Here is a 57,671-nt window from a genome sequence, read left to right as displayed (position 1 = left end):
CTGCGTCGTCTGCTCGAGCGGAACCAGTACCAGGTCAGCGAAGCCGGCTCGGTGCAGGAAGCCCAGGAACGCTTCAGCATTGCCACCTTCGACCTGATCGTCAGCGACCTGCGCCTGCCCGGAGCACCGGGCACCGAGCTGATCAAGCTCGGCCAGGGCACACCGGTGCTGATCATGACCAGCTACGCCAGCCTGCGCTCGGCGGTCGACTCGATGAAAATGGGCGCGGTGGACTACATCGCCAAGCCTTTCGACCATGACGAGATGCTCCAGGCTGTCGCGCGCATCCTGCGCGACCGGCAGAATGCCCCGGTCGCCACTGCGGCTGCGGCCGAAGTGCGCAGCAACGGCAAGGCACCAGGCGCAGACAAGCAGAGCGGCGCCTCGGCCAACGGCGAAATCGGTATCATTGGCTCCTGCCCCCCCATGCAGGACCTGTACAGCAAGATCCGCAAGGTCGCTCCGACTGACTCCAACGTCCTGATCCAGGGCGAATCCGGCACCGGCAAGGAGTTGGTCGCCCGCGCCCTGCACAACCTTTCGCGACGCGCCAAGGCGCCGATGATCTCGGTGAACTGTGCGGCCATTCCGGAAACGCTGATCGAATCCGAGCTGTTCGGCCACGAGAAAGGCGCGTTCACCGGCGCCAGCGCTGGCCGTGCCGGCCTGGTCGAGGCAGCGGACGGCGGCACCCTGTTCCTCGATGAGATCGGCGAACTGCCGCTGGAGGCTCAGGCTCGACTGCTGCGTGTGCTGCAGGAAGGCGAGATTCGTCGGGTCGGCTCGGTGCAGTCGCAAAAGGTCGATGTGCGCCTGATCGCTGCGACCCACCGCGACCTGAAAAACCTGGCCAAGTCCGGCCAGTTCCGCGAAGACCTTTATTACCGTCTGCACGTCATCGCCCTCAAACTGCCCGCCTTGCGCGAGCGCGGCAGCGACGTCAACGAGATTGCCAACGCCTTCCTCGCCCGGCAGAGCGCGCGCATCGGCCGTGACGACCTGCATTTCTCCAGCGATGCCGAGCAAGCCATCCGCCACTACAGCTGGCCGGGTAACGTCCGCGAGTTGGAGAACGCCGTCGAGCGCGCGGTCATTCTCAGCGAAAGCCCGGAAATATCCGCCGACCTGCTGGGCATCGACATCGAACTGAGCGGCCTGGAAGACGACGACCTCCCCGACAGCCTGCAGATGGTCGCCGGTGTCGGTGGTAACAACGCCAGCCACGAGCCGACGGAAGACCTGTCGCTGGAAGACTACTTCCAGCACTTCGTCCTCGAACACCAGGACCACATGACCGAGACGGAGCTGGCCCGCAAGCTGGGTGTAAGCCGCAAGTGCCTGTGGGAGCGTCGCCAGCGCCTGGGTATTCCACGGCGCAAAAGCAACGTCGCCAGCGAGAACTGATACGTCCATAGCTCTACAGCGCCGACCCTGGGTCGGCGCTTTGCGTTCAGGGGCTTGCCCACGGTGAGCCCTACCACACCCCGCCCCTTCAGCAGGTAACACCCGGTTACCGTGAAAAATCTGTTACCTCAACCGTCCGCGACGTAACAAATCGAGGCATACGGTAACGAAATTTCTACATTTTCCCGCCTTGCGCGCGGCCCGAAAACCCGTAACCCATTGATTTAATTGGGTTTGCGAAAGTTGGCACGCCACCTGCTATATCTTTCGTACAAGAACAATAACAAGCACTGCTACTCAGAATAAGAACAAGACGAAACGGCTCACGCATAACAAGAACAAGACGGCGGAGGCGCAGCTAACTGATTCTTTTGGAGAGGAGTTGTGTTTGGGGCTTGCCCCACAACCAGGCAGAGAACAACAAAAACTGCACTAAAGCAGCGCCTGAACTGGTTGGATCGATTGATCAGCATAGCATCAGCGACCAAAGCAATCCGTTTGCTCTTCACCCCTGAATTTGGGGTCGTCCACACGCTTCAAGCTGTGTGGACAGGGCACTCAACAAAAACAAGAAGCCCGACAAAAAAACAATAAGAGCACGCAACGACTTGATGGGGAGCCTAGGCTCCCCATGTCGTTTCTCCCCGCCTTAATCGCCTTTCGGCACCGCCTACACCATTCCGCCAGTAAATGCTAGAATCCCCCGCCATCATGCGGCCATTCTCCTAGTCTTGGCCGAACATTCCTTCAAACAGTGCATCCCATGCTGAAGAAGCTGTTCCAGTCGTTCCGTCCTCCCATCCGTGGTCAACACCACAGGCGCACCACGCCTGAAGTGATCAACAAGAGCCAGCACTCGCTGCAGCGCAGCCAGTTCAGCCGCCACGCCGTGAGCATCGTCGAGCGCCTGCAGGGCGCCGGCTACCAGGCCTACCTGGTCGGCGGCTGCGTGCGCGACCTCCTGCTGGGCATCACCCCCAAGGACTTCGATGTCGCCACCAGCGCCACGCCCGAACAGGTGCGTGCCGAATTCCGCAATGCCAGGATCATTGGCCGGCGCTTCAAGCTGGTCCACATCCATTTCGGCCGCGAAATCATCGAAGTCGCCACCTTCCGCGCTCATCACAGCGAAGATGACCAGGGTGACAGCCACCGTTCGTCGCACAACGCCAGCGGGCGAATCCTGCGTGACAACGTCTACGGCACCCTCGAAGACGATGCCCAGCGTCGCGACTTCACCATCAACGCCCTGTACTACGACCCGGTCAGCGAGCGCGTCCTGGACTATGCCAATGGCGTCCACGATATCCGCAATCGCCTGCTGCGCCTGATCGGCGATCCGACCCACCGTTACCAGGAAGACCCGGTGCGCATGCTGCGCGCGGTGCGTTTCGCCGCCAAGCTCGACTTCGGCATCGAGAAGCACACCGTCCAGCCTATCCGCGAACTGGCCAAGCTGCTGCGCGAAATCCCGCCGGCGCGCCTGTTCGAGGAAGTGCTCAAGCTGTTCCTGTCCGGCCAGGGGGCGATCGCCTTCGAAATGCTGGTCGACCTCGAGTTGTTCGAACCCCTGTTCCCGGCCAGCGCCCACGCCCTGGATGAACGCCCGACCTACACCCACACCCTGATCAGCCAGGCGCTGGCCAACACCGACCTGCGCGTCAAGCAGGGCAAACCGGTGACCCCGGCCTTCCTGTTCGCCGCGTTGCTGTGGCCTGCCCTGCCAGCACGTGCCCTGTACCTGCAAAGCCAGGGCGTGCCGCCGATCCCGGCAATGAACGAAGCCGCCCACGACCTGATCGCCGAACAGTGCCAGCGCATTGCTATTCCCAAGCGCTTCACCCTGCCGATCCGCGAGATCTGGGACATGCAGGAGCGCCTGCCACGGCGCAGCGGCAAACGCGCCGACATGCTCCTGGACAACCCGCGCTTCCGCGCCGGCTACGACTTCCTGCTGCTGCGCGAAAGTGCCGGTGAGGAAACCGACGATCTCGGCCAGTGGTGGACCGACTACCAGGACGCCCACGACAGCGAACGCCGCGACATGATCCGCGAGCTGGGCAGCCGTGACGAAGGTTCGGGGCCGGCCCCGCGCAAACGCAAGCGCAGCAATAGCAAGCGCAAGGCCGGTGGCGACGAGGCCTTCGACTGAGCATGCCGGTACGCGCCTATATTGGCCTGGGCAGCAACCTGGACGCCCCCGCCGAGCAACTGCGCAGCGCCCTCCAGGCGCTGGACCAGATCGCCGGGACGCACCTGGTGGCCGCTTCGGCGTTGTACACCAGTGACTCCCTGCTGCCCGGCCAGCCTCGCTACACCAATGCGGTCGCAGCGCTCGACACCGAGCTGGCGCCGCTGGCGCTGCTCGATGCCCTGCAGGGCATCGAGAACGATCAGGGCCGGGTGCGCAAGGAGCGCTGGGGCCCGCGTACACTCGACCTGGATGTGCTGCTGTTCGGCGACCAGGTCATCGATGTGCCACGTCTTAAAGTGCCGCATTACCACCTGCATGCCCGTCCCTTCGTGCTTTATCCGCTGGCCGAGCTGGTCCCTGAAGACTTCCATCTGGCCGATGGCCGCAGCCTCGCGCAACTGCTCCAGGACTGCCCGTTCGTCGGGCTGGAACGCTTGTAATCCGGGCGTTTCAGCCATCGGTAACGCCAGTAACACCCTGAGCGTAACAATGCGGTAACAGGGTCATTGACTTCCCCCCCATCGCTCACGACTATAGGCGTCCCGCGGCGCCCGTATGCCGCATCACACCCATTTAGGCCCGGACAGCCCTGTGACCCGAACATCACGCACGATGATGTGCCGCTCCGGAAGATGAATACACGCGTTGTACGCAGTCGTTTTTCACAGCGCCTGAACGAGGATTTCGCTACATGCCTGAAGTAACCCTGACCACCCTGCATGGCCTGAAGGCCAAGGGTGAGAAAATCACCATGCTGACCTGCTACGACGCCACCTTCGCCAAGGCCGCCAGCCAGGCCGGCGTCGAGGTGCTGCTGGTTGGCGATTCGCTCGGCATGGTCCTGCAGGGCCATGACAGCACCCTGCCCGTCACCACCGACGACATGGCCTACCACACCGCCTGCGTCAAACGCGGCAACGACGGTGCACTGATCCTGGCCGACCTGCCCTTCATGGCACATGCCACGCTCGAGCAGTCGTTCGTCAACTGCGCCAAGCTGATGCGCGCCGGTGCGCACATGATCAAGGTCGAGGGCGCAGCCTGGTTGGCCGAGACCATCCGCCTGCTGGCCGACCGCGGCGTGCCGGTGTGCGCGCACATGGGCCTGACCCCGCAGACGGTCAACGTGCTCGGTGGCTACAAGGTCCAGGGGCGCCAGCAAGCCCAGGCGCAACAGATGCGCGCCGATGCCATCGCCCTTGAGCAAGCTGGCGCCGCCATGCTGCTGCTCGAATGCGTGCCCAGCGAGCTGGCCACGGAGATTTCCCAGGCGGTGAGCATTCCAGTGATCGGTATCGGTGCCGGCAGTGGTACCGATGGCCAGGTACTGGTGCTGCACGACATGCTGGGCTTGTCCCTCAGCGGCCGCGTACCGAAGTTCGTGAAGAACTTCATGGCCGGCCAGCCCGATATCCAGAGCGCCCTGGCGGCCTACGTCAAGCAGGTCAAAGATGTGAGCTTCCCGGCCCCCGAACACGGGTTCAGCGCATGAATACCGTCAAGACTGTCCGCGAACTGCGCGCCGCCGTGGCACGCGCCCGGGGCGAAGGCAAACGTATCGCCTTCGTCCCGACCATGGGCAACCTGCACAGCGGCCACGCCGCCCTGGTGACCAAGGCCGCCCAGCGCGCCGACTTCGTGGTTGCCAGCATCTTCGTCAACCCGCTGCAGTTCGGCGCAGGCGAAGACCTCGACAAATACCCACGCACCCTCGCTGCCGATCAGGAAACCCTGTTGCAGGCCGGTTGCCATCTGCTGTTCGCGCCTACTGTCGAAGAGATGTACCCCGACGGCATGACCGTGCAGACCCGGGTGAGCGTGCCGCAACTGTCCGAAGGCCTGTGTGGCGCCAGCCGCCCCGGGCACTTCGAGGGTGTGGCGACGGTGGTCAGCAAGCTGTTCAACATGGTCCAGCCGGATCTGGCCGTGTTCGGCGAAAAGGACTACCAGCAGCTGGCGGTCATCCGCGCCATGGTGCGAGACCTGAACATGCCGATCCAGATCATCGGCGAGCCGACCGTGCGGGCTGAGGATGGGTTGGCGCTGTCGTCGCGCAACGGTTATCTGAGCGCTGAACAACGCGCTGCGGCACCGATGCTATACAAAGTGCTGAGCCTGTTGGCCGAGGCGGTCCGGCGGGGTCAGCGCGATTATCTGACGCTGCTGGCTGAAGGCCAGGCGCAGCTGACAGCCGCCGGGTTCCGCCCGGACTACCTGGAAGTGCGTCATGCCGTCAGCCTGAAACCGGCGCAAGCCGACGATCGTGACCTGGTGATCCTGGGGGCGGCGTATCTGGGTAGCACTCGGCTGATCGACAACCTGTACTTGCACCTGGACGAAAAGACCGCCTGATCGCGGCGCCCCCGCAGGTACAGCGCCGCCACTGAATACGGCGTTGTACCTGCTCGTCCCGCGATTAGGCCAGCACTGACAACCCCACGCAAATATTTCACGCCCCGCCCGCCCGCCCCATTCCCGCCGACCGGCCAATGCCTATAATGGGCCTCTCCTGCAACTGGCAAAGCCTGCCAGTGTCAAAGCCTGACCATGCCCGAAGGAAACCATCCGCAATGGCGTATTACCGCACTCCCCACGATGTGACGGCCCTGCCCGCCTGGCAGGAGCTTCAGCAACACCGCGATGCCATGCAGGGCTTCAGCATGCGCGACGCCTTCGCCGCCGACCCCAAGCGCTTCGAGCAGTTTTCGCTCAGCAGCTGCGGCCTGTTCCTCGACTACTCGAAGAACCTGATCAACGAAAAGACCCGTGAGCTGCTCGTCGAACTGGCTCAGGAAGTCGGTCTGGCTGACGCCATCAAGTCGATGTTCAGCGGCGAGATCATCAACGGCTCCGAAGGCCGTCCGGTGCTACACACGGCCTTGCGCCGTCCGGTCGGTGACAAGCTGAATGTCGGTGGTGTCAATGTGATGCCCGAAGTGCACAAGGTCCTCAACCAGATCACCGAACTGGTCGGACGCATCCACGACGGCCTGTGGCGCGGCTACAGCGAAAAACCGATCACCGACGTGGTCAACATCGGCATCGGCGGCTCCTTCCTCGGCCCCGAACTGGTCTCCGAGGCCCTGCTGCCTTACGCCCAGCGCGGCGTGCGCTGCCACTACCTGGCCAACATCGACGGCAGCGAGTTCCACGAACTGTCGGCCAACCTGCGCGCCGAAACCACCCTGTTCATCGTCTCGTCGAAGTCGTTCAACACCCTCGAAACCCTGAAGAACGCCATGGCTGCGCGCACCTGGTACCTGGCCCAGGGCGGCTCGGAAGCCGAGCTCTATCGCCACTTCATCGCAGTCTCCAGCAACAAGGCCGCCGCCGTGGCCTTCGGCATTCGTGAAGAAAACATCTTCCCGATGTGGGATTGGGTGGGCGGGCGCTACTCGCTGTGGTCGGCCATTGGCCTGCCGATCGCCCTGGCCATCGGTACTGCCAACTTCAAGGAACTGCTGTCCGGCGCCTACACCATGGACCAGCATTTCCAGACCGCGCCGTTCGAGAAGAACATGCCAGTCCTGCTGGCGCTGCTCGGCGTGTGGTATGGCAACTTCTGGAATGCCAGCAGCCACGCGATCCTGCCGTACGACCACTACCTGCGTAACATCACCAAGCACCTGCAACAGCTGGACATGGAGTCCAACGGCAAGAGTGTACTGACCGACGGCTCCCCGGTGAAAACCGAGACCGGCCCGGTGATCTGGGGCGGCGTTGGTTGCAACGGCCAGCACGCCTATCACCAGTTGCTGCACCAAGGCACCCAGATGATCCCGGCCGACTTCATCGTGCCAGTGGTGAGCTTCAACCCGGTGGCCGACCATCACCAGTGGCTGTATGCCAACTGCCTGTCGCAGAGCCAGGCGCTGATGCTCGGCAAGACCCGCGAGGAAGCCGAGACCGAGCTGCGCGCCAAGGGCCTGAACGAAGCAGATATCGAAAAGCTGGCACCACACAAGGTGATCCCGGGCAACCGCCCGAGCAACACCCTGGTGGTCGAGCGCATCAGCCCGCGCCGCCTCGGCGCGCTAGTGGCCATGTACGAGCACAAGGTCTTCGTGCAGAGCGTGGTCTGGGGCATCAACGCCTTCGACCAGTGGGGCGTGGAGCTGGGCAAGGAGCTGGGCAAGGGCGTGTACCAGCGCCTGGTCGGCAGCCTGGAAGACAGCGCTGAAGATGGCTCGACCCAGGGCTTGATCAACTACTTCCGCGGCCGTCATCGCGGCTGACCTGAAGGCTGCATTCGCGGGCGAGCCCGCTCCTACGGGCCCTTGTAGGAGCGGGCTCGCCCGCGAAGAGGCCAGCACAGGTTGAACACACCTCCAGCTACACTGTCCATCGAATAGCCGTTGAAGTCCCTCCGACAAGAGCAGGACCACCCGCCATGTTCGATATCCGCGACTACCCCGAGGCCCTGGCCGCCAGCCAGGCCGCAGAACTCTCCGATGCAGATTACCGCCGCCTCTACCGCCAGTCGGTGGATGACCCCGATACCTTCTGGGCCGAGCAGGCCAGGCGCCTGGACTGGATAAAACCCTGGTCGAGCGTGCAACAGTGCGACCTCAAGACCGGCACCGCACGCTGGTTCGAGGGCGCCCAGCTCAACGTCAGCTACAACTGCATCGACCGTCATCTCGACAAGCGTGGCGAGCAGACCGCCCTGCTCTGGGAAGGCGACGACCCGAAAGACGCCAAACCGATCACCTACCGCGAACTGCATCGCCAGGTCTGTCGCCTGGCCAACGCCCTGAAAGCACGCGGCGTGAAGAAAGGCGACCGGGTCTGCATCTACATGCCGATGATCCCCGAAGCCGCCTACGCCATGCTCGCCTGCACGCGAATCGGCGCCATTCATTCGGTGGTGTTCGGCGGTTTCTCCCCCGATGCCCTACGCGACCGCATCCTCGATGCCGACTGTCGCACGGTGATCACTGCCGACGAAGGCGTGCGTGGCGGCAAACGCATCCCTCTCAAGCAGAACGTCGACAAAGCCCTGGCCAGTTGCCCGAATGTCAGCAGCGTGCTGGTGGTCAAGCGCACCGGGGGTGATGTGGCCTGGAGCGAAGGACGCGACCTCTGGTACCACGAGGCCACCGAGCGCGCAGGCGACGACTGCGCCCCCGAACCAATGGCCGCCGAAGACCCGCTGTTCATCCTCTACACCTCCGGCAGTACTGGCAAACCCAAGGGCGTGCTGCACAGCACGGCAGGTTACCTGCTGCAGGCGACGATGACGTTCAAGGTGGTATTCGATTACCGCGACGGCGAAGTCTTCTGGTGCACAGCCGACGTCGGCTGGGTCACTGGCCACAGCTACATTGTCTATGGCCCGCTGGCCAACGGTGCCATCTCGCTGATGTTCGAAGGCGTGCCCAACTACCCGGACACCTCGCGCTTCTGGCAGGTGGTCGACAAACACCAGGTGAACATCTTCTACACCGCGCCCACAGCGCTGCGCGCCTTGATGCGCGAAGGCAACAAACCGTTGCAGGGCACCTCGCGCGAGAGCCTGCGCCTGCTCGGTAGCGTCGGCGAGCCGATCAACCCTGAAGCCTGGGAATGGTATTTCGAAGCCGTCGGGCAAAAGCGCTGCCCCATCGTCGACACCTGGTGGCAGACCGAAACCGGCGGCATCATGCTCACCCCGCTGCCCGGAACACCACGTCTCAAGCCCGGCTGCGCCACGCAACCGATGTTCGGTGTGCAACCGGTGCTGCTGGACGAAAAAGGCAAGCCGATCGAAGGCCCCGGCGCCGGCCTGCTGGCGATCAAGGCCAGTTGGCCAGGGCAGATCCGCAGCGTCTATGCTGATCACCAGCGGATGGTCGACACCTACTTCAAGCCCATGCCCGGCTACTACTTCACCGGTGATGGCGCACGCCGCGATGCCGACGGCGACTACTGGATCACCGGGCGTATCGACGATGTGATCAACGTATCCGGCCATCGCATCGGCACCGCCGAGGTGGAGAGTGCGCTGGTGCTGCATGACAGCATCGCCGAGGCTGCGGTGGTCGGCTACCCCCACGACCTCAAGGGCCAGGGCGTGTATGCCTTCGTCACCACGATGAATGGCATCACCCCAAACGATGCGCTCAAGGCCGAGCTGCTGGCGTTGGTCAGCAAAGAGATCGGCAGTTTCGCCAAACCCGAGTTGATCCAGTGGGCACCGGCCTTGCCCAAGACCCGCTCGGGCAAGATCATGCGGCGTATACTGCGCAAGATCGCCTGCAACGAGCTGGACAACCTCGGCGATACCTCGACCCTCGCCGATCCCAGCGTGGTCCAGGGCCTCATCGACACACGCCTCAACCAATAGACGGCCGCCAAGCGGCCAGCACAGGTCGCCATGGAAGCCTTACGTCGCCGCATCGAAACCCAGGTCATGAGCCTCACCGGGCTGGCCCTCGGCCAGCTCGACCTGGAGTCCCCCAAAGGCGACCCGGGCCTGTTCGGCCCGCAAAGCGTCAGTTGGCAAGTACATGGTGATTTCCCCAGCATGCTGATCGGCGGCATCAGCGCACTGATGCTGCAACTGTTGCATCCGCTGGCATTGGCCGGGGTCTGGGATCACTCGAATTTTCGCGAAGACCTGCTCGGCCGACTGCGCCGCACCAGCCAGTTCATCTCAGGCACCACCTTCGGCTCGACCCGAGATGCCGAATGGCTGATCGAAAAGGTCCGCACCATCCACCTCAAGGTGGTCGGCACCGCTCCCGATGGGCGTCATTACGCCGCCAGCGACCCGGACCTGCTGACCTGGGTACACGTGGCCGAGGTCAGCAGTTTTCTCGCCGCTCACCTGCGCTACCGCAACCCGCGATTGTCAGTGGCCGACCAGGACGCCTACTACGACGAGATCGCCTTGATCGCCGAACGCCTGGGCGCCCGCAACGTCCCGCGCTCATGCCGCCAGGTGGACGACTACCTGCAGCACATGCGCGCACAACTGCTTTGTGATGCTCGCAGCCTGGAAGTGGTCGACATCCTGCTCGAAGCCCCGGCGCCCAGTCGCCTGGCAGAGCCTGTGGGCAAGCTGATGCTGCACGCAGGTATCGACCTGTTGCCCGATTGGGCCAGCGTCATGCTCGGTCAGCACCAGAGCACGCTGCAACGGCGCCTGGTACGTCTGGGCGTAGAGCGTGCGGCGCCCGTGCTGCGCTGGGCCATGCGCGACGGCTCGGCGCATCGGGCTCGACGGCGGATGGGGCTTGTCTGAGAGTTGTCCGATGTATCGGAACTGATTTGACGTGCCATACTCCAAGCACCTCCGCTCGAGACAGACGACGCCGCACATGCCCAAAGGATTGAATCGCGCCATTGGCGCCTTGCTGGCCATCGTGGCCCTGTACAGCCTGCTTGGCTTCTTCATTCTTCCCGGTGTGGGCCTGCGCATCGCCAACCAGCAACTGGCGCAGTACGCCACCGTGCCGGCGCACCTGCAGCGTATCGAGTTCAACCCGTTCAGCCTCGAGCTGACGTTGTGGGGCCTGCAGATCGGCGAGCCGGGCAAGGAGCAGGTGGCCTTCGAACGCCTCTACGCCAACCTCTCGCTCGACAGCCTATGGAGCGGCGCCCTGCACCTGGACGCGGTAGAGCTGGACAAGCCGCGCACCGAGCTGCTGTTCGCCAAGGACGGCAGCCTCAACCTCAGTCAGCTGTTCAAGCTGCCGCCGAGCGAGCCGAAACCGGACGAGCCGCCGAGCGATCCGTTCCCGCTGCGGATCGCCAGCATCAAGCTCAACGAAGGCTACCTGCACTTCCAGGACCTGCGCCCGAGCGAACCCATCGAGTTCCTCTACGACTCGATGAACCTCGAACTGAAGAACCTCAGCACCTTGCCGGACGACAGCGCCGACATGACGCTGGTCGCCAATGGCCCCAACGGCGGGCGTATCGACTGGAGCGGCAACCTGAGCCTGTCGCCCATCACCTCCGAAGGCACGCTGAAGATCACCGACAGCAAGATGAAGCTGTTCTGGCCCTACGTACGTGATGCCGTACCGCTGGTGCTGGAAGACGGCGTGCTCAGCCTCGATACCCACTACAAACTGAACCTGTCCAAGGAAACCGAGCTGCTGCTCGATAACGCCTCCGTGCGCGTCGCGCCCTTCGCCATCAAGGCGCCCGACGGCCGCCCGCTGGCGCGCCTGGCCAGCCTTGAGGTCAGCGAAACCTCCATCGACCTGGCCAAGCAGTTGGTGACCGTCGGCAAGATCCGCAGCGAAAAACTCGAAACCTGGGCGGCCCTCGAACGTGACGGCCAGCTCGACTGGCAGAAACTCTTCGCCAGTCAGCCCGCCAAAGCCACCCCCAAGGAAAAGGCCGAGCCCGCCACCGCAGCGCCGCCCCCTGAGGAGAACGCCGCCAAGCAGCCCAGCAAACCCTGGCAGGTACTGCTCAAGGATGTTCAGGCACGCAACTACATGATTCACCTGGCCGACCGCAGCCAGAAAGAGCCCGTAGCGCTCGATGTCGGGCCGCTCAACCTGGACATGCAAGGCTTTGACAGCCTCAACAAGTCGCCCTTCACGCTCAAGCTCGACACCGGCGTTGGCCGCCAAGGCAAGCTGCAGGCTGCCGGCCAGGTCAACCTGGCACCGGTCACCGCCAAGCTGGACGTCAGTACCCGCGACATCGACCTGCGCGTAGCCCAGGCCTACATCAGCCCGTTCATTCGCCTGGAGCTGCGCAGCGGCATGCTCGCCAGCGATCTCAAGGTCGACCTCAAGGGCACCGAGCCACTGGCCTTCAGCGTGGCGGGCAAGGCCCAGGTCAACCAACTGCACACCCTCGACACGATCAAGGGGCGCGACTTCGTGAAATGGCAGCAGGTGAACGTCGATGGGCTGTCCTATGTGCACGGCGATGCCCTGTCGATCGACAAGGTCACCCTGTTGCAGCCCTACGCGCGCTTCATCATCAACGAAGACCGCACCACCAGTGTCGACGACCTTCTCATCCCGCAACCTGCTGACGCACCCGCCGCCAGCCAAGCGAAACCGGCCACAGCCAGCACTGAAAAGCCGCTGGGCATCCGAATCGGCCAGATCGATATCAACGATGGCTCGGCCAACTTCGCCGACCTGACACTGACGCCCAACTTCGCCACCGCCGTGCAACAGTTGAACGGCCAGATCGGCACCATCGACAACCGCAAGCCGCTGCCGGCGAAGGTTGACGTCAAAGGCAAGGTTGATCGCTACGCGCCGGTGACCATCAAGGGCGCATTGAATCCGTTCGACCCGATGGCCAGCCTCGACATCGCCACCAGCTTCAAGCGCGTCGAACTGACCACCCTGACGCCCTACTCCGGCAAGTTCGCCGGGTTCCGGATCCGCAAGGGACGCCTGAATCTCGACCTGCACTATGTGATCACCAAGGGTCAGCTCAAGGCCGAGAACAAGGTCGTGGTGGAGCAACTGCAACTGGGTGAAAAAGTCGACAGCCCCGATGCCGTCGACCTGCCTATTCGCCTCGCTGTCGCGTTGCTCAAGGATACCGAGGGCAAGATCTCCATCGAGCTGCCTGTCACGGGCGATCTCAACAACCCGCAGTTCAGCGTCATGCCGATCGTCTGGCAGACCCTGCGCAACCTGGTGCTGCGTGCAGCGCAGGCGCCGTTCAAGTTCATCGGCGGGTTGATTGCCGGTGGCGGTTCGGAAGATCTGGGCAACGTATCCTTCGCTCCCGGTTCCAGCGACCTCAGCAGCGAGGCCCAGTCGGCCCTGGACAAGCTGGCCTCGGCCCTGCAACAGCGGCCGGAACTGCGCCTGGAGATCGAAGGTACGAGCGCGCAGAGCAGCGACGGCCCATTGATCGCCCAGCAACGCCTGGAGCGCGAGTACCAGACGACCTGGTACAAGATCCTGCAGCGTCGCGGCGACAAGGTGCCGGCCAATGCCTCGATGCTGGTGGTCGACGACAGCGACAAGCCGGCCATGCTCGAGGGCATCTACCGCACCCGTCTCAAGCAGCAGCCACCTGCGGAATGGGAGAAGCTCAGCCGCGACGAACGCACCACCAAGCTGCGCGAGGCGGTGATCAAATCCTGGGCCGAAAGCGCGGTCTTGCTGCGCAACCTCGGCCAGGATCGGGCGAGCAGCATCAAGGACTACCTGGTAGACAAGGGCAAGCTGGAGGATGACCGTGTGTACTTCATCGATACCAGCCTGGGGCAGGCCGAAAGCGACGGGCGAGTGATCACCCCGATGCATCTTGACGCAGAGTAATCCCTGAACGATTTCAGATGCGCAAAGAGAAAGCCCCGGCAGATGCCGGGGCTTTCTCTTTGGGTGGCCAGATCCTTCTGACCGACGGGACAATCCTTATTCGGTTTTCAGCGCTTCAGCAGTTACGTCTTTCACGCCTTTGATCTTCTTGGTGATGTTCACCGCGGCTTCTTTCTGCGATGGGGTGACCTTCGTGTCCGAAGACAGGGAGACAACACCGTGGCTGGTTTCAACTTTGATATCGCTGCCCGGGATGCCTTTTTCAGTCAGCAGATCAGCCTTGACCTTGGTGGTGATCCAGGTGTCCGAGGTTTCTTGCTTGGCATCGGCCACCGGTTGGTTGGAAGCCAGCATCACTGGAGCTTGGGTAGCCTCTGCGGCGAATGCGCCGTTAGCCATGGACAGAGTCAGGGCGGTAGCAGTAGCGGCAGCAATGGCAAACTTCTTCATGTGGGTCACTCCTGTTTATTCGAAAGATCTGCGCCGTGGTTCCTGGCTGCAGGTATGAAGGTAGTTGCAGGGGCTGTGCCAGTTTTTCCGCTTCGCTTGATTCCTTTAAAAACAATGACTTACGAAAACATTCATCTTGTTGGTGTCGTGCAATTTGCAAGCCCGGCGAAAAACCTGCATGCAAGATGCAAGTCCGACAGGTTTTTCTGCGCACATAAAAAAAGGACCTCCGAAGAGGTCCTTTTCATCAGCGCCGATAAGGCTTAGACACCCGATGCCTTGGCAGCGGCGACGTCCTTGATCGACAGTTTGATACGGCCGCGGTTGTCCACGTCCAGTACCAGTACTTCGACTTCCTGACCTTCTTTCAGCACGTCGGTGACCTTCTCTACACGCGCATCGCTAAGCATGGAGATGTGCACCAGACCGTCCTTGCCAGGCAGGATGTTGACGAAGGCGCCGAAGTCGACGATACGCTCGACCTTGCCAACGTAGATCTTGCCGATCTCGGCTTCTGCGGTGATGCCCAGGATGCGCTGCTTGGCAGCATCTGCCGCTTCCTTGGTTTCGCCGAAGATCTTGATCGAGCCGTCGTCTTCGATGTCGATCGAGGCCTTGGTTTCTTCACAGATGGCGCGGATGGTGGCGCCGCCTTTACCGATGACGTCACGGATCTTGTCGGTGTCGATCTTCATCGCGATCATGGTCGGGGCGTTGGCCGACAGTTCGGTACGCGACTGACCGATGATCTGGTTCATCTGGCCGAGGATGTTCAGGCGCGCTTCCAGGGCCTGGCCCAGGGCGATCTCCATGATCTCTTCGGTGATGCCGTTGATCTTGATGTCCATCTGCAGCGCGGTCACGCCTTTGGCGGTACCGGCAACCTTGAAGTCCATGTCGCCCAAGTGGTCTTCATCACCCAGGATGTCGGTCAGGATCGCGAATTTCTCGCCTTCCTTGACCAGGCCCATGGCGATACCGGCAACCGGCGCCTTCATTGGAACGCCAGCGTCCATCAGGGCCAGGGAAGCGCCGCAGACCGAAGCCATGGAGCTCGAACCGTTGGATTCGGTGATTTCCGAAACGACACGGATGGTGTACGGGAATACGTCGGGAGCAGGCAGCATGGCCTGGACCGAGCGACGTGCCAGACGGCCGTGACCGATTTCACGACGGCCAGCACCGCCCATGCGACCACACTCGCCTACCGAGAACGGCGGGAAGTTGTAGTGCAGCATGAAGGGGTCTTTCTTCTCGCCTTCGAGGGTGTCCAGCAGCTGGGCGTCACGGGCGGTGCCGAGGGTGGCAACGACCAGGGCCTGGGTTTCGCCACGGGTGAACAGGGCCGAACCGTGGGTCTTCGGCAGAACACCGACTTCGATGTTCAGCGGACGCACGGTCTTGGTGTCACGACCGTCGATACGCGGTTTGCCGTTGACGATGTTTTCGCGAACGGTGCGGTACTCGATTTCGCCGAAGATGTCTTTGACTTCGCTCGCCGATGGCTGGCCTTCTTCACCGGAGAACTTGGCGACGGCCTGGTCGCGCAGCTCGCCCAGCCGCGCGTAGCGGTCGGCCTTGACGGTGATGGTGTAGCCCTGGGATACGGCTTCACCGAACTCGGCGCGGATAGCGTCGAACAGTGCGGTGTTGGCGACGGCAGGTTTCCAGTCCCAGGTTGGCTTGCCGGCTTCGGCGGCCAGTTCCTTGACGGCCTGGATCACAGCCTGGAATTCGTCGTGGGCGAACAGCACGGCGCCCAGCATCTGGTCTTCGGTCAGCTCCTGGGCTTCCGATTCGACCATCAGTACGGCGTCGGAGGTACCGGCAACGACCATGTCCAGGCTCGAGGCAGCCAGTTGCTCGTAGGTCGGGTTCAGCAGGTAGCCGGTGCTTTCGTGGAAGGCAACGCGGGCAGCGCCGATCGGGCCTTCGAACGGAATGCCGGAGATGGCCAGGGCAGCCGAGGTACCGATCATCGCAGCGATGTCCGGATCGGTCTTCTTGCTGGTGGAAACCACGGTGCAGACGACCTGCACTTCGTTCATGAAGCCTTCGGGGAAGAGCGGGCGGATCGGACGGTCGATCAGACGCGAGGTCAGGGTTTCTTTCTCGGAAGGACGGCCTTCACGCTTGAAGAAACCGCCAGGGATCTTGCCAGCGGCGTAGGTCTTTTCCTGATAGTGCACGGACAGCGGGAAGAAGCCCTTGCCAGGATCAGCTTGCTTGGCACCGACCACGGTCACCAGCACGGTGACATCGTTGTCGACGGTGACCAGCACGGCGCCGGTGGCCTGACGGGCAATGCGGCCCGTTTCGAGAGTGACGGTCGATTGACCGAACTGGAACGTCTTGATTACCGGGTTCACGGTTTCCTACCTTTTCAGTGGCTCTTGGGGGAACTGGGAAAACTGGGATCTTGCGAATTCTTGGGCGGAAGGGAGTGTCGACTCCGTTGACCGTCCAGATACAACACGAGGCTGGGAGCCTGGGCGTCTTGCGAAAATTCGCTCGACGGCATCAGGCTGCCAACCTCGGAGATACGCGTGGCGTGTCCAAGGGTAGCGCTGACAAGCAGCGCTCCCCAAGCATGCGACACGCCATGCACACCACTGCCAGGCCGCTATTAGCGACGCAGGCCCAGGCGACCGATCAGGGCGCTGTAACGAGTGGTGTCTTTGCCCTTCAGGTAATCCAGCAGCTTACGACGCTGGTTGACCATACGGATCAGACCACGACGGGAGTGGTGGTCTTTTTCGTTGGCCTTGAAGTGGCCTTGCAGCTTGTTGATGTTGGCGGTCAGCAGAGCAACCTGCACTTCCGGGCTACCGGTATCGCCGGCGGCTTGCTGGTAATCGGCAACGATCTGAGCTTTTTCTTCAACGCTGAGGGCCATTTGGCTTCTCCTGATAAACGGATCCCGCAAGCGGGGTCCAATAGGCCAGGGACTGAAATCCCTGTATTAATAAAAAGAGGTCTGACCGTGCCTACTGACAGCCATCCTCGGTTCCACAGCGCATGACCGAAGCCCTGCCCTGTGGTTTCGGTCATTCCGACCGAATCAGTCGACGCGGCGCAATGCGCCCGTCTTCGCTCACTTCACCGATACCGATGAAGCGGCCATTGTGATCCTGTACCCGGACCATGCCGAACTGCGGCGCGTCCGGTGCTCGCACTGCCTGACCGTGCAGCCAGTAGAACGCGCTGTGCTCGGACAACAGCACCAGCGGCCAGTCCTGCAGCCCGCTGTCGGACGGCATGAGGAAGCGATCGAGTGCTTCGTTGCCACCTTCGGCATGCGCCTGCTCGAGCTCCTCGAGCGTCACGGTCTGTGCCAGGGCGAAAGGCCCGGCCTGGGTGCGACGCAGTTCTGCGACATAGGCACCACAGCCCAGTACCTCACCGATATCCTCGACCAGCGTGCGGATATAGGTGCCTTTGCTGCAGCCGACCGAGAGGCGCGCACGGGTGCCTTCGCACTCGAGCAACTCCAAGCGGTTAATAGTAACAGAACGCGCCTCGCGCTCCACTACCTCTCCTGCACGCGCCAATTTGTAAAGCGGCTGGCCGTCACGCTTGAGCGCCGAGTACATCGGCGGCACCTGGCGGATTTCTCCGCGAAAACGCGGGATCGCGGCTTCGATATCGGCGCGACCAACGGTCACCTCGCGAGTCTGCAGCACCTCGCCTTCGGCGTCCGCTGTGCTGGTAGTCTGCCCCAGCTGCATGACGGTTTCGTAGCCCTTGTCGGAATCGAGCAGGTACTGCGAAAACTTGGTCGCCTCACCAAAGCACAGCGGCAACACACCGGTGGCCAGTGGGTCGAGGCTGCCGGTATGGCCGGCCTTTTCTGCATTGAGCAGCCAGCGGACTTTCTGCAAGGCTGCATTGGAGGTGAACCCCAAGGGCTTGTCGAGCAGGATGATACCACTGACGTTACGACGGATACGTTTGACCTGGGCCACCGCTTACTCCTTGGTGTCCAGCTCGTCAGCATCCTTGTGCAGGCGATCTTCGGCCACCGCACGCTCGATCAGTGCCGAGAGATGAACACCCCGGCTGACACTTTCATCGAAGTGGAAATGCAGTTGTGGAACACTGCGCAGTTGCATCGCCCGGCCGAGGTGCAGGCGCAGGAAACTGGCGGCACTGTTGAGCGCCTTGAGGGTCTGGGGGACTGCGTCGGCGTCGTCCTGGCCCATCACGGTGATGAAGACCTTGGCGTGGCCAAGATCACGGCTGACGTCGACCGCGGTGATGGTCACCAGGCCCACGCGTGGATCCTTGACTTCACGGCGGATCAGCTCGGCCAGCTCGCGCTGCATCTGATCGCCGATGCGTTGGGTACGGCTATATTCTTTTGCCATTTTTGCTACCTGTATCTTAAAGCGGCAAACGCCCGGTCAGGCGGGTGTGCCTGACCGGGCGTTACCTTCAGAGGCCCAGCCAGCCGCCTTGCGACGGGGCCTGGGCCGCGCCCATCCCTTACAGGGTACGGGCAACCTGGACTTTCTCGAAGACTTCGATCTTGTCGCCGACCTTGACGTCGTTGTAGCTCTTCACGCCGATACCGCACTCCATGCCGTTACGCACTTCGGCGGCGTCGTCCTTGAAGCGACGCAGCGATTCCAGCTCGCCTTCGAAGATCACGACGTCCTCGCGCAGTACGCGGATCGGACGGTTGCGGTACACGGTACCTTCGATGACCATACAGCCAGCGATGGCGCCGAACTTCGGCGAACGGAACACATCACGCACTTCGGCGACACCCAGGATGTTCTCGCGAACATCGCTGCCGAGCATGCCGGTCAGTGCTTTCTTGACGTCTTCGATGATGTCGTAGATCACGTTGTAGTAACGCATATCCAGACCTTCCTGCTCGACGATCTTGCGCGCACCGGCATCGGCACGCACGTTGAAGCCGAACAGTACTGCATTCGAAGCCAGCGCCAGGTTGGCATCGCTCTCGGTGATACCACCGACGCCGCCACCGATGACGCGTACCTGAACTTCGTCGTTGCCCAGGCCGCCGAGCGAGCCCTGGAGTGCTTCCAGAGAGCCGCGCACGTCGGTCTTGAGGACGATGTTGAGGGTCTTCTTCTCTTCCTGACCCATGGTCTCGAAGATGTTTTCCAGCTTGCCTGCGTGAGCACGGGCCAGCTTGACCTCGCGGTACTTGCCTTGACGGAACAGGGCGACTTCACGTGCCTTCTTCTCGTCAGCGACCACGGACAGCTCGTCACCGGCTTCCGGAGTGCCATCCAGGCCGAGGATCTCGACCGGGATCGACGGGCCGGCTTCCTTCACAGGCTTGCCGTTCTCGTCGAGCATGGCACGTACGCGGCCATAGTTGGAGCCGACCAGAACCATGTCGCCCTGACGCAGCGTGCCGTCCTGAACCAGGATGGTGGCTACCGGACCACGGCCCTTGTCCAGACGCGACTCGACGACAACGCCACGACCAGGTGCGGTCGGGGTAGCGGTCAGTTCGAGAATCTCGGCCTGCAGCAGGACAGCTTCGAGCAGTTCGTCGACACCGGTACCCATCTTCGCCGAAACCTTGACGAACGGAGTGTCACCACCCCAGTCCTCGGAGGTCACGCCTTCGACGGCCAGTTCGTTGCGGATGCGATCGAGGTCGGCACCCGGCTTGTCGATCTTGTTCACTGCGACCACCAGCGGAACACCAGCAGCTTTCGCGTGCTGAACCGCCTCACGGGTCTGTGGCATCACGCCGTCGTCCGCCGCCACCACCAGGATGACGATGTCGGTCGCCTTGGCACCACGGGCACGCATTTGCGTAAACGCAGCGTGGCCTGGGGTGTCGAGGAAGGTGACCATGCCGCGGTCGGTTTCCACGTGGTAGGCACCGATGTGCTGGGTGATACCACCGGCTTCGCCAGCGGCAACCTTGGCACGACGGATGTAGTCGAGCAGCGAAGTCTTGCCGTGGTCGACGTGGCCCATGACGGTCACGACCGGCGCACGGGACTCGACTTCACCTTCGAACTTCAGCGATTCGGCCAGGGAATCTTCCAGGGCGGTATCGCTGACCAGGGTGACCTTGTGGCCCAGCTCTTCGGCGACCAGTTGAGCGGTCTCCTGGTCGAGCACCTGGTTGATGGTGACCGGAGTACCCAGCTTGAACATGAACTTGACGACTTCGGCAGCCTTGACCGACATCTGCTGAGCCAGCTCGGAGACGGTGATGGTCTCGCCGATGCTCACGTCACGGATGACGGGGCCGGTCGGGCTCTGGAAGCCGTGCTGGTTACGCTTCTTCAGTTTGCTCTTGCCGCCACGGCCACGACGTGCGCCATCGCTCTCTTCGTCAGTGGTGCGCGGTGCAGCGCGCGGAGTCGGAGCCTTTTCCTTCTCCTTGACCTTGACCTTGATCGAAACGCGAGGGGCTTCACCGCGACGCTCACCACCGGCGCCACGACGGTCGTCGTCACGGGTGCGGTTTTCGTTGCGACGGTTTTCGTCCTTCTTGCGCTCGGCGGCACGTACAGCGGCGTCGTCGGACACCGGGGCGTCGGCCACGACAGGCTCGGCAGCAACCGGAGCCGGCTCGGCACGTGGAGCAGTCGCTGCAACCGGAGCTTCGGCGGCCTGACGGCGAGCCTGCTCTTCGTTGCGCTGGCGAGTCTCGGCCTCGACCTTCTCACGCGCAGCGTTTTCCGCAGCACGGCGCTCTTCAGCCTCACGCTTCTGCTCGGCCTGGATCTCTTCCGGGCTACGCTGTACGAATACTTTCTTCTTGCGTACTTCTACGCTGATGCTCTTGCTACCGGCGACACGCAGGGTGCTGGTGGTCTTGCGCTGCAAGGTAATCTTGCGTGGCTCTTCCGCCTTGCTCTTGTGGCTGCTTTTCAGATGAGTCAGCAGAACCTGCTTCTCATTGTCGGTCACTACCTGACCGGCGTCGGTGTGCGGCAGACCTGCCTCACGCATCTGCTGCAGCAGGCGCTCTACCGGTGCCTCGACCTCTTGGGCCAGTTCTTTCACCGTGACTTGCGTCATGCACTTCTCTCCTCAGGCCGCGCCTAATTACTCGAACCAGTGGGCTCGGGCGGCCATGATCAACTTGCCGGCACGCTCTTCGTCGATGCCGTCGATGTCGAGCAGGTCGTCGATCGACTGCTCGGCCAGGTCTTCGCGGTTAACCACGCCGCGCACCGCCAGTTCCGCCGCCAGATCCTTGTCCATGCCCTCGAGGGAGAGCAGGTCTTCGGCCGGATGGGCGTCTGCCAGTTTTTCTTCGGTAGCGATGGCTTTGGTCAACAAACGGTCCTTGGCACGAGCACGCAGCTCGTTGACGATTTCCTCGTCGAAGCCATCGATGTTGAGCATTTCTTCCAACGGTACGTAAGCAATTTCTTCGAGGCTGGTGAAGCCTTCGTCGACCAGCACCTGTGCCAGCTCTTCGTCGACTTCCAGTTCCTCGATGAAGTTACGCAGGATGTCACCTGTTTCGGCTTGCTGCTTGGCCTGGATGTCCTTCTCGGTCATCACGTTCAGGGTCCAGCCAGTCAGCTGACTGGCCAGGCGAACGTTCTGACCGCCACGGCCAATGGCCTGGGCCAGGTTGTCCTCGGCAACGGCGATGTCCATGGCATGGGCATCTTCATCGACGATGATCGCCGCGACTTCAGCCGGCGACATGGCGTTGATGACGAACTGCGCCGGGTTCTCGTCCCACAGGACGATATCCACACGCTCACCACCCAGTTCACCGGAGACAGCCTGAACGCGCGAACCACGCATGCCGATGCAGGCGCCTTGCGGGTCGATACGCTTGTCCTTGGAGCGCACGGCGATCTTGGCGCGCGAACCCGGATCACGGGACGCTGCCATCACCTCGATCAGGCCTTCGGCGATTTCCGGTACTTCGATGCGGAACAGCTCGATCAACATCTGCGGTGCGGTACGCGACAGGATCAGTTGCGGACCGCGGTTCTCGGTGCGAATTTCCTTGAGCAGGGCACGCAGGCGCACGCCAACACGGAAAGTCTCACGCGGGATGATGTCTTCGCGGGCCAACAGCGCCTCGGCGTTGTTGCCCAGGTCGACGATTACGTTGTCACGGGTGACTTTCTTGACGGTGCCGGAGATGATTTCGCCAACACGCTCGCGATAGGCATCGACCACCTGTGCGCGCTCGGCCTCACGGACCTTCTGCACGATGACCTGCTTGGCGGTCTGGGCGGCGATACGACCGAACTCGATCGACTCGATCTTCTCTTCGATCACATCACCGATCTTGGCTTCGGGGTGAGTGTCCTTGATCTTGTCCAGCCAGGTTTCGATCGCCGGATCGTCAAGGTCGTTTTCATCGACCACGGTCCAACGGCGGAACGTCTCGTAGCTACCGGTGTGGCGGTTGATTTCCACACGCAGGTCGACTTCGTCCTCAAAACGTTTTTTGGTTGCAGTGGCCAGGGCCACTTCCAGCGCTTCGAAAATGACGCCGGGCGGTACACCCTTTTCGTTGGATACCGATTCAACAACCAGCAGTACTTCTTTGCTCATCGTACGCCTCGCCTTGCGCAAGCCATTAGACCCGGAATGTCCGCCGGGCCCGGCACGTCTCAGTCAAAACTGGGAATAATATTGGCCTTGTCGATCGAGTCGATCGGCAGCAGGAATTCGTTGGAGTCCACCTGGACCACCACATCCTGATCCTCCACACCGCGGAGAAGGCCCTGGAAGTTACGACGCCCCTCGAAGGGCGTACGCAGCTTGATCTTCACTTGTTCGCCGGCATGCGAAGCAAACTGTTCCAGAGTGAACAGCGGGCGATCCATGCCTGGAGAGGACACCTCGAGGGTGTATTCACTGCTGATCGGATCTTCCACATCAAGAATTGCACTGGCCTGACGGCTGACCGCTTCGCAGTCGTCCACCAGGATCCCGTCTTCCTTGTCGATGTAGATGCGCAGTACCGAATGCTTACCCTGGGAAACGTATTCGATCCCCCAGCACTGATAGCCCAGACCCTCGACAACCGGGGCCAACAAGGCCTGCAACTGTTCTAGCTTGCTCGACACCTGAACCCCCTCGTGCATGCTGTGCAAATAAAAAATGGGCGAAGCGCCCATCCCTGAAAGCGCCGTTGAACAACGACGCGAAGAACTGTTCAGCTAGCAAAAAGCCCCTGAAAAGGGGCTCCGCTGAAGCTGGTTGCGGGGGCTGGATTTGAACCAACGACCTTCGGGTTATGAGCCCGACGAGCTACCAAGCTGCTCCACCCCGCGACAAAGCTGGGGCGAAAGTATAAGACCGAACCCTCTGCAGGGTCAATCCGACCTCCACCTGCAAGAAAGCCCGCTAAAGCGGGCTCTCATGCTTCAATTGGTACCGAGAAGGGGACTCGAACCCCTACACCCTATGGGCACAACCACCTCAAGGTTGCGTGTCTACCAATTCCACCACCTCGGCAATATTACATCTTGAAACCCGTTACTTCTGCTCTTCGGTAGGAGGAGGGACATCACCTTTTGGGGCGGCTTCACTCTTCTGTTCCTGGAGCACCGGTACATCATCATTTACTGCCGGCTTTTGCTCTTTGACTTCCAGCACCGCTGGATCTGGCAAACCGGCTTGAGTCAGCTGGTGTGCCTGCTGCTTGGCGAAGTATCCTAACCCAAGTGCAGTTAAAAAGAAAGTGGCAGCAAGTATAGCAGTAAATTTACTCAGGAAGGTAGCAGAACCTTGGCTTCCGAACACAGTATTTGAAGCACCTGCGCCGAAAGATGCACCTGCTTCCGCACCTTTACCCTGTTGCATCAGAACCAGCGCTACCAGCGCCAGCGCAGCCAACAGATGAAAAACAACTACGACTGTTTCCAGCATATGTTCAGTTTCCTGCGGCGCGACAAATTGCACCGAATTCGTCTGCGTTCAGGGATGCTCCACCAATGAGCCCCCCATCAATATCCGGCATGCCGAACAGTTCGGCCGCATTGGCCGCCTTCACGCTACCGCCGTAGAGAAGTTGCACATTCGCTGCAACTTCGGCGTCCTGCGCCGCCAGCTGAGCACGGATGGCAGCATGCACATCCTGAGCTTGCTGAGGCGAGGCCGTCAAACCAGTACCAATGGCCCATACAGGCTCATAGGCAATTACTGCATTGGCAAAAGCACTGATACCGAATGCATCGATAACACTGCTTAGTTGACGCCCTACAACTTCGAGCGTCTTGCCAGCCTCGCGCTCCTCGAGGGTTTCCCCTACGCAAAGCACCGGCTTCAAACCACTTGCCTGTGCAGCTGCAAACTTGCGATTCAGCACTTCGTCCGACTCACCAATGATCTGGCGGCGTTCCGAGTGACCAATCAAGACCAACTTGCAACCGACGTCGGCCAACTGACTGGGTGCAACTTCACCCGTCAGCGCACCCTGCTCGGGCTGTACTGCAGAATTCTGTGCTCCAACGATGATTCCTTTGTCCTTCAGCGCATCAACAACTTGATTGATGAACAGCGACGGTGGAAACACCGCAACTTCGACACTACTCGGAAGAGCCAGATTACTCAGGCTCAGGCTCAGCTCAGCGACGCTGGCGCGGGTACCGTGCATCTTCCAGTTACCAGCTACCATGGGGCGACGCATGCTCTACCTCGTCGGTCAAAGTGGGCGCAGATCTTACCCAACCAGAATCACGCTGGCAAGCATCTTTCAGGCACAAACTTCTGCAACGACCTTGGCCAAGGCTTCGGCGTGGCTGCGCACCTGATTTTCGTCGTCACCCTCGACCATCACCCGCAGCAGCGGTTCGGTCCCGGACTTGCGCAGCAACACACGACCACGACCTGCCATTGCCTCGGTCACCTTGGCACTGGCTTCCTGCACGGCTGGGTTTTCCAGCGGATCGGCGCTGCCGGCGGCATAACGGACATTGATCAGTACCTGCGGGCATTTGCGAATTGCCTGACGGGCCTGGGCAAGATTTTCGCCACGACGTTTGAGCGCCATCAGCACCTGCAGCGCCGCAATGATCGCATCGCCTGTGGTGGTGTGGTTGCAGCACACCACATGGCCGGAGTTCTCGCCACCAAGCTGCCATTCGCGCTCAAGCAGCTCGGCCATGACATAGCGATCACCGACCTTGGCGCGTGCGAACGGAATATCGAGGTCCTTCAACGCCAGCTCCAGACCCAGGTTACTCATGAGCGTGCCAACCACCCCACCCTGCAGCTTGCCACGCTCCTGCAGGTCACGGGCAATGATGAACAGCAGTTCGTCACCGTCGACGATGGCCCCGGTGTGATCGACCATCAGCACCCGATCGCCATCGCCATCGAAGGCGATACCCAGATCGGCATGCCCCACCAGCACGGCCGCCTGCAGCGACTCGATATGCGTAGAACCACAGCCCTCGTTGATGTTCAAACCGTCAGGCTGGGCGTGCAGCACGGTGACATCGGCGCCCAGCTCGCGGAACACGCTGGGAGCGACCTTGTAGGTGGCGCCATGTGCGCAATCGACGACCAGCTTGAGGCCTGCAAAATCAGTGCTGCTGGGCACGCTGCTCTTGCAGAACTCGATGTAACGGCCCGCGGCGTCATTGATTCGAGAAACCTTGCCCAACTTGCTCGACTCAACCACGCTCATCTGTTGATCGAGCAGTTCCTCGATCATCAACTCGACCTCGTCTGGCAGCTTGGTACCGTTACCCGAGAAGAACTTGATGCCATTGTCATCATGCGGATTGTGCGAAGCACTGATGACGATACCCGCTTCGGCATGGAAGGTGCGGGTCAGGTAGGCGATGGCCGGGGTCGGCATGGGCCCGAGAAGCATCACGTCGGCACCGGCGGCCGAGAGGCCGGCCTCCAACGCAGACTCGAACATGTAGCCGGAGATACGGGTATCCTTGCCAACCAGAACGCGGCAGTTGCCCTGCTTGCGGAAGGCCATGCCTGCCGCCCAGCCGAGTTTCAGCATGAAGTCGGGAGTGATCGGATATTCGCCAACGCGGCCACGGATACCATCGGTACCAAAGTATTTTCTGCTCATAGAAACTCCAAACGTTCTTATTCGGCGCTCTGTACCGCAGCGATCATGCGCACCACGTCGACAGTCTCGGCCACATCATGCACGCGCAGAATGCTCGTTCCCATGGTCATGGCCAATGCCGCGAGCGCGAGACTGCCGTACAGCCGCTCTCCGACCGGACGATCCAGCGCCTGGCCGATCATGCTCTTGCGCGAGACGCCCACCAGCAGCGGCCGCCCCAGGCGATAGAGTACTTCCATATGCTTGAACAGGCTCAGGTTGTGCGCCAGGTTCTTGGCGAACCCGAAGCCCGGATCAAGAATGATTCGTTCTGCACCGATGCCAACTGCCGCGCAGGCAGCCATGCGCCGCTCCAGATAGCTAGCCACCTCCTCGGTGACATCGTCATATCGTGGATTGTCCTGCATGTTACCCGGCTCACCACGCATGTGCATCAGGCATACCGGCAGGCCGGTGTCCGCTGCAGCGTCCAGCGCGCCATCGCGTTCCAGGGCGCGCACATCGTTGATCAGCCCGGCACCGAGCCGAGCCGTCTCGCGCATCACCGCAGGCGTAGAGGTATCGACAGAGATGATGACATCGAGGCGACTGCTGATCGCCTCGACGATCGGCGCGACCCGCTCCAGCTCCTCGACGGGCGACACTGCGCGAGCACCGGGGCGGGTGGACTCGCCACCAACGTCGATAAGCGTGGCACCCGCCGCGACCATAGCCTCGGCATGGCGCAGGGCCTCGTCACGGCGATTGAAGCGACCGCCGTCGGAGAATGAGTCAGGGGTGACATTGAGAATACCCATGACATGGGTACGGGACAAATCAAGAACCCGGTTGCCGCAAGGCAACCGGGTCGGGTACTGCTGAGAGGTCATATGAACCCTTAGTGTTGAGCCGCCGGACCACCGATCGGCGACTCGGGGCGATCGCCCTGGGAGGCCTGGTTGCCGGAGGTGCCGGCATCGTTGTCCCAGTCGCGCGGCTCGCGCGGCGTGCGGCCCGCCATGATGTCGTCGATCTGGTCGGCATCGATGGTTTCGTACTTCATCAGGGCCTCGGCCATCGCGTCAAGCTTGTCGCGGTTGTCGGTGAGAATCTGCTTGGCAGTGGCATAGCACTGATCGATGATGCTGCGCACTTCGGAATCGATCAGCTTGGCAGTCTCACCGGAGACGCTGGCGTGCTGGCTGCCAGCACTGCGACCGAGGAACACCTCGCCCTCTTCTTCGGCGTACATCAACGGACCGAGCTTCTCGGACAGGCCCCACTTGGTGACCATGTTCCGTGCGATCTGGCTGGCACGCATGATGTCATTGGACGCACCCGTGGTGACGCCGTCGAAGCCCAGGGTCATCTCCTCGGCGATACGGCCGCCGTACAGCGAGCAGATCTGGCTGATCAGCGCGCGCTTGGAGAGGCTGTAACGGTCTTCCTCGGGCAGGAACATGGTCACACCCAACGCACGACCGCGCGGAATGATCGAAACCTTGTACACCGGGTCGTGCTCAGGCACGACACGACCAACGATAGCGTGACCCGCTTCGTGGTAGGCCGTGTTCTGCTTCTCTTTCTCGGACATGACCATGGTCTTGCGCTCGGCGCCCATCATGATCTTGTCCTTGGCCAGTTCGAACTCCTTCATCTCGACCAGGCGCTTGCTGGCACGAGCAGCGAACAGCGACGCCTCGTTGACCAGGTTGGCAAGGTCGGCACCGGAGAAGCCTGGGGTACCACGGGCAATGACGGCGGCATTGACGTTCTCGCCGACCGGCACCTTGCGCATGTGCACCTTGAGGATCTGCTCACGACCACGGATATCCGGCAGGCCGACCACCACCTGGCGGTCGAAGCGACCGGGACGCAGCAGCGCCGGGTCGAGCACGTCAGGTCGGTTGGTGGCAGCGATGACGATGATGCCATCGTTCATCTCGAAGCCATCCATCTCGACCAGCAACTGGTTCAGGGTCTGCTCGCGTTCGTCGTGACCACCACCCATGCCGGCGCCACGGTGGCGACCGACGGCGTCGATCTCATCGATGAAGATGATGCACGGCGCGTGTTTCTTCGCCTGCTCGAACATGTCACGGACACGGCTGGCACCGACACCGACGAACATTTCGACGAAATCGGAACCGGAAATGGTGAAGAACGGCACTTTCGCTTCACCGGCGATGGCCTTGGCCAGCAAGGTCTTACCGGTACCGGGCGGGCCAACCATCAGCACGCCACGCGGGATACGACCACCCAGGCGCTGGAACTTGCCCGGGTCACGCAGGAATTCGACCAGTTCGCCGACTTCTTCTTTGGCTTCATCGCAACCGGCGACATCGGCCAGTGTGGTTTTCACCTGGTCTTCGGAGAGCAGGCGCGCCTTGCTCTTGCCGAAGCTCATCGGCCCGCCCTTGCCACCTGCACCGCCTTGCATCTGGCGCATGAAGAACATGAACACGGCGATGATCACGAGGATGGGGAAGCTGGCAACGAGCAACTGGGTCCAGATGCTCTGCTGTTCGGGTTGCTTGCCTTCGATCACGACGTGATTGTCGACCAGATCACCGATCAGGCCGTTATCGGCGATGGCCGGACGAACGGTCTTGAAGTTGTCGCCATCGGTACGCTTGCCGGTGATGACGGCGCCGTCGACGGTCACGCGCTCGACCTTACCGTCCTTGACCTGCTGGATGAAGTCGGAATAGTTGAGGGTCTGCGGCTCGTTAGGGCTGGAGAAGTTGTTCATCACCGTCACGAGGACAGCCGCGATGATCAACCACAGGATCAGATTCTTTGCCATGTCGTTCAATTAGCTACCCTCTGAGGTCGGCGCACGACGCAGCCGTGCCTCGCATGATATTCACCGCCCTAACTTACTACATTACCTGCGCATCCGCAGGCACCGTCTGTAACCCTTTGTGAAACCTAGACTACACGAAGTTCGGACGATCCAGAGGCCGCGGCCGATTGGAAATAACTATCGGCACCCCGCCCTTCCACAGTCACTCGCCCTTGTACCCCCTGGCCAGCAAGTACTGTTCACGGGAGCGATCCCGAGAGGACGACGGCTTGCGCATCTGCACCTTGTCGAACTTGCTGCGCACATCCTTGAGGTACACATCGAAGCCTTCTCCCTGGAAAATCTTGATCAGGAAGTCGCCGCCGGGCTTGAGCACACGGGTTGCCAGGTCCAGGGCGAGCTCGCAGAGGAACATGGCGCGCGGCATGTCCACAGCGGGCGTACCACTCATATTGGGGGCCATATCGGAAATCACAAGGTCCACATGTGAATCGCCGACCGCCTGGAGAATCTGCTCGAGCACCGAGTCCTGGGTGAAATCGCCCTGGATGAAGGTCACGTCAGGGATCGAGTCCATTTCCAGGATATCGGAGGCAATCAGACGCCCTTGCCCACCAATCAGACGACTGGTCACCTGCGACCAGCCGCCCGGTGCTGCGCCAAGGTCGATCACGCTCATGCCGGGGCGGATGAGGCGGTCCTTTTCCTGGATCTCCAGCAGTTTGTAGCTCGCACGCGAGCGGTAGCCATCCTTCTGCGCCTGCTTGACGAAAGGATCGTTGAAATGCTCTCTCAGCCAGTTATGGCTGCTTTTGGAACGCTGCGCCACGGGGCACCTCGATGATTAGCGTCGTGATTGACTGGGCGGAGCCAGTGGCCCTCGGGTAAAATGGCCACCAATTTTACAGAATCAGACGAAAAGGGTCAGATTATGCCGCTCAATAACGAGCAGAAGAAACAGTACAAGTCTATTGGTCACGACCTGAAACCGGTCCTGATCGTTGCCGGTAACGGCCTGAACGAAGGCGTGATCGCCGAACTGGAGCGTGCGCTGGCCGATCACGAGTTGATCAAGGTCGAAATTCGCTCGGACGATCGTGAAGAGCGCGCCGCCGCTATCGCTGAACTGTGCAAGGCGGGCCGTGCCGAGCTGGTACAGACCATTGGCAAGAAGGCACTGATCTATCGCAAGAACCCACAGCCGAACAAGCAGCTGTCCAACATCCACCGCTACAAGTAAGGGTGGCGCCGGTCAGTGGCGCGCCTTGCGCACCCTGACCGGGACCGGCTGGGCCACCAGCACGATGCCGGAAAAGCCCAGCACCAGGAAACAGAACATCTGCCAGCGCTCCCCTACGGAAATCCCGTAGCGCAGCGTGTAGTAGCCGACACAGGCACCAAATCCGAGCAACAGCATCTGGCCGCGGAACTGCCGCCACCAGGCCGCCAGGCCATCCACCCTCGCCAGCACTGCCAACTGGGTCAACAGCCCGAGCAGCGCCACGCCGATCAACCAGCGATCGATCTGCCCGGCGATGTCCTGCACCAATAATGGCGCAAGGCCGCTGACCTTCAGCGCCGGCACCAGCCCCACATGAAACACCCACAGGCCACCGACCCAGAATACCTGGGCCAGTTGCCAGAGGATGCCCTCGAGGGACGGCGCGCGCTGGCGCCGATCAGATGTGCTTGACTTCGACAATCTCGTACTCGACGGTGCCGCTCGGCGTCTTGACCACGACCGTATCACCCTCTTCCTTACCAATGATGGCACGGGCGATAGGCGCGCTCGCCGAGAGCTTGCCTTTCTTGATGTCCGCTTCGTCTTCGCCAACGATCTGGTAGGTGACCTGATCGCCGGTCTCGGTGTTTTCCAGGTCTACGGTAGTCCCGAAGATCACCTTGCCGGTGTGGGCGATGGTGGTGACGTCGATCACCACCGAGTTCTGCAGACGACCTTCGATATCACGGATACGCGCCTCGACCATGCCCTGCTCTTCACGAGCAGCATGGTATTCGGCGTTTTCCTTGAGATCGCCAAGCTCACGGGCCTCGCCGATCGCCTGGCTCAGACGCGGGCGCTCGGTCTTGCTCAGGAACAAATGCTCTTCTTCCAGGGCGCGAGCGCCCTGGACGGTCATCGGGTACTTGGTAATGCTCATGCTTTCAGTCCTGCATGCAGATCCTGCAGGCGACGAACGGTCTTTTCGGGACCGAATTTCAGCGCCTCGCAGATGGCTTCACCTGCCGCAATGGTGGTCGTGCAGTAGATCTTGTGCTGCAGCGCATTGCGACGAATCGAGTAGGAGTCGGCGATAGACTGGCGGCCTTCGGTGGTGTTGATGATCAGCGACACTTCGTCGTTCTTGATCATGTCGACCACGTGCGGACGACCCTCGGTCACCTTGTTCACACGGCGCACTTTCAGACCCGCCGCTTCGATAACCTTGGCGGTGCCTGCAGTAGCAACCACTTCGAAGCCCAGGGCAATCAGGTCACGGGCAACGCCAGCCACTTGTGGCTTGTCGTCGTCACGCACGCTGATGAACGCGGTACCGCCGGTCGGCAGCACTTCGCTGGCGCCCATCTGGGCCTTGGCGAAGGCTTCACCGAAGCTGTCGCCGACACCCATGACTTCACCGGTGGATTTCATCTCAGGGCCGAGGATCGGGTCAACCCCCGGGAACTTGGCGAACGGGAAGACGGCTTCCTTGACGCTGTAGAAGTTCGGGATGATTTCCTGAGTGAAGCCCAGCTCTTTGAGGGTTTTGCCGGCCATGACGCGAGCCGCGATCATCGCCAGCGAGGTGCCGATGCACTTGGACACGAACGGTACGGTACGCGAGGCGCGCGGGTTGACTTCGATCACGTAGATCTTGTCACCCTGCAGGGCCAGCTGCACGTTCATAAGGCCGACGACGCCCAGCTCCAGGGCCATTTTCTTGACCTGTTCGCGGACTTCGTCCTGCACTTGCTGGCTCAGCGAGTAAGGTGGCAGCGAACACGCCGAGTCACCGGAGTGAACACCAGCCTGCTCGATGTGCTGCATGATCGCACCGATCACCACGTCGGTGCCGTCGCAGACCGCATCCACGTCCATCTCGATGGCGCAGTTGAGGAAGTGGTCGAGCAGGACCGGGCTGTCATTGGACACTTGGACCGCTTCGCGCAGGTAGCGCTTGAGTTCGTCCAGCTCATAGACGATCTCCATGGCACGACCGCCCAGTACGTACGACGGGCGCACGACCAGCGGGTAGCCGATACCGCCAGCAGCGTTGATGGCCTCTTCTTCGCTACGCACAGTGGCGTTTGGCGGCTGCAGCAGGTTCAGGCGCTGCACCATCTGCTGGAAGCGCTCGCGGTCTTCGGCGCGGTCGATGGCGTCCGGGCTGGTACCGATGATCGGCACCCCGGCTTCTTCCAGGGCACGGGCCAGCTTCAGCGGGGTCTGGCCGCCGTAGTGGACGATCACGCCCTTCGGCTTCTCGACGCGGCAGACTTCCAGCACATCTTCCAGGGTCAGCGGCTCGAAGTACAGGCGGTCGGAGGTGTCGTAGTCGGTGGAGACGGTTTCCGGGTTGCAGTTGACCATGATGGTCTCGTAACCGTCTTCACGCAGCGCCAGGGCTGCGTGTACGCAGCAGTAGTCGAACTCGATGCCTTGGCCGATACGGTTCGGGCCACCACCCAGGATCATGATCTTGTCGCGAGTCGACGGGTTGGCCTCGCACTCTTCTTCATACGTCGAGTACAGGTAGGCGGTGTCGGTGGCGAACTCGGCCGCACAGGTGTCGACGCGCTTGTAGACCGGGAACACTTCCAGCTTGTGGCGGTGACGACGCAGGTTCTTGTCGGTGATGCCGAGCAGCTTGGCCAGGCGCTGATCCGAGAAGCCCTTGCGCTTGAGGCGCAGCATGTAGTCCTTGTCGATGGCCGACAGGGCCAAGGTTTTGACCTTCTCTTCTTCCTTGATCAGATCTTCCATCTGCACCAGGAACCACAGGTCGATACCGGTCAGCTCGAAGATTGCTTCGATGGTCATGCCCGAGCGGATGGCGTCAGCCACGTACCAGATGCGCTCGGCGCCCGGCACGGTCAGCTCGCGCTTGAGGATGCTGGAAGCATCGGCGCTGGCCAGGTCGACTTTCGGGTCCAGGCCACAGGCGCCGACTTCCAGGCCACGCAGGGCTTTCTGCAAGGACTCCTGGAAGGTACGGCCAATGGCCATGACTTCACCGACCGACTTCATCTGAGTGGTCAGGCGGGCATCGGCTTTCGGGAATTTCTCGAAGGCGAAGCGTGGCAGCTTGGTCACGACGTAGTCGATGGACGGCTCGAAGGACGCCGGGGTGCGACCACCGGTGATGTCGTTCTGCAGCTCGTCGAGGGTGTAGCCGATAGCCAGTTTGGCGGCGATCTTGGCGATCGGGAAGCCAGTGGCTTTCGAGGCCAGGGCCGACGAACGAGAAACCCGCGGGTTCATCTCGATCACGACCATGCGGCCGGTGTTCGGGCAGATACCGAACTGCACGTTGGAACCGCCGGTTTCGACACCGATCTCACGCAGCACCGCCAGCGAGGCGTTGCGCATGACCTGGTATTCCTTGTCGGTCAGGGTCTGTGCAGGAGCAACGGTGATGGAGTCACCGGTGTGCACGCCCATCGGGTCGAAGTTCTCGATGGAGCAGACGATGATGCAGTTGTCCTTCTTGTCACGGACCACCTCCATCTCGTATTCCTTCCAGCCGATCAGCGACTCGTCGATCAGCAGTTCCTTGGTCGGCGACAGGTCCAGGCCACGGGTGCAGATTTCTTCGAATTCTTCACGGTTGTAGGCGATGCCGCCACCGGTGCCGCCCATGGTGAACGAAGGACGGATGATGCATGGGAAGCCCAGCTTCTCGAGAACCGCGTAGGCCTCTTCCATGCTGTGGGCGATACCGGAGCGCGGGCACTCAAGGCCGATGTCCTTCATCGCCTTGTCGAAACGCGAACGGTCCTCGGCCTTGTCGATGGTGTCGGCGTTGGCACCGATCATCTCTACGCCGAACTTCTCCAGAACGCCGTGGCGCTCCAGGTCCAGGGCGCAGTTCAGTGCAGTCTGGCCGCCCATGGTCGGCAGCACCGCGTCAGGACGCTCTTTTTCGATGATCTTGGCCACCGATTGCCACTTGATCGGCTCGATGTAGGTGGCGTCGGCCATGGCCGGGTCGGTCATGATGGTGGCCGGGTTGGAGTTCACCAGGATGACGCGGAAACCTTCCTCGCGCAGGGCCTTGCAGGCCTGGGCGCCGGAATAGTCGAATTCGCAGGCCTGGCCGATCACGATCGGGCCAGCGCCGAGAATCAGGATGCTTTTGATGTCTGTACGTTTTGGCATGGTTGTCACTCAAATCCGCGGGTCAGTCGGCAAGCCGTCTTGAACAATCTGGGTCAGGCGCTTCCGGACGCGGCGCATGCCGGTCCGGGGCCTTGATGCAGGATGCTCAGCGGCGCTTGGCCATGGCATCGATGAAACGATCGAACAGTGGCGCGACGTCGGTCGGGCCTGGGCTCGCTTCAGGGTGGCCCTGGAAGCTGAACGCGCTCTTGTCGGTACGCTCGATACCCTGCAGGGTGCCGTCGAACAGCGACTTGTGGATGGCACGCACGTTGCCCGGCAGGGTGGCTTCGTCGACGGCGAAACCGTGGTTCTGGCTGGTGATCATGACCACACCGGTATCCAGGTCCTGGACCGGGTGGTTGGCACCGTGGTGGCCGTGGCCCATCTTGACGGTCTTGGCACCGGAGGCCAGGGCCAGCAACTGGTGGCCGAGGCAGATGCCGAAGACTGGAATCTCGGTCTCGAGGACATCCTTGATCGCCTGGATCGCGTAGTCGCACGGTTCAGGATCGCCTGGGCCGTTGGACAGGAACACGCCGTCCGGATTCAGCGCCAGCACTTCGCTCGCCGGGGTCTGGGCAGGCACCACGGTCACACGACAGCCACGAGCGACCAGCATGCGCAGGATGTTCAGCTTGACGCCATAGTCGTAGGCGACGACGTGGTACGGCAGGTCGGCGGCCTCGATGGTCGGGTGGCTGTCGGTTTTCAGCTCCCACACGCTGGAACGCCACTCGTAGCGCTCCTTGGTGGAGACGACCTTGGCCAGGTCCATGCCCTTGAGGCCCGGGAAGGCACGGGCAGCGGCGATGGCCTGCTCTTCGGTGATGTTGTCACCGGCCAGGATGCAGCCGTTCTGGGCGCCTTTCTCACGCAGGATACGGGTCAGGCGACGGGTGTCGATGCCAGCGATGGCAACGACGTTGTTGGCCTTGAGGTAGTCCGGCAGCGATTGGGTGTTGCGCCAGTTGCTGGCCAGCAGCGGCAGGTCACGGATGACCAGGCCTGCGGACCATACACGGTTCGATTCGGCGTCTTCCGGCGTAGTACCGGTGTTGCCGATGTGCGGGTAGGTCAGGGTGACGATCTGCTGCGAATAGGAAGGGTCTGTAAGGATTTCCTGGTAGCCGGTCATAGCGGTGTTGAACACCACCTCACCAACGGTTTGTCCGTCGGCCCCAATGGCCTCACCGCGAAAAATGCTGCCATCAGCAAGGGCGAGTATGGCTGGCTTTGTCAAGAAGACCTCCCGTAAATGACGCATGAAGGGGCGATCGCAGGTTGCAAAAAAGCGGAGTGCCGTATGGATACGTCACCCCGCTTTTATGTGCTGAATTCAATTCTCTGCGCGCTTTTAGTGGATACACTAAAGCTGTAGTCTACAGAAAAGTGAGGTTTCGGTCTACCGTATATGTGCCTCTAAAACACATGATTGCGACAGACTGGCGTCGGCGATGGCTTCTACGCGGGCAAGCCCGCTCCCACTGGATTTTTGCAAGCCTTCAGGTTCGTGTATTTCCTGTGGGAGCGGCGGTTCGCCGCTGCGACTTGTCCCGCGAACAAGCCACTGCCGCACTGACGCCTCAATGCAGCTCGAGCACATCCTGCATGTCGTACAGCCCAGGCTCGCGGCCATCCAGCCACAGCGCCGCACGTACGGCACCCTTGGCGAAAGTCATGCGGCTCGAGGCCTTGTGGGTGATCTCGACGCGCTCGCCCTCTGCCGCGAACAGCACAGTGTGATCACCGACCACGTCACCGGCACGCACAGTGGCAAAGCCGATGGTCTGGCGATCACGCGCGCCGGTCTGGCCTTCGCGACCATAGACGGCCACTTCCTGCAGGTCGCGACCCAACGCCTGTGCAACCACCTCACCCATGCGCAGCGCGGTACCCGACGGAGCGTCGACCTTGTGGCGGTGGTGAGCCTCGATGATCTCGATGTCCACCTCGTCACCCAGCACCCGCGCGGCAGTATCGAGCAATTTCAGGCACAGGTTGACGCCAATGCTGAAGTTGGCAGCGAAGACGATCGGAATCTCCTTGCCCGCCTCGACCAGCAGCAGCTTCTCTTCCGGCGAGAAGCCAGTGGTGCCGATCACCATGGCCTTGCCCGCCTTACGGCAGAACGCCAGGTTCTTCAGGGTCACCGACGGGTGAGTGAAGTCGATCAGCACATCGAACTCGTCAGCGACCTTGGTCAGGTCATCGGAGATCGGCACGCCGATACGACCCAGCGCCGCGAGCTCGCCGGCGTCGGCACCCACCAGGGTGCTGTCCGGACGATCGATCGCCGCCGTCAGGCCAGCCTGGGGAGCCTGCTGCTGCACGGCTTCGACGAGGGTCTTGCCCATCCGCCCTGCCGCGCCCATTACCGCAATACGTCGCATAGCCTGTTCCTTGTCAGAGATCGCCGAAGAAGCGCTTCACACCCTCGAACCAGCCGCTGGCCTTGGGCGAATGGGAGCTGTCGCCTTCGAGCGAGTCACGCAGCTCTTCGAGCAGTTCGCGCTGGCGACGGCTCAGGTTGACCGGCGTTTCCACCGCAACACGGCACAGCAAATCGCCCGCCGCACCACCGCGCACCGGCGCAACGCCCTTGCCGCGCAGGCGGAACTGCTTGCCGGTCTGGGTGCCTTCCGGGATCTTCAACTTGACCCGGCCGTCCAGCGTCGGCACTTCCAGCTCGCCACCCAGCGCCGCATCGGTGTAGCTGATCGGCACTTCGCAGAACAGGTGCTTGCCGTCACGCTGGAAGATCGCGTGCTCGCGCACACTGATCACCACGTACAGGTCACCAGTCGGACCACCATGGGCCCCCGCCTCGCCCTCGCCAGACAGACGGATGCGATCACCGGTATCGACGCCTGCCGGCACCTTGACCGACAGGGTCTTGTATTCCTCGACCCGTCCTTCGCCATGGCAGGCGTTGCAAGGGTCGGTGATGATCTTGCCCTGGCCATGACAGCGCGGGCAGGTCTGCTGCACGGAGAAGAAGCCTTGCTGCATGCGCACCTGACCGATGCCACCGCAGGTCGGGCACGTCGACGGTGTAGAGCCCTTCTTGGCGCCCGTCCCGTCACAGGGCTGACAGTTGACCAGCGTCGGCACACGAATGTTGACCGTGGTGCCACGCACTGCTTCTTCCAGGTTCAGCTCGAGGGTGTAGCGCAGGTCACTGCCCCGCTGGGCACCACCACGGCCGCCGCCGCGACCGCCACCAAAGAAGTCGCTGAAGACGTCGCCGAAGATATCGGAGAAGTTCGCGCCGCCGAAACCGGCGCCACCGCCACCCATACTCGGGTCGACGCCGGCATGGCCGTACTGATCGTAGGCCGCGCGCTTGCTGGCATCGGAGAGCACTTCGTAGGCCTCGTTGGCCTCCTTGAACCTCTCTTCCGACTCTTTGTCGCCCGGGTTGCGGTCCGGGTGGAATTTCATCGCCAGGCGGCGATAGGCCTTCTTGAGGTCACCTTCGCTGGCGCCGCGCTCGACACCCAGGACCTCATAAAAATCACGCTTTGCCATAGGTCATTTGCACTCTTGAGGGCTTTCGGCATCTGTGCACCGTGCCGTCAGCACCTGCCGCAACACGCCTGATGCGCCCTGACAGATGCTGGAAATATTTCCCGTGTTCCAGACACGCCAACGCGGGAGCAAGCCCCCGCGCGGCGACATCCTACCAGTTCACCGACCAATGGCGATGAACCGGCCGACAACATGCAGGCATTACTGCTTGTTGTTGTCTTTCACTTCCTCGAACTCGGCGTCAACCACGTCATCGTGCTTGGCTTCCGGCTCGGCCTGCTGAGCGCCGTCCTGAGGCTGCTGTGCCTGTTGCTCGGCGTACATCTTCTGGGCAACTGTCGCGGAGACCTTGGACAGTTCCTCGACCTTGGCGTCGATGGCAGCCTTGTCGTCGCCCTTGACTGCAGCTTCCAGGGCAACCACGGCAGCTTCGATCGCAGCCTTTTCCTCGGCAGTCGCCTTGTCACCGGCGTCGACGACCATCTTGCGGGTCGAGTGAACCAGCGCATCACCCTGGTTGCGGGCAGCGGCCAGCTCTTCGAACTTGCGGTCTTCCTCGGCGTTGGCCTCGGCATCACGCACCATGCGCTCGACTTCTTCGTCGGACAGGCCGGAGTTGGCCTTGATCACGATCGACTGCGCCTTGCCAGTGGCCTTGTCTTTCGCGCCGACATGCAGGATGCCGTTGGCGTCGATGTCGAAGGTCACTTCGATCTGTGGAACACCGCGCGGGGCTGGCGGAATGTCAGCCAGGTCGAACTTGCCCAGCGACTTGTTCTGCGCAGCTTGCTTGCGCTCGCCCTGCAGGACGTGGATGGTCACTGCACCCTGGTTGTCGTCGGCAGTCGAGAACACCTGCGACTTCTTGGTCGGGATGGTGGTGTTCTTCTCGATCAGCGCGGTCATCACGCCACCCATGGTTTCGATACCCAGGGTCAGCGGGCTGACGTCGAGCAGCAGGACGTCCTTCACGTCACCGGCCAGTACTGCACCCTGGATGGCGGCACCCATGGCAACGGCTTCGTCCGGGTTAACGTCCTTGCGCGCTTCCTTGCCAAAGAAGTCGGCAACGGCTTTCTGCACCAGCGGCATACGAGTCTGGCCACCGACGAGGATCACGTCGTCGATCTTGCTCGCGTCGATACCGGCATCTTTCAGGGCGATGCGGCAAGGCTCGATGGTACGGCTGACCAGGTCTTCGACCAGCGACTCCAGCTTGGCGCGGGAGATCTTCACGTTCAAGTGCTTCGGACCGGTTGCATCAGCAGTGATGTACGGCAGGTTGACGTCGGTCGACTGAGCGGAAGACAGCTCGATCTTGGCCTTTTCAGCAGCTTCTTTCAGACGCTGCAGTGCCAGCGGATCGTTCTTCAGATCCATGCCGGACTCTTTCTTGAACTCGTCGACGAGGTAGTCGATCAGGCGCATGTCGAAGTCTTCACCACCCAGGAAGGTGTCACCGTTGGTGGCCAGTACTTCGAACTGATGCTCACCGTCGACTTCGGCGATTTCGATGACCGACACGTCGAAAGTACCACCACCCAGGTCATAGACGATGACGGTGTGGTCGCCCTTGGCCTTGTCCATGCCATAGGCCAGTGCAGCGGCGGTCGGTTCGTTGATGATGCGCTTGACGTCCAGACCGGCGATGCGACCGGCATCCTTGGTAGCCTGGCGCTGGCTGTCGTTGAAGTAGGCCGGAACGGTGATGACCGCTTCGGTGACAGGCTCGCCGAGGTAGTCTTCGGCGGTCTTCTTCATTTTCTTCAGGACTTCGGCGCTGATCTGCGGCGGAGCCATTTCCTTGCCAGCGGCCTCGACCCAGGCGTCACCGTTGCCGGCCTTGACGATCTTGTACGGGACCAGCTTGATGTCTTTCTGCACGACGTCTTCTTCGAAGCGGCGGCCAATCAGGCGCTTCACTGCGAACAGGGTGTTGTGCGGGTTGGTGACGGCCTGGCGCTTGGCCGACTGACCGACCAGGATTTCGCCGTCGTTGGCGTAGGCCACGATCGAAGGGGTGGTACGCGCACCTTCGGCGTTCTCGATGACCTTGACGTTACCGTTTTCCAGAATGGAGACGCACGAGTTGGTCGTCCCCAGGTCGATACCGATGATTTTGCCCATGTTAACTCTCCCGAAACTTGAATTTGGTAGCAGCGACTACTTTGGCCAACTGCGGTAATACTTGAAGGCTTGACACCTAGATGGGGATGCCCCGGCGGATTTCAAGCCTTTTCGTCGATAGAAGGCTGGGGCGCTGCCGGCGCCTTGCTGACCACCACCATGGCGGGGCGCAGCAGGCGACCGTTGAGCAGATAACCCTTCTGGAACACGTTGAGCACGCTGTTCGGCTCTACCTCGGCGTTTTCCTGCATGGCCATGGCCTGGTGATGCTCAGGGTTGAACGGCTGGCCATGGGGATCGACGGCTTCGAGGTTGTAGCGCTTGAGGGTGTCCTGGAACATCTTCAGGGTCAGCTCGACACCTTCGCGGATCTGCTTGACGTTCTCGTCATCGGCGCTGGAGTGGGCCAGGGCCAGTTCCAGGCTGTCGATCACCGGCAGCAGGTCGCCGGCGAATTTCTCCAGGGCGAACTTGTGAGCCTTCTCGACGTCCTGCTCGGCACGACGGCGGATGTTCTGCAGGTCTGCAGCCACGCGCAGCGACTGATCCTTGGCGGCGGCCAGCTGCTCCTCGAGCACCTGGACGCGGGCACCGAGATCTTCGGAGCCGGCTTCTTCGGCGTTAAGGTTTTGTTCATCCAGCTGTTCGTCAGCCATCGGGTCTCTCCTCCGCAATTTCTGGTGTACAGGTCATGCCTGCCTTGTCTGCCGGTTATATGGGGTCGGAAAAAACAGGTTCAAGGGGCGAGCGGCATTTCCACATTCATCAGGCGAGCATTGGCAGGCAGGAAAAAAGTACTGTATAAATAAACAGACATGACCTTCGGGAGTGGCCCTCATGCTGGTGCACCTGTCCATTCACAACTACGCCATCGTCGAGCACCTCGACCTCGAACTCGCCCGCGGAATGTCGGTGATCACCGGCGAAACAGGCGCTGGCAAGTCGATCATGCTCGACGCGCTTGGCCTGGCGCTGGGCGACCGCGCCGACAGTGGCGTGGTACGACCCGGCGCCGACAAGGCCGACCTGCTTGCCACCTTCGACCTGGTCGATATCCCCGAAGCCCGCACCTGGCTGGCAGAACGCGACCTCGACACCGACGGCCCGTGCATCCTGCGGCGGGTGATCACCGCCGAAGGCCGCAGCCGCGGCTACATCAACGGCACTCCCTGCCCGCTTGCCGACCTCAAGGCACTCGGCGAGCTACTGATCGACATCCACAGCCAGCACGAGCACCAGTCGCTCCTCAAGACCGACACGCATCGTCGTCTGGTCGACGAGTACGCCGGCGCCGTCGACCTCGCCCGCCAGGTGCAACTGGCAGCCCAGCGCTGGCGCCAGACCCGCCTGGAGCTGGAGCGCCTTTCCAACTCCGGCGACGAGCAACGCGCCCGTCATCAGCTACTGAGCTACCAGCTCGAAGAGCTCGACAACCTGGGCCTTGGCGAAAACGAGCTGGAACAGCTTGAGCACGAGCACAAGAACCTGACCAATGCCGAAGCCCTGTTCGGCATCTGCCGCCAGGTCATCGATCAATGCAGCGAAAGCGACTCCGGCAACGTGCTCAGCGCCCTGACGGTCAGCCTCAATCGCCTGACCGCCGTGAACAACGCCCCCAAGGCATTGGGCGAAGCCGTCAACCTGATCGCCAGTGCGCAGATCCAGATCGAGGAAGCGGTTGGCGAGCTCAACCGCTTCCTCGATCACTTCGACGCCGACCCTCTGCGCCTGCAAGCACTGGAAGAGCGGCTCGACACCCTCTATACCCTCGCTCGCAAGCACCGCGTGCACCCGAGCGAGTTGCCACACCTGCAACAGCGCCTGATGGAAGAGCTCGAAGGGCTCAACGCCAGCGATGAATCCATCGAGCGCCTGGGCGGCGAGCTGGCCGCCTATGCACAGCACTATAAAGAGAAGGCCGTCGAGCTCAGCAATCTGCGCCGGCAGGCCGCAGCGCAACTGGCGGTGGCGGTCGAGCAGGAGATCCAGCGCCTGGGCATGCCCGGCGGGCGCTTCTGTATCGAGCTGTCGCCCAACGAGAGCGGTGAGCTTTCGCCCCACGGGCTGGAGCAGGTCGAGTTGCTGGTCAGCGCCAACCCCGGCCAACCGCTCAAGGGGCTGGCCAAAGTGGCTTCGGGAGGTGAGCTGTCACGCATCAGCCTGGCCATTCAGGTCATCACCGCACAAACCTCGCGCATTCCCACACTGGTCTTTGACGAAGTGGACGTGGGCATCGGCGGCCCGACCGCCGAGATCGTCGGCCAACTGTTGCGCCGCCTGGGCGAGCGCGGCCAGGTCCTGACCGTCACCCACCTGCCGCAGGTTGCAGCCCAAGGGCACCATCACCTGTTCGTGCACAAGGTACGCAACAGCGACACCACCCATACCGCCGTGGCCAGCCTCGGCAAGCGCGAGCGGGTCGAAGAAGTGGCACGCATGCTGGGTGGGATAGACCTGACCAAAGAGTCCCTGGCGCATGCGCGCAAGATGGTAGTCAGCGGCAAGGCCTGAGGCAGCTCACTCCTCGACCCGCGCCAGAAAGCACAAAGGCGACCCGAAGGTCGCCTTTGCTGTTAATAACGATCGAAATCGTTACTTTTTCTTACGCACATACAGGACCAGGTTGTGGTCCACGAGCTCGTAGCCATGTTCGGCGACGATCTCTTTCTGACGGCGCTCGATCTCCGCATCCATGAATTCGATCACTTCGCTGGTGTCCACGTTGACCATATGGTCGTGGTGTCCGCCATCGGCCAGCTCGAACACCGCGTGGCCGCCATCGAAGTTGTGGCGAACCACCAGACCCGCAGCTTCGAACTGGGTCAGTACGCGGTAGACGGTCGCCAGACCGACATCCTCACCCGCTTCCATCAGCGCCTTGTAAACATCCTCGGCGCTCATGTGACGCTGCTCGGTCGAATCGAGCATCTGAAGGATCTTGACTCGAGGCAGGGTCACCTTGAGACCGGCTTTGCGCAATTCGCTATTTTCAACCATGGTCAGCTTTCTCGCCGATGCTGCTTCGCAGCTTCTCTTAATACGGGTATGATCGGGGTTTACGTTGTCCAGCCAAGATAGTGGAAGTCGCCCACCGATGCAAAACACCAAGCTCTTGCTAACCAGCCTCACCCTCGTGGGACTGCTCGCACTCGCCGGTTGCTCGTTTCCCGGGGTTTACAAAATCGACATCCAGCAGGGCAATGTCGTCACGCAGGACATGATAGACCAATTGCGCCCCGGAATGACCCGACGGCAAGTAAGGTTTATCATGGGCAACCCACTCCTGCAGGACACCTTCAACACCAATCGCTGGGATTATCTCTACAGCATCCAGCCTGGCGGCGGTAAGCGCCAGCAGGAGCGCATGAGTATCTTCTTCAACGAGAGCGACCAACTGGTCAGCCTTTCCGGCGACTTCATGCCGGGCGTAAGCCGCGACCAGGAAATCCTGGGCGGCAGCAGCACCACGACCGTCAGCCCGGCCAACCAGCCGTCTCAACAGCCAGAAAAACCAGCCAAGGCTGGCTCGACGGAAGAGTCGATCCAACGCGAAATCGACACCATCGAGACGACCCCGGTGCCTACGCCGGCGCCACTGGAGACCTCGCCGCAATAACGGCATGGCCCATGAAAAAGCCCGGACCTGGTCCGGGCTTTTTATTGCGCAGCGTATACAGCAACAACCTTACCCGCGTGCAGCCTTGGCCTTTTCGGCTCGCTGCCTGCGCATCGCCTTCGGGTCCACCAGCAGCGGCCGGTAGATTTCCAGGCGTTCACCCTCCTCGACCTGACGCTGATGCGGTTCGGCAACGACCTTGCCAAACACGCCCACCGGGCAGCTTTCAATATCCAGCCCTGGCACTTGCGCAGCAATGCCAGACAACCGCAAGGCCTCACGCAGCGTCACGCCCTGCGGCACCAGACACGCCAGCAGCCATTGGCGCTCGGCAGTCGCGTAGGCCACCTCGATACCCAGCGTCTCAGCCATGCAGCTGCTTGGCTCGCTGGCAGAAGGCATCGACGAGGGTGTTGGCTGCCTGGTTGAACAATGGCCCGAGGGTGGCGCGCACCAGCGGCCCGGCATAATCGAACGACAGGTCGAGGCTGATCTTGCAGGCTTTTTCGCCCAGCGCCTTGAACACCCATACGCCATGCAACTGGGTGAAGGGTCCTTCTTCCAGATTCATCTCGATGGATTGCCCCGGCACCAGCACATTGCGCGTGACGAACTGCTGGCTCATGCCGCCCTTGGCCACCTCCAGCTTCGCCCGCATGTGGGTGTCACTCGCCTCGAGCACCGTCGAGTCCGAGCACCAGGGAAGAAACTCAGGGTAGCTGGCCACGTCGTTGACCAGGTCGTAGAGCGCCTGGGCAGGGTATGGCAGCAGGGCGGAGCGTTGAATATGGGTAGTCATCCAGGCATCACTTCCAAGCTGGGCGGCAGCGCATCGCAGCGCTTCGGAACGGTTCCGTGCAACGGAACGAGGCCTGCATTGTCCGGGATTCATCCTGCAGGCTCAAGCGCACCGAACCCCATAGCCAGAGGACGTGGCGACTGCCTATAATGCCGCCCCTATGGCTAAGCAAAAGAAACATCCGACCGGGACCATCGCGCAGAACAAGAAAGCGCGACACGATTACTTCATCGAACACAAGTTCGAGGCCGGGCTGGTCCTGTCCGGTTGGGAAGTAAAAAGCCTGCGGGCCGGCAAGGCGCACCTGACCGACAGCTACGTGCTGCTCAAGGATGGCGAAGCCTGGCTGTTCGGCAGCCACATCACCCCGCTGAACACCGCCAGCACCCACGTCATCGCCGACCCCATGCGTACCCGCAAGCTGCTGCTGAACAAGCGCGAGCTCGAGCGCGTGGAAGCTGCCGTGGCGCAGAAAGGCTACACCTGCGTGGCCTTGGCGCTGTACTGGAGCAAGCACCTGATCAAGTGCGAAATCGCGCTCGGCAAGGGCAAGAAGGAGTTCGACAAGCGCGACACGATGCGCGAGCGCGACTCCAACCGCGAGCTACAGCGTGCGGTGCGCAACAAGGGCAAGGAAGAGTAGATCTTCTTCAGCGGGCAAGTCGCAGCGGCGGTTCGGCGCTTCGGCTTGCCCGCGAATGCTGCAACACCTGTCTAGCGCCCGCTGCGTCGCTCCGCACGCGCCACGCGCTGAGCTTCCTGCTGCGCCTCTTCCAGCACTTCCTGCACATACAGGATGTGCCGACTCGACACCTCCCGCGCATCTTCCGCACGCCCCTCGACGATCGCCTCGTACAGTTCGCGATGCTGACTGATCAGCATGTCGCGCGTCTCCGTGCGCTGCTGGTACATGCCCCCGATGTTGGTCACCACATTGCGCTTGAGCAGGTCGAACAGGCCACGAATGGTATGCAGCAGCACGGCATTGTGGCTGGCTTCGGCAATCGCCAGATGAAAACGCGCATCCGCAGCGCCTTCTTCTGCACGACTGACCTCATCGACGCGGGCATAGCAGTCCTGCAGCGCATCGAAGGCGGCCTTCAACCGCGCCCGATCCGGCTCGGTAGCACGCTGGGCTGCGTAGAAGGCGCATGAGGCCTCAAGGGTGTGACGAAACTCCAGCAGGTCGCGCTGAGCCTCAGGGTTGTGCTCGAGCAACTGCAACAAGGGATCACTGAACGTCGATCCCAGCGACTCGGCCACATAGTTGCCGCCCCCCTGGCGGCTGACCAGCAGCCCCTTGGCCACCAGTTTCTGGATCGCCTCGCGCAACGACGGGCGGGAAACGCCAAACTGCTCGGCCAGGGCGCGTTCGGCGGGCAGGCGCTGCCCTGAGGTCAACGTCCCCTCGAGAATCATCCCTTCCAGTCGATCGACGATATCGTCGGACAGGCGCCGTTGGCGGACCTGATCAAAAACCATCACATGCTCTCCACAAACCCCGGCACCGATTTCGGGGCGCCTATTCTGCGCCTATCCGCGGCAGCCCAACAGATATTCCTCGATTGATCCGACGCGATCTCGCCATCCGCTCATCGGCACTCGACCAAAGTTTTGCTTGGGACAAATTGACACACCCCGTATCCGGCTTTTAACCTAGCGACCAGTCATTGTAAATTGGTCTTACCAATTATCCAATGCCAGTGCTGACCAACAACAATTAGGGGTCACCCCATATGCAAACCTGGCAACAACTCTACACACCGCTTGGTAGTCTCGGCCTGTCCGCACTGGCGGCGGTCATCCCCATCGTGTTCTTCTTCCTCGCCCTCGCCGTGTTCCGCCTCAAGGGCCACGTGGCAGGCAGCATTACCCTCGGCCTGTCGATCCTGGTGGCGATCTTCGCCTTCCAGATGCCTGTCGACATGGCCCTTGCCGCAGCAGGCTATGGCTTCCTCTACGGCCTCTGGCCGATTGCCTGGATCATCGTTGCCGCGGTGTTCCTGTACAAACTCACGGTCAAGAGCGGCCAGTTCGAAGTCATCCGCAGCTCGGTGCTGTCGATCACCGACGACCAGCGCCTGCAGGTGCTGCTGATCGGCTTCTGCTTCGGTGCCTTCCTTGAGGGTGCAGCGGGCTTTGGCGCCCCTGTGGCCATCACCGCCGCACTGCTGGTGGGCCTGGGCTTCAACCCGCTGTATGCCGCCGGTCTGTGCCTGATCGCCAACACCGCGCCGGTCGCCTTCGGCGCCTTGGGTATCCCGATCATCGTCGCCGGGCAGGTGACCGGCATCGACGCCTTCCACATTGGCGCCATGACCGGCCGCCAGCTGCCGCTGCTGTCGCTGTTCGTGCCGTTCTGGCTGGTGTTCATGATGGATGGCCTGCGTGGCGTGAAAGAGACCTGGCCCGCCGCGCTGGTCGCCGGCCTGAGCTTCGCCGTGACCCAGTACTTCACCTCCAACTTCATCGGTCCTGAACTGCCGGACATCACCTCGGCCCTGGCCAGCCTGATCGCCCTGACCCTGTTCCTCAAAGTCTGGCAGCCCAAGCGCGCGTTCGCCGAGGCCAAGGGCAGTGTCGGTGCAGCCGTGGTCAGCAGTGGCGGCAGCCAGCCTTCGCCGTACAGCTTCGGCGAGATCTTCAAGGCCTGGTCGCCATTCCTGATTCTCACCGTGCTGGTGACCATCTGGACCCTCAAGCCCTTCAAGGCCGCATTCGCGCCGGGCGGTGCGATGTACAACTTCGTGTTCAACTTCGCCATCCCGCACCTCGATCAACTGGTGATCAAGACCGCGCCGATCGTGACCGCGCCGACCGCAATGCCGGCGGTGTTCAAGCTCGACCCGATCTCCGCCACCGGCACCGCGATCTTCCTGTCGGCACTGATCTCGATGTGGGTCTTGAAGATCAACTTCAAAACTGGTCTTACCACTTTCAAAGAGACCTTCTGGGAACTGCGCTGGCCGATCCTGTCGATTGGCATGGTGCTGGCCTTCGCCTTCGTCACCAACTACTCGGGCATGTCCTCGACCATGGCGCTGGTCCTGGCCGGCACCGGCGCGGCGTTCCCGTTCTTCTCGCCGTTCCTGGGTTGGCTGGGCGTGTTCCTGACCGGCTCCGATACGTCGTCCAACGCCCTGTTCAGCTCGCTGCAGGCCACCACCGCGCACCAGATCGGCGTCAGCGACACCTTGCTGGTCGCCGCCAACACCAGCGGCGGCGTGACCGGCAAGATGATCTCGCCGCAGTCGATCGCCGTGGCCTGCGCCGCCACCGGCCTGGTCGGCAAGGAGTCGGACCTGTTCCGCTTCACCGTCAAGCACAGCCTGTTCTTCGCTACCATCGTCGGCCTGATCACCCTGGTCCAGGCCTATTGGCTGACCGGTATGCTGGTTCATCACTAAAGTGACAGGGGCCGGGCGCCCTCATGCGCCCGGCAGCTCCCTCAACCCACGCTGCGAGAATCCATGATCATTTCCGCCTCCACCGACTATCGCGCCGCGGCCCAGCGCAAGCTGCCCCCCTTCCTGTTCCACTACGCCGACGGCGGCGCCTACGCCGAGCACACCCTGCGCCACAACGTCTCGGACCTGGCCAGCATCGCCCTGCGCCAGCGGGTCCTGAGAAACATGTCGGAGCTGAGCCTTCAGACCCGGCTGTTCGACGAAACCCTGAGCATGCCCGTGGCTCTGGCCCCGGTCGGCCTCACCGGCATGTACGCGCGCCGTGGCGAAGTGCAAGCGGCGCGCGCGGCGGCGGCGCACGGCATTCCCTTCACCCTGTCCACGGTGTCGGTCTGCCCGATCGAGGAAGTGGCGCCGGCCATCGACCGGCCCATGTGGTTCCAGCTGTATGTCCTCAAGGACCGCGGCTTCATGCGCAACGCCCTGGAGCGCGCCAAGGCCGCCGGGGTGAAGACGCTGGTGTTCACCGTCGACATGCCCGTGCCCGGCGCCCGCTACCGCGACGCCCATTCCGGCATGAGTGGCGCCAACGGCCCGATGCGTCGCGTGCTGCAAGCCATGACCCACCCTGAATGGGCCTGGGACGTCGGCGTGATGGGACGCCCGCACGACCTGGGCAACATTTCCACCTATCGCGGCAACCCGACCGGCCTTGCCGACTACATCGGCTGGCTGGGCAACAATTTCGACCCGTCGATTTCCTGGAAGGACCTGGAGTGGATCCGCGAATTCTGGGACGGCCCGATGATCATCAAGGGCATCCTCGACGCCGATGACGCCCGTGACGCCGTGAGGTTCGGTGCCGACGGCATCGTCGTCTCCAACCACGGCGGCCGCCAGCTCGACGGCGTGCTGTCCAGCGCCCGCGCCCTGCCGGCCATTGCCGACGCGGTCAAGGGTGACTTGAAGATCCTCGCCGACTCGGGCATCCGCAGCGGCCTGGACGTGGTGCGCATGATCGCCCTGGGCGCCGACACGGTACTGATCGGCCGCGCCTTCCTCTGGGCCCTGGCCGTGCATGGCCAGGCCGGGGTGAAGAACCTGCTGGAGCTGTTCGAGAAAGAAATGCGCGTGGCCATGGTACTGACCGGCGCCAAGTCGATCGGCGAGATCAGCCGCGATTCGCTGGTACGCGAGCTGGGCGCCTGAGCCCTTACGAAACAAACGCCTGATAGTCCGGGGCACGTCGCGCGCCAGACGCGCCGGCCCCGCGAGGAGATTGCATGAGCCTGCCCGCTGCGTTCCTGCGTGATGCCGAGCGCCTGATCCCTGCCGAACGCCGTTTCGACAACCCGACTTCGACCCTGGCCTTCGGCACCGACGCCAGTTTCTACCGGCTGATCCCCAAGCTGGTGGTGCGCGTCGAATCCGAGGACGAGGTGGTCGAGCTGATCCGCCTGGCCCAGCGCGAGCGCGTGCCGGTAACCTTCCGTGCCGCTGGCACCAGCCTTTCCGGCCAGGCCATCAGCGATTCGGTGCTGATCGTGCTGGGCGACAACTGGAACGGCCGCGAGATTCGCAACCAGGGCGAACAGATCCGCCTGCAGCCCGGGGTCATCGGTGCCCAGGCCAATGCCTGGCTGGCCCCCTATGGGCGCAAGATCGGGCCAGATCCGGCGTCGATCAATGCCTGCAAGATCGGCGGCATCGTCGCCAACAATGCCAGCGGCATGTGCTGCGGCACCGCGCAGAACACCTACCACACCCTTGCCGGCCTGCGCCTGGTGCTGGCCGACGGCACTCGCCTGGACAGCGAGGATCCGGCCAGCGTCGCCGCCTTCGAACAAAGCCACGCCGCGCTGCTCGACGAACTTGCCCGCCTTGGCCGTGAGACCCGCGCCAACACCGAACTGGCCGACCGTATCCGCCACAAGTACCGGTTGAAGAACACCACCGGCCTCTCGCTCAACGCACTGGTGGACTACGACCAGCCGCTGGACATCCTTCAGCATCTGCTGGTCGGCTCCGAAGGCACCCTGGGCTTCATCAGCGCAGTCACCTACGACACCGTGCCCGACCACCCGCACAAGGCCAGCGCCCTGCTGGTGTTCCCCAGTGTCGAAAGCTGCTGCCGAGCGGTGACCGTGCTCAAGCGCCAGCCCGTGTCGGCGGTCGAGCTGCTCGACCGCCGCAGCCTGCGCTCGGTGCAGGAGATGCCAGGCATGCCGGCCTGGGTGAAGGGCCTGTCAGACAACGCCTGCGCCCTGCTGATCGAGTCCCGCGCCGCCAGCCAGAGCCTGCTGCACGAACAACTGGCGCAGGTGATGGGGTCCATCGCCGAGTTCCCGCTCGAGCAGAAGGTCGAGTTCAGCGAAGATCCGGCGGTGTACAACCTGCTGTGGAAGATTCGCAAGGACACCTTCCCCGCTGTCGGCGCCGTGCGCCAGACCGGCACCACAGTGATCATCGAAGACGTAACCTTCCCGGTCGAACAACTGGCCGAAGGCGTCAACCGCCTGATCCAGCTGTTCGACAAGCATCACTACGACGAGGCGATCATTTTCGGCCACGCGCTGGAAGGCAACCTGCACTTCGTTTTCACCCAGGGCTTCAACAGCGCCGAAGAAGTTGCGCGTTACCAGGCCTTCATGGAGGACGTTGCGCAACTGGTGGCGGTGGAATTCGGCGGTTCGCTCAAGGCCGAGCACGGCACCGGACGCAACATGGCGCCCTTCGTCGAGCTGGAATGGGGCAAGGACGCCTACCAATTGATGTGGGCACTCAAGCGCTTGCTCGACCCCAACGGCATCCTCAACCCGGATGTGGTGCTCAGCAGCGATCCAGACATCCACCTGAAAAACCTCAAGCCACTGCCGGCGGCCGACGAGATCGTCGACAAATGCATCGAATGCGGCTTCTGCGAGCCGGTGTGCCCGTCCAAAGGGCTGACCCTCAGCCCGCGCCAGCGCATCGTCATGTGGCGCGATATCCAGGCCAGGCGCCGTGCCGGTCTCGACACCCGCGAGCTGCTGCAGACCTATCAATACCAGGGCCTCGACACCTGTGCCGCGACCGGCCTGTGCGCCCAGCGCTGCCCGGTAGGGATCAACACCGGCGAGCTGGTGAAAAAGCTTCGCGGCGAGGCCGCCGGCCATCTGAAGACCGCCGACTGGCTGGCCGAGCACTTCCACTCGGCCCTCAGCGGCGCACGCCTGACCCTCGCCGCAGCCAACGGCGCCCGCAAGCTGCTCGGCGCCCCGCGCCTGGGACGCCTCAGCAGCGGCCTGCGCAAAGTCAGCAACGGTCGCCTGCCGCAGTGGACACCGGCCATGCCGCAACCGCTCAAACCGATCGACTTCGGCCCGGCAAGCCACGATGCACGACCTCGGGTGGTTTACCTCGCGGCCTGCGTGTCGCGCGTCATGGGCCCGGCCTATGGCGATCGCGAGCAGCGCTCGTTGCTGGACAAGACCCGGGCCCTGCTGGAAAAGGCCGGCTACCAGGTGATCTTCCCCGACAACGCCGACAACCTCTGCTGCGGCCAGCCATTCGCTTCCAAGGGCTATGCCGAACAGGCCGAGCACAAACGCCAGGAACTGATCGCCGCCCTGCTGCATGCGAGCCGCGGCGGCCTCGACCCGATCTACTGCGACACCAGCCCCTGCACCTTGCGCCTGGTACAGGACCTGGGGGAAACCCGACTGGATCTTTACGACCCGGTACGCTTCATCCGCACGCATCTGCTCGACAAGCTGGAGTTCACCCCGCAGGAGGAACCTGTGGCCGTGCATGTCACCTGCAGCACCCAGCACCTGGGCGAAAGCCAGGCGCTGATAGACCTCGCGCGGCGTTGCAGCAAGCAGGTGGTGATTCCCGAGGGCATCCATTGCTGCGGGTTCGCTGGCGACAAGGGCTTCACCACGCCGGAGCTCAATGCCCACTCCCTGCGCAGCCTGAAAGATGCCGTGCAGTACTGCAGCGAAGGGATTTCCACCAGCCGGACCTGCGAGATCGGGCTGTCGAACCATAGTGGTATCGACTATCACGGGTTGGTCTATCTGGTGGACCGGGTGACGCGCGCACGAGCTATCTGAGGTCAGCCCAATCCCTGTGGGAGCGGCGGTTCGCCGCTGCGACTTGTCCCGCGAACACGGGCGTAGCCCGTGCCAGGCAGCGCGGTGTCGTTTTCGCGGGTAAACCCGCTCCTACAATGGGACCGGCTACCCAGGCTATTGCCCAACAGCCCGCAACCATTTGTTACAAGTAAATGCTAATCTGCAGCCCCCTCCCTCCGCTGCCGTTGGCCCCTGATGTCTGAGTCCGCACCGTTGCTGTTGCGTCACCACCGTCCTTTCATCGCCTTCTGGCTTGCGCGGGTCTTCACCGCCAGCGGCTTCCAGATGCTCACCGTGGCCATCGGCTGGCACCTCTACCAGCTCACCGGCAACGTCCTGGACCTGGGCCTTGTCGGCCTGGTCGAGTTTGCCCCCCGGGTGCTGTTCATGCTGCACACCGGGCATGTGGCAGACCGCTACGACCGGCGCAAGGTCGCCGCCCTGTGCCAGTGCCTGCAAGGGCTCATCGCCCTGGCCCTGGCGCTGGGCAGTGCCACCGACAGCGTCACCCGCGAACTGATCTTCGTACTGGCGTTCCTGCTCGGTGCCACTCGCTCCTTCGAGATGCCCGCAACCCAGGCACTGCTGCCCAACGTGGTGCCGCCGGGGCTGTTCCCGCGCGCCGTCGCTGCGTCGGCGTCGGCGACCCAGGCAGCGACCATCGTCGCCCCGGCGGTCGGCGGCCTGCTCTACGCCTTCGGCAGCATCTGGGTGTATGGCCCGACCGTATTGCTGTACGCCATCGCCTGCCTGCTGATGCTCACCCTCGATTCGCGCCAGCAAACACCTCAACGCGGCCGTGCCAGCCTGGAGTCGCTGCTGGCCGGCATCCGCTTCATCCGCAGTCGCCCGGACATCCTCGGCGCCATCTCGCTGGACCTGTTCGCCGTGCTGCTGGGCGGTGCCACGGCGCTGCTGCCGGTGTTCGCCAAGGATATCCTGCTCACCGGCGCCTGGGGCCTGGGCCTGCTGCGCTCGGCCCCGGCGGTGGGCGCCTTGTTGATGTCGCTGTGGCTGGCGCGCTTCCCGGTGGAGCGCAAGGTCGGCCGGACCATGTTCACCGCCGTGGGTGTGTTCGGCGTGGCGACCATCGCCTTCGGCCTGTCGACCTCGTTCTGGTTCTCGCTGGCGGTGCTGGTGGTACTGGGCGCGGCAGACATGATCAGCATGGTCATCCGTAGTGCTTTCGTGCAGCTGGAGACACCGGATGAAATGCGCGGCCGGGTCAGCGCGGTGAACGGGCTGTTCATCGGCGCCTCGAATCAGCTCGGCGAGTTCGAATCCGGGGTCACTGCGCACTGGTTTGGCACAGTTCCGGCGGTGGTGCTGGGTGGCGTGGGCACGCTGGTGGTCACTGGCGTGTGGATGAAGCTGTTCCCGACCCTGGCCAACCGCGACCGCATGCACAATCCGCAATAGTCTTCATGGGGCTGCCTGGCAGCCCTTTCGCGGCACCAGGCCGCGCCGACAGCGGGCGCCACGCCACAAAGACCAACAGCCATAGGCCCCCGCCCCCCATGCTGGTATGATGCGCGGCTTTTTTCCGCCCCCACAAAACCACGGCAACCGGTACGGTCTGTGCTTTGCTGATGGGGTCGAATACATTCACGGCGCCGCGGCGCCATGGGAGCAGGCATGCTGGAAAGGCTGTTTCAACTAAAAGCACACAACACCAACGTGCGCACCGAGATCCTCGCGGGCGTCACCACCTTCCTGGCGATGGCCTACATCCTGTTCGTCAACCCGAGCATCCTCGGCGAAACCGGCATGGACAAGGGCGCGATCTTCGTCGCCACCTGCCTGGCCGCGGCCATCGGCTCGGTCACCATGGGCCTGATCGCCAATTACCCGATCGCCCTCGCTCCGGGCATGGGCTTGAACGCCTTCTTCACCTACACCGTGGTCCTGCACATGGGCCACACCTGGCAGGTGGCACTGGGCGCGGTATTCCTCTCGGCAGTGCTGTTCTTCCTGCTGTCGATCTTCCGTATCCGCGAGTGGATCGTGAACAGCATCCCGCTGCCGCTGCGCTCGGCGATCGCTGCGGGCATCGGCCTGTTCCTGGCGCTGATCGCCCTGCACAACGCTGGCATCGTCGTCGATAACCCGGCCACCCTGGTGGGCCTGGGCGACCTCAAGCAGCCTGCACCGATCCTTGCCACCCTCGGTTTCTTCCTCATCGTCGGCCTCGAGTCGCTGAAAGTGCGCGGCGCCGTGCTGATCGGCATCCTCGCCGTGACCGTGGTGTCGATCCTGGTGGGGGCCAGCCAGTTCGGCGGCATCGTTTCCATGCCGCCGTCGCTGGCCCCGACCTTCCTGCAACTGGACATCAAGGGCGCGTTGGACGTCGGGCTGATCAGCGTGATCTTCGCCTTCCTGTTCGTCGACCTGTTCGACAACTCCGGCACCCTGATCGGCGTGGCCAAGCGCGCCGGGCTGATGGGCAAGGACGGCCACATGCCGAAAATGGGCCGTGCGCTGATCGCTGACAGCACCGCAGCCATGGCCGGCTCACTGCTGGGCACCTCGACCACCACCAGCTATATCGAATCGGCCGCAGGCGTGAGTGCCGGCGGACGCACCGGCCTGACCGCCATCGTGGTGGCCGTGCTGTTCCTGCTGGCCCTGTTCTTCGCGCCCCTGGCCGGTAGCGTGCCGGCCTACGCCACCGCGCCGGCACTGCTGTTCGTTGCCGTGCTGATGGCCTCGGGCCTGGCCGAGATCAACTGGGACGACGTCACCGAGGCCGCGCCGGTGGTGGTCACCGCCCTGGCCATGCCGTTGACCTATTCGATCGCCAACGGCATCGCCTTCGGCTTCATCGCCTGGACCGCCATCAAGCTGATCTCCGGTCGTCACCGCGACCTGAACCCGGCCCTGGTGATCCTGTCCATTCTGTTCGTCATCAAGCTGGGCTGGTTCAACGCATGAGTGCCGTCTTCGACCCTTCGCAATACACGACCCAACTGCAGGCCAAGGTCGAGCGCCTGCGCGAGCTGCTGGCGCCCTTCGATGCACCGCAACCTGCAGTGTTCGAGTCGCCGCGCGAGCACTATCGCCTGCGCGCAGAGTTCCGCCTGTGGCGCGAAGAGGGTCAACGCCACTACGCGATGTTCGCCCCGGGCGAAAAGCACAAGGCAATTCTGATCGACGACTTCCCTATCGCCAGCCAGCGCATCAATGACCTGATGCCCCGCCTGAAGGCCGCCTGGCAGGGCAACGAAGACCTGAGCAATCGTCTGTTCCAGGTCGAGTTCCTGACCACACTGGCTGGCGATGCCATGGTCACCCTGTGCTATCACCGCCCGCTCGACCAGGCCTGGGAAGCCGCCGCGCAGCAACTGGCCGCGCAACTGGGCGTCAGCGTGATCGGTCGCTCCAAGGGCAAGCGCGTGGTGATCGGTCGTGACTATGCCGTGGAGAAACTCGATATCGCCGGGCGCACCTTCAGCTACCGCCAGCCTGAAGGCGCCTTCACCCAGCCCAACGGCGCGGTGAACCAGAAGATGCTCGGCTGGGCCTGCGAGGCGATGGGCGAGCGCAGCGACGACCTGCTGGAGCTGTACTGCGGCAACGGCAACTTCACCCTGCCCCTGGCCACCCGCGCGCGCCAGGTGCTGGCCACCGAGATCAGCAAGACCTCGGTCAACGCCGCCCTGCACAACCTCGACGAAAACGGCATCGACAACGTACGCCTGGTGCGCCTGTCGGCCGAGGAACTGACCGAGGCGCTGAATGAGATTCGCCCATTCCGTCGCCTGGAAGGCATCGACCTGAAAAGCTACGACTTCGGCACCGTTTTCGTCGACCCACCGCGCGCCGGCATGGACCCGGACACCTGCGAGCTGACCCGACGTTTCGAGCGCATCCTGTACATCTCCTGCAACCCCGAGACGCTGGCGCAGAACATCGCCCAACTGCACGATAGCCACCGTATCGAACGCTGCGCGCTGTTCGACCAGTTCCCCTACACCCATCACATGGAAAGCGGGGTCCTGCTGGTCAGGCGCTGATCCGCGCACTGCGGGGTCGAGCAGACCCCGCCGCACGCACCCAAGGAGCGATGTGCCGATGGACCAATTGAGCGCCATGCAGACCTTCCGCCGAGTCGTCGACCTCGGCAGTTTCAGCGCCGCCGCCCATCAGGCGGGCGTGTCTCACACCGTGCTGTCGCGCCAGGTGAAGAACCTCGAGCGCGAACTCGGCACGCAACTGCTCAACCGCACCACACGCAGCCTGCAACCCACCGAAGCGGGCATGCTGTTCTACCGCCACTGTGTGTTGATTCTCGAACAGATGCAGGCCATGAACCTGGAGCTGTCCGAGCACCAGCAACAGCCCACTGGCACATTGCGCCTGAGCGTTGCCACCGCCTTCGGAGAGCTCGAATTGGGCCACTGGCTGCCGGATTTCGCGGCACGGTACGAGCACCTGCAGATCGAGCTCAGTTGCACCGATCGCTTCGTCGACCTGATCGAGGAGGAAGTGGATGTCTGCCTGCGGATCACCGACCACCTGCCCGACTCCAGCCTGGTCGCACGCCTGCTGGCGCCCAGCCCGGTCATGCTGGTGGCCGCACCGGGCTACCTCGAACGCCAAGGCACACCCACCACGCCCGACGCACTGAAGGACCATCCGCTACTTGGCTACAGCCGCCTCACCCATCCCCAGCGCCTGCAGCTCAGCGGTCCGCAAGGTGCCCAGCAGGACGTGCTGATGCCCAGGCGGCTGAGCGCCAACTCGCCCATGGCCCTGCGTGCAGCCGCCATCGGTGGCTTGGGTATCGCCAGCTTCGACCGTTTCATCGTGCATGACGCCTTGCGCGACGGGCGCCTGGTGCCGGTGCTGGCCGATTGGCGATTGCCGGGGCGCAGCCTGTATGCCGTCTACCCGCAGAGCCGATATCTGGCACCGAAGGTACGCGCACTGCTCGACTACGTGCAGCACTACTACGGAACGCCGCGCTGGGAAGATTGATTGGTGCAACAAAAGCACAAGTCATGGCTAACTTGTGCCGTATCTGTGCTTAGAACATCTGGTTAACCTTCGCTCACTCACATTGATCGGCGAAGGAGCCTCTCCATGAAAGCACTGCACACCCTGATTGCCGGCCTCGCCCTGGGCACCCTCGCCCTTACCGCGCAGGCCGTCGAAACCAAACTGGTCTCTGTCCCGAACAGCGCCGAACTCAAATGGCAGGACGTGCCGAACACCAAGGGCGCGGTCAGCTACGCCAACGTCGAAGGCGACATCTTTGGCGAGGGCCCGTACTCGGCCTACGTGAAGTTCAAGAAGGGCGTCGACAACGGCCTGCACCAGCACACCGAGACCCTGCCGACCGTAGTACTCGACGGGACCTTCTATGCCGTGATCGATGGCAAGCGCACCGAATTCCCGGCAGGTTCGTACTACAAGCTGCCCGCCGACCTGGTTCACGAGAGCGGCTGCACCGCTGCAGCAGATTGCCTGCTGTTCCAGTACCAGGCTGACAAGTTCGACCTGAAGCCGGTCAAGAAGTAACACCCCGTTGTAACCGCACCGCTCCTGTTTTGGGCGTAGCGCCTGGCGCTACGCCCATTTTTGTTGAGTAGCGCCCCTCAGAA

The 57,671-nt window shown here is 62.4% G+C and carries 48 protein-coding genes and 2 tRNA genes (2 of these 50 cut by a window edge); 21 read left to right on the top strand and 29 right to left on the bottom strand.

The features are described from left to right. The 9 genes from HU748_RS11500 to HU748_RS11460 all read left to right on the top strand — a co-directional run. Window positions 1–1,404 carry the 3' portion of a sigma-54 dependent transcriptional regulator gene (locus HU748_RS11500; protein ID WP_186720390.1) on the top strand. It extends 48 nt beyond the left edge of the window, so the window shows 1,404 of its 1,452 coding nt (coding positions 49–1,452); its start codon lies beyond the left edge, outside the window; it ends in the stop codon at window positions 1,402–1,404. Between the two features lie 763 nt (window positions 1,405–2,167). Further along, complete coding sequence (locus HU748_RS11495; RefSeq protein ID WP_186711867.1) at window positions 2,168–3,556, top strand: polynucleotide adenylyltransferase PcnB; 1,389 nt, start codon at window positions 2,168–2,170, stop codon at window positions 3,554–3,556. 2 nt (window positions 3,557–3,558) lie between these two features. After that, window positions 3,559–4,038 (top strand): 2-amino-4-hydroxy-6-hydroxymethyldihydropteridine diphosphokinase, encoded by a 480-nt coding sequence (folK, locus tag HU748_RS11490; RefSeq protein WP_186670410.1) that lies wholly within the window; start codon window positions 3,559–3,561, stop codon window positions 4,036–4,038. A gap of 251 nt (window positions 4,039–4,289) precedes the next feature. Beyond that, a complete protein-coding gene (gene panB, locus HU748_RS11485; RefSeq protein ID WP_186720388.1) occupies window positions 4,290–5,090 on the top strand; it encodes a 3-methyl-2-oxobutanoate hydroxymethyltransferase in 801 nt (266 codons plus the stop codon). Beyond that, window positions 5,087–5,950: a pantoate--beta-alanine ligase gene (gene panC / locus HU748_RS11480; protein ID WP_186670414.1), complete on the top strand. Its 864-nt coding sequence runs from the start codon at window positions 5,087–5,089 to the stop codon at window positions 5,948–5,950. Before panB ends, panC begins: the two co-directional genes overlap by 4 nt. Window positions 5,951–6,168: 218 nt before the next feature. Next, a complete protein-coding gene (gene pgi / locus HU748_RS11475) occupies window positions 6,169–7,833 on the top strand; it encodes a glucose-6-phosphate isomerase (protein ID WP_186720386.1) in 1,665 nt (554 codons plus the stop codon). A gap of 155 nt (window positions 7,834–7,988) precedes the next feature. Next, entirely contained in the window at window positions 7,989–9,923 is a 1,935-nt protein-coding gene (gene acs, locus HU748_RS11470) for an acetate--CoA ligase (protein WP_186720384.1), read from the top strand. A gap of 30 nt (window positions 9,924–9,953) precedes the next feature. Further along, window positions 9,954–10,823, top strand: coding sequence for an oxygenase MpaB family protein (locus tag HU748_RS11465; RefSeq protein WP_186711783.1), 870 nt, complete (start codon window positions 9,954–9,956; stop codon window positions 10,821–10,823). Between the two features lie 76 nt (window positions 10,824–10,899). Then, entirely contained in the window at window positions 10,900–13,836 is a 2,937-nt protein-coding gene (locus HU748_RS11460; protein ID WP_186720382.1) for a DUF748 domain-containing protein, read from the top strand. A 96-nt stretch (window positions 13,837–13,932) separates the two neighbouring features. Here the strand turns inward: HU748_RS11460 and HU748_RS11455 are convergent, their stop codons facing one another. From HU748_RS11455 to rlmE, 16 genes are all read right to left on the bottom strand, one after another. Further along, window positions 13,933–14,286 (bottom strand): BON domain-containing protein, encoded by a 354-nt coding sequence (locus HU748_RS11455; RefSeq protein WP_186669415.1) that lies wholly within the window; start codon window positions 14,284–14,286, stop codon window positions 13,933–13,935. Window positions 14,287–14,549: 263 nt separating this feature from the next. Continuing rightward, window positions 14,550–16,655, bottom strand: coding sequence for a polyribonucleotide nucleotidyltransferase (gene pnp, locus HU748_RS11450; protein WP_186669414.1), 2,106 nt, complete (start codon window positions 16,653–16,655; stop codon window positions 14,550–14,552). A gap of 257 nt (window positions 16,656–16,912) precedes the next feature. Continuing rightward, on the bottom strand, window positions 16,913–17,182 hold the full coding sequence (gene rpsO / locus HU748_RS11445; RefSeq protein ID WP_029613930.1) for a 30S ribosomal protein S15: 270 nt from the start codon (window positions 17,180–17,182) through the stop codon (window positions 16,913–16,915). A 151-nt stretch (window positions 17,183–17,333) separates the two neighbouring features. Then, window positions 17,334–18,251 carry a tRNA pseudouridine(55) synthase TruB gene (gene truB / locus HU748_RS11440; RefSeq protein WP_065861581.1) on the bottom strand — a complete coding sequence of 306 codons (918 nt, stop codon included), beginning with the start codon at window positions 18,249–18,251 and terminating at the stop codon, window positions 17,334–17,336. 3 nt (window positions 18,252–18,254) lie between these two features. Next, complete coding sequence (rbfA, locus tag HU748_RS11435; protein ID WP_054892610.1) at window positions 18,255–18,653, bottom strand: 30S ribosome-binding factor RbfA; 399 nt, start codon at window positions 18,651–18,653, stop codon at window positions 18,255–18,257. A gap of 118 nt (window positions 18,654–18,771) precedes the next feature. Further along, complete coding sequence (gene infB / locus HU748_RS11430; RefSeq protein WP_186669413.1) at window positions 18,772–21,309, bottom strand: translation initiation factor IF-2; 2,538 nt, start codon at window positions 21,307–21,309, stop codon at window positions 18,772–18,774. A 27-nt stretch (window positions 21,310–21,336) separates the two neighbouring features. Further along, window positions 21,337–22,818, bottom strand: a complete 1,482-nt coding sequence (nusA, locus tag HU748_RS11425; RefSeq protein WP_186669412.1) for a transcription termination factor NusA — start codon at window positions 22,816–22,818, stop codon at window positions 21,337–21,339. Between the two features lie 59 nt (window positions 22,819–22,877). Next, a complete protein-coding gene (gene rimP, locus HU748_RS11420) occupies window positions 22,878–23,336 on the bottom strand; it encodes a ribosome maturation factor RimP (RefSeq protein ID WP_186669410.1) in 459 nt (152 codons plus the stop codon). 130 nt (window positions 23,337–23,466) lie between these two features. Further along, window positions 23,467–23,543 (bottom strand) — tRNA-Met (locus tag HU748_RS11415). Window positions 23,544–23,641: 98 nt separating this feature from the next. After that, window positions 23,642–23,727 (bottom strand) — tRNA-Leu (locus HU748_RS11410). A 21-nt stretch (window positions 23,728–23,748) separates the two neighbouring features. Next, window positions 23,749–24,141 carry a preprotein translocase subunit SecG gene (secG, locus tag HU748_RS11405; RefSeq protein ID WP_054892613.1) on the bottom strand — a complete coding sequence of 131 codons (393 nt, stop codon included), beginning with the start codon at window positions 24,139–24,141 and terminating at the stop codon, window positions 23,749–23,751. A gap of 4 nt (window positions 24,142–24,145) precedes the next feature. Then, window positions 24,146–24,901, bottom strand: a complete 756-nt coding sequence (gene tpiA, locus HU748_RS11400) for a triose-phosphate isomerase (RefSeq protein ID WP_186711622.1) — start codon at window positions 24,899–24,901, stop codon at window positions 24,146–24,148. A gap of 66 nt (window positions 24,902–24,967) precedes the next feature. After that, entirely contained in the window at window positions 24,968–26,308 is a 1,341-nt protein-coding gene (glmM, locus tag HU748_RS11395) for a phosphoglucosamine mutase (RefSeq protein WP_186711621.1), read from the bottom strand. 17 nt (window positions 26,309–26,325) lie between these two features. Next, window positions 26,326–27,177, bottom strand: a complete 852-nt coding sequence (folP, locus tag HU748_RS11390) for a dihydropteroate synthase (RefSeq protein WP_186669404.1) — start codon at window positions 27,175–27,177, stop codon at window positions 26,326–26,328. Between the two features lie 8 nt (window positions 27,178–27,185). Beyond that, window positions 27,186–29,093 carry an ATP-dependent zinc metalloprotease FtsH gene (gene ftsH / locus HU748_RS11385; protein WP_186669402.1) on the bottom strand — a complete coding sequence of 636 codons (1,908 nt, stop codon included), beginning with the start codon at window positions 29,091–29,093 and terminating at the stop codon, window positions 27,186–27,188. A gap of 202 nt (window positions 29,094–29,295) precedes the next feature. Continuing rightward, window positions 29,296–29,922: a 23S rRNA (uridine(2552)-2'-O)-methyltransferase RlmE gene (gene rlmE, locus HU748_RS11380; RefSeq protein ID WP_054892618.1), complete on the bottom strand. Its 627-nt coding sequence runs from the start codon at window positions 29,920–29,922 to the stop codon at window positions 29,296–29,298. 102 nt (window positions 29,923–30,024) lie between these two features. Between rlmE and yhbY the strand changes: the two genes are divergently transcribed. Then, window positions 30,025–30,333 (top strand): ribosome assembly RNA-binding protein YhbY, encoded by a 309-nt coding sequence (gene yhbY, locus HU748_RS11375; protein WP_186669400.1) that lies wholly within the window; start codon window positions 30,025–30,027, stop codon window positions 30,331–30,333. A gap of 12 nt (window positions 30,334–30,345) precedes the next feature. Here the strand turns inward: yhbY and HU748_RS11370 are convergent, their stop codons facing one another. The 8 genes from HU748_RS11370 to grpE all read right to left on the bottom strand — a co-directional run bounded on the left by HU748_RS11370 (window position 30,346) and on the right by grpE (window position 40,787). Further along, entirely contained in the window at window positions 30,346–30,795 is a 450-nt protein-coding gene (locus HU748_RS11370) for an MFS transporter (protein WP_081255198.1), read from the bottom strand. Next, window positions 30,773–31,255, bottom strand: coding sequence for a transcription elongation factor GreA (gene greA, locus HU748_RS11365; RefSeq protein ID WP_081255197.1), 483 nt, complete (start codon window positions 31,253–31,255; stop codon window positions 30,773–30,775). Before greA ends, HU748_RS11370 begins: the two co-directional genes overlap by 23 nt. Next, window positions 31,252–34,473 carry a carbamoyl-phosphate synthase large subunit gene (carB, locus tag HU748_RS11360; RefSeq protein ID WP_186720380.1) on the bottom strand — a complete coding sequence of 1,074 codons (3,222 nt, stop codon included), beginning with the start codon at window positions 34,471–34,473 and terminating at the stop codon, window positions 31,252–31,254. The genes greA and carB overlap by 4 nt, the downstream gene beginning before the upstream one ends. 106 nt (window positions 34,474–34,579) lie before the next feature. Next, window positions 34,580–35,716 (bottom strand): glutamine-hydrolyzing carbamoyl-phosphate synthase small subunit, encoded by a 1,137-nt coding sequence (carA, locus tag HU748_RS11355; protein ID WP_186669398.1) that lies wholly within the window; start codon window positions 35,714–35,716, stop codon window positions 34,580–34,582. Between the two features lie 343 nt (window positions 35,717–36,059). Beyond that, window positions 36,060–36,866 carry a 4-hydroxy-tetrahydrodipicolinate reductase gene (gene dapB / locus HU748_RS11350; protein ID WP_186711517.1) on the bottom strand — a complete coding sequence of 269 codons (807 nt, stop codon included), beginning with the start codon at window positions 36,864–36,866 and terminating at the stop codon, window positions 36,060–36,062. Window positions 36,867–36,879: 13 nt separating this feature from the next. Beyond that, the gene (gene dnaJ / locus HU748_RS11345; protein ID WP_186669394.1) at window positions 36,880–38,004 is read right to left on the bottom strand and encodes a molecular chaperone DnaJ; all 1,125 of its coding nucleotides are present in this window, start codon (window positions 38,002–38,004) and stop codon (window positions 36,880–36,882) included. A gap of 201 nt (window positions 38,005–38,205) precedes the next feature. Then, window positions 38,206–40,131 carry a molecular chaperone DnaK gene (gene dnaK / locus HU748_RS11340; RefSeq protein WP_186720378.1) on the bottom strand — a complete coding sequence of 642 codons (1,926 nt, stop codon included), beginning with the start codon at window positions 40,129–40,131 and terminating at the stop codon, window positions 38,206–38,208. Window positions 40,132–40,232: 101 nt separating this feature from the next. Continuing rightward, window positions 40,233–40,787, bottom strand: coding sequence for a nucleotide exchange factor GrpE (gene grpE, locus HU748_RS11335; protein WP_112897268.1), 555 nt, complete (start codon window positions 40,785–40,787; stop codon window positions 40,233–40,235). Window positions 40,788–40,968: 181 nt separating this feature from the next. On the opposite strand from grpE, the gene recN reads away from it, so the two are divergent. After that, entirely contained in the window at window positions 40,969–42,642 is a 1,674-nt protein-coding gene (gene recN / locus HU748_RS11330) for a DNA repair protein RecN (protein WP_186720377.1), read from the top strand. A gap of 81 nt (window positions 42,643–42,723) precedes the next feature. Here recN and fur read toward each other — a convergent pair whose 3' ends face one another. After that, window positions 42,724–43,128 carry a ferric iron uptake transcriptional regulator gene (gene fur / locus HU748_RS11325; RefSeq protein ID WP_046788147.1) on the bottom strand — a complete coding sequence of 135 codons (405 nt, stop codon included), beginning with the start codon at window positions 43,126–43,128 and terminating at the stop codon, window positions 42,724–42,726. 97 nt (window positions 43,129–43,225) lie between these two features. On the opposite strand from fur, the gene bamE reads away from it, so the two are divergent. Continuing rightward, window positions 43,226–43,747, top strand: coding sequence for an outer membrane protein assembly factor BamE (bamE, locus tag HU748_RS11320; RefSeq protein ID WP_054892627.1), 522 nt, complete (start codon window positions 43,226–43,228; stop codon window positions 43,745–43,747). A 69-nt stretch (window positions 43,748–43,816) separates the two neighbouring features. Here the strand turns inward: bamE and HU748_RS11315 are convergent, their stop codons facing one another. Both HU748_RS11315 and HU748_RS11310 read right to left on the bottom strand, forming a co-directional pair. Then, window positions 43,817–44,119: an RnfH family protein gene (locus tag HU748_RS11315; protein ID WP_186720376.1), complete on the bottom strand. Its 303-nt coding sequence runs from the start codon at window positions 44,117–44,119 to the stop codon at window positions 43,817–43,819. Continuing rightward, window positions 44,112–44,546: a type II toxin-antitoxin system RatA family toxin gene (locus tag HU748_RS11310; RefSeq protein WP_054892629.1), complete on the bottom strand. Its 435-nt coding sequence runs from the start codon at window positions 44,544–44,546 to the stop codon at window positions 44,112–44,114. The genes HU748_RS11315 and HU748_RS11310 overlap by 8 nt, the downstream gene beginning before the upstream one ends. A 160-nt stretch (window positions 44,547–44,706) precedes the next feature. Between HU748_RS11310 and smpB the strand changes: the two genes are divergently transcribed. Beyond that, on the top strand, window positions 44,707–45,189 hold the full coding sequence (gene smpB / locus HU748_RS11305; protein WP_027917703.1) for an SsrA-binding protein SmpB: 483 nt from the start codon (window positions 44,707–44,709) through the stop codon (window positions 45,187–45,189). Window positions 45,190–45,260: 71 nt separating this feature from the next. Here the strand turns inward: smpB and HU748_RS11300 are convergent, their stop codons facing one another. Next, a complete protein-coding gene (locus tag HU748_RS11300; RefSeq protein WP_065864952.1) occupies window positions 45,261–46,028 on the bottom strand; it encodes an FCD domain-containing protein in 768 nt (255 codons plus the stop codon). 254 nt (window positions 46,029–46,282) lie between these two features. On the opposite strand from HU748_RS11300, the gene HU748_RS11295 reads away from it, so the two are divergent. The 8 genes from HU748_RS11295 to HU748_RS11260 all read left to right on the top strand — a co-directional run bounded on the left by HU748_RS11295 (window position 46,283) and on the right by HU748_RS11260 (window position 57,588). Next, the gene (locus HU748_RS11295; RefSeq protein WP_186711857.1) at window positions 46,283–47,953 is read left to right on the top strand and encodes a lactate permease LctP family transporter; all 1,671 of its coding nucleotides are present in this window, start codon (window positions 46,283–46,285) and stop codon (window positions 47,951–47,953) included. Between the two features lie 63 nt (window positions 47,954–48,016). After that, a complete protein-coding gene (gene lldD / locus HU748_RS11290) occupies window positions 48,017–49,162 on the top strand; it encodes an FMN-dependent L-lactate dehydrogenase LldD (protein WP_112897265.1) in 1,146 nt (381 codons plus the stop codon). A gap of 74 nt (window positions 49,163–49,236) precedes the next feature. Continuing rightward, on the top strand, window positions 49,237–52,047 hold the full coding sequence (locus tag HU748_RS11285; RefSeq protein WP_186720375.1) for an FAD-binding and (Fe-S)-binding domain-containing protein: 2,811 nt from the start codon (window positions 49,237–49,239) through the stop codon (window positions 52,045–52,047). Window positions 52,048–52,263: 216 nt separating this feature from the next. Then, window positions 52,264–53,487: an MFS transporter gene (locus HU748_RS11280; RefSeq protein ID WP_186720374.1), complete on the top strand. Its 1,224-nt coding sequence runs from the start codon at window positions 52,264–52,266 to the stop codon at window positions 53,485–53,487. Window positions 53,488–53,703: 216 nt separating this feature from the next. Continuing rightward, complete coding sequence (locus HU748_RS11275) at window positions 53,704–54,999, top strand: NCS2 family permease (protein WP_054892635.1); 1,296 nt, start codon at window positions 53,704–53,706, stop codon at window positions 54,997–54,999. Beyond that, the gene (gene trmA, locus HU748_RS11270; protein WP_186720373.1) at window positions 54,996–56,081 is read left to right on the top strand and encodes a tRNA (uridine(54)-C5)-methyltransferase TrmA; all 1,086 of its coding nucleotides are present in this window, start codon (window positions 54,996–54,998) and stop codon (window positions 56,079–56,081) included. Before HU748_RS11275 ends, trmA begins: the two co-directional genes overlap by 4 nt. A 58-nt stretch (window positions 56,082–56,139) precedes the next feature. Beyond that, window positions 56,140–57,045, top strand: a complete 906-nt coding sequence (locus HU748_RS11265) for a LysR family transcriptional regulator (RefSeq protein ID WP_186711786.1) — start codon at window positions 56,140–56,142, stop codon at window positions 57,043–57,045. 105 nt (window positions 57,046–57,150) lie between these two features. Beyond that, window positions 57,151–57,588 (top strand): DUF4437 domain-containing protein, encoded by a 438-nt coding sequence (locus tag HU748_RS11260; protein WP_186669374.1) that lies wholly within the window; start codon window positions 57,151–57,153, stop codon window positions 57,586–57,588. A 77-nt stretch (window positions 57,589–57,665) separates the two neighbouring features. On the opposite strand, the gene pcaG is transcribed toward HU748_RS11260, so the two are convergent. Next, window positions 57,666–57,671, bottom strand: partial view of a protocatechuate 3,4-dioxygenase subunit alpha gene (gene pcaG, locus HU748_RS11255; protein ID WP_186669372.1) — the 3' end only. It continues 600 nt past the right edge of the window; the window shows 6 of its 606 coding nt (coding positions 601–606); its start codon lies off the right edge, out of view — the gene reads right to left on this strand; the stop codon is at window positions 57,666–57,668.

Source organism: Pseudomonas sp. RW3S2 (genome assembly GCF_014268955.1).
Lineage (GTDB): Bacteria > Pseudomonadota > Gammaproteobacteria > Pseudomonadales > Pseudomonadaceae > Aquipseudomonas > Aquipseudomonas wayambapalatensis.
This window is presented reverse-complemented; position numbering and strand designations above follow the sequence as displayed.

What these genes read in the sequence shown, in the direction of transcription:
- panC (WP_186670414.1), top strand. Translation starts at nt 5,087, where the DNA reads ATGAATACCGTCAAGACTGTCCGCGAACTGCGCGCCGCCGTGGCACGC.
- smpB (WP_027917703.1), top strand. Translation starts at nt 44,707, where the DNA reads ATGGCTAAGCAAAAGAAACATCCGACCGGGACCATCGCGCAGAACAAG.
- acs (WP_186720384.1), top strand. Translation starts at nt 7,989, where the DNA reads ATGTTCGATATCCGCGACTACCCCGAGGCCCTGGCCGCCAGCCAGGCC.
- rpsO (WP_029613930.1), bottom strand. Translation starts at nt 17,182, where the DNA reads ATGGCCCTCAGCGTTGAAGAAAAAGCTCAGATCGTTGCCGATTACCAG.
- HU748_RS11310 (WP_054892629.1), bottom strand. Translation starts at nt 44,546, where the DNA reads ATGACTACCCATATTCAACGCTCCGCCCTGCTGCCATACCCTGCCCAG.
- HU748_RS11260 (WP_186669374.1), top strand. Translation starts at nt 57,151, where the DNA reads ATGAAAGCACTGCACACCCTGATTGCCGGCCTCGCCCTGGGCACCCTC.
- HU748_RS11465 (WP_186711783.1), top strand. Translation starts at nt 9,954, where the DNA reads ATGGAAGCCTTACGTCGCCGCATCGAAACCCAGGTCATGAGCCTCACC.
- HU748_RS11295 (WP_186711857.1), top strand. Translation starts at nt 46,283, where the DNA reads ATGCAAACCTGGCAACAACTCTACACACCGCTTGGTAGTCTCGGCCTG.
- lldD (WP_112897265.1), top strand. Translation starts at nt 48,017, where the DNA reads ATGATCATTTCCGCCTCCACCGACTATCGCGCCGCGGCCCAGCGCAAG.
- rbfA (WP_054892610.1), bottom strand. Translation starts at nt 18,653, where the DNA reads ATGGCAAAAGAATATAGCCGTACCCAACGCATCGGCGATCAGATGCAG.
- folP (WP_186669404.1), bottom strand. Translation starts at nt 27,177, where the DNA reads ATGACCTCTCAGCAGTACCCGACCCGGTTGCCTTGCGGCAACCGGGTT.
- HU748_RS11460 (WP_186720382.1), top strand. Translation starts at nt 10,900, where the DNA reads ATGCCCAAAGGATTGAATCGCGCCATTGGCGCCTTGCTGGCCATCGTG.
- HU748_RS11265 (WP_186711786.1), top strand. Translation starts at nt 56,140, where the DNA reads ATGGACCAATTGAGCGCCATGCAGACCTTCCGCCGAGTCGTCGACCTC.
- infB (WP_186669413.1), bottom strand. Translation starts at nt 21,309, where the DNA reads ATGACGCAAGTCACGGTGAAAGAACTGGCCCAAGAGGTCGAGGCACCG.
- recN (WP_186720377.1), top strand. Translation starts at nt 40,969, where the DNA reads ATGCTGGTGCACCTGTCCATTCACAACTACGCCATCGTCGAGCACCTC.
- grpE (WP_112897268.1), bottom strand. Translation starts at nt 40,787, where the DNA reads ATGGCTGACGAACAGCTGGATGAACAAAACCTTAACGCCGAAGAAGCC.
- tpiA (WP_186711622.1), bottom strand. Translation starts at nt 24,901, where the DNA reads ATGCGTCGCCCCATGGTAGCTGGTAACTGGAAGATGCACGGTACCCGC.
- nusA (WP_186669412.1), bottom strand. Translation starts at nt 22,818, where the DNA reads ATGAGCAAAGAAGTACTGCTGGTTGTTGAATCGGTATCCAACGAAAAG.
- HU748_RS11455 (WP_186669415.1), bottom strand. Translation starts at nt 14,286, where the DNA reads ATGAAGAAGTTTGCCATTGCTGCCGCTACTGCTACCGCCCTGACTCTG.
- fur (WP_046788147.1), bottom strand. Translation starts at nt 43,128, where the DNA reads ATGGTTGAAAATAGCGAATTGCGCAAAGCCGGTCTCAAGGTGACCCTG.
- carB (WP_186720380.1), bottom strand. Translation starts at nt 34,473, where the DNA reads ATGCCAAAACGTACAGACATCAAAAGCATCCTGATTCTCGGCGCTGGC.
- pgi (WP_186720386.1), top strand. Translation starts at nt 6,169, where the DNA reads ATGGCGTATTACCGCACTCCCCACGATGTGACGGCCCTGCCCGCCTGG.
- folK (WP_186670410.1), top strand. Translation starts at nt 3,559, where the DNA reads ATGCCGGTACGCGCCTATATTGGCCTGGGCAGCAACCTGGACGCCCCC.
- dnaK (WP_186720378.1), bottom strand. Translation starts at nt 40,131, where the DNA reads ATGGGCAAAATCATCGGTATCGACCTGGGGACGACCAACTCGTGCGTC.
- dnaJ (WP_186669394.1), bottom strand. Translation starts at nt 38,004, where the DNA reads ATGGCAAAGCGTGATTTTTATGAGGTCCTGGGTGTCGAGCGCGGCGCC.
- HU748_RS11285 (WP_186720375.1), top strand. Translation starts at nt 49,237, where the DNA reads ATGAGCCTGCCCGCTGCGTTCCTGCGTGATGCCGAGCGCCTGATCCCT.
- HU748_RS11300 (WP_065864952.1), bottom strand. Translation starts at nt 46,028, where the DNA reads ATGGTTTTTGATCAGGTCCGCCAACGGCGCCTGTCCGACGATATCGTC.
- yhbY (WP_186669400.1), top strand. Translation starts at nt 30,025, where the DNA reads ATGCCGCTCAATAACGAGCAGAAGAAACAGTACAAGTCTATTGGTCAC.
- HU748_RS11275 (WP_054892635.1), top strand. Translation starts at nt 53,704, where the DNA reads ATGCTGGAAAGGCTGTTTCAACTAAAAGCACACAACACCAACGTGCGC.
- HU748_RS11495 (WP_186711867.1), top strand. Translation starts at nt 2,168, where the DNA reads ATGCTGAAGAAGCTGTTCCAGTCGTTCCGTCCTCCCATCCGTGGTCAA.
- panB (WP_186720388.1), top strand. Translation starts at nt 4,290, where the DNA reads ATGCCTGAAGTAACCCTGACCACCCTGCATGGCCTGAAGGCCAAGGGT.
- dapB (WP_186711517.1), bottom strand. Translation starts at nt 36,866, where the DNA reads ATGCGACGTATTGCGGTAATGGGCGCGGCAGGGCGGATGGGCAAGACC.
- HU748_RS11280 (WP_186720374.1), top strand. Translation starts at nt 52,264, where the DNA reads ATGTCTGAGTCCGCACCGTTGCTGTTGCGTCACCACCGTCCTTTCATC.
- secG (WP_054892613.1), bottom strand. Translation starts at nt 24,141, where the DNA reads ATGCTGGAAACAGTCGTAGTTGTTTTTCATCTGTTGGCTGCGCTGGCG.
- greA (WP_081255197.1), bottom strand. Translation starts at nt 31,255, where the DNA reads ATGAGCATTACCAAGTACCCGATGACCGTCCAGGGCGCTCGCGCCCTG.
- ftsH (WP_186669402.1), bottom strand. Translation starts at nt 29,093, where the DNA reads ATGGCAAAGAATCTGATCCTGTGGTTGATCATCGCGGCTGTCCTCGTG.
- trmA (WP_186720373.1), top strand. Translation starts at nt 54,996, where the DNA reads ATGAGTGCCGTCTTCGACCCTTCGCAATACACGACCCAACTGCAGGCC.
- bamE (WP_054892627.1), top strand. Translation starts at nt 43,226, where the DNA reads ATGCAAAACACCAAGCTCTTGCTAACCAGCCTCACCCTCGTGGGACTG.
- HU748_RS11315 (WP_186720376.1), bottom strand. Translation starts at nt 44,119, where the DNA reads ATGGCTGAGACGCTGGGTATCGAGGTGGCCTACGCGACTGCCGAGCGC.
- glmM (WP_186711621.1), bottom strand. Translation starts at nt 26,308, where the DNA reads ATGAGCAGAAAATACTTTGGTACCGATGGTATCCGTGGCCGCGTTGGC.